This is a genomic window from Halomonas sp. ANAO-440, assembly GCF_019915905.1.
In the GTDB taxonomy this organism is placed as follows: Bacteria; Pseudomonadota; Gammaproteobacteria; order Pseudomonadales; family Halomonadaceae; genus Halomonas; species Halomonas chromatireducens.
On sequence record NZ_JAHXBV010000001.1, the window covers coordinates 1 to 57,021 of the forward strand.

The window sequence follows — 57,021 nt, forward strand, 5'->3', positions numbered from 1 at the left end:
CGATTAGAAGCCGCCTGATTCCAGGTTCCAACAAGCTTGACAGGCATCGCCTTCACCAGGGCGGTATAGATGCCGATGAGGCGAACGCCAGGCCGTTCGGCAAGCTGGCGAGGGAACTCGAAGGGGTGGTGATCTCCCATGGCCACCTGGATCACGCAGGCCTGCTGCCCAAGCTGGTGCGAGAAGGCTACAGTGGGCCCATCCACTGCACCCGTGGCACTCGTGACCTGCTTGAAATCATGCTGCAGGATGCCGCCTTTGTCATGGCCAAGGACGTGGAATGGGAGAACAAGTGGCGCAAGCGCCAAGACAAGCCACTGGTTGAACCGCTCTACGACCTGGACGACGTGGAGCGAACCCTGGCACTTTGCGAGTTCCACCGTTATGGCCAGCCGGTCAACCTGCCCGGCGGTGCCACCCTGGTGTTCCGTGATGCCGGCCATATCCTAGGCTCGGCGATCGTCGAGCTGACCGTCCCCTCCGGTGGCCAGCAGAAGCGGCTGGTGTTCTCCGGCGATCTGGGGAATCCCAGCTCGGTGCTGATGCGCGACCCCGACAAGGTCTATGAGGCCGATGTGGTGCTGATGGAGAGTACCTACGGTGACCGTGACCACCGCCCTCTGGACGAGACATTGGAGGAGTTTGCCCAGGTGCTGGAGAAGGCCCACGAGGCGGGAGGCAATGTGCTGATTCCCGCCTTCGCCGTGGGGCGTACCCAGGAGATCCTCTATCATCTCAGCGTGCTCTACCATGAGGGGAGGCTGCGCCAGCAGATGGTGTTCCTCGATAGTCCCATGGCGATCAAGGTCACCGAACTCTACCACCGGGCGCGCAAGGCGCTGGATGCCGAGGACCTAAAGGTGCTCAATATCGCCGCCAGCGGCGACACCAGCCAGTACCTGCCGATTTTGCACATGACCCGTACCGTTGAGGAGTCCATGGCGATCAATCGCATTCATGGCGGTGCGATCATCATTGCCGGTGCCGGCATGTGTACCGGCGGACGGATCATCCACCACTTCCGCTACAACCTGGAGAAGCCAAATACACGGCTGGTGATTGTCGGTTTCCAGGCTGCCGGTACCCTGGGTCGCCAGATCGTCGACGGTGCCCAGCGGGTACGCGTCCTGGGGCAGGACCTGGCGGTCAAGGCGAAGGTTCATACCATCGGCGGCTTCTCGGCTCACGCGGGCCAGACCGACATGATCGGCTGGGCCGGCGCCTTCCGCAACAACCCTCGCTTCTATTTGGTCCACGGCGAGCCTGCGGCCCAGGAGGCCTTGAAGGCCGGCCTGGCCGAGAGCGCCATCAAGGCAGAGATCCCTGCCTACGGCGACCGGATCGAGCTCTAGAGCAGCACCACACGACTCTCCGGGCCGCTTTCAAGCGGCCTTTTTTTCGCGGTTCCTGCGTATCAGGTGGTTGATGCCTCTCTTGCATCGCTTGCGCCTTCTCTTTCGCGACGGAGAAATGAAGCATTGCCCTAGGGCGATCGATTCTGGCTGGCCTCAAGCTGGAAATATTGACTGACATCAAGATGCGTCCCTATCTCGCGTGCCAGCTATCAGGTTATGGGCTACTCTTGTTTTCCTGTAATCAGGTTATTAATATATTCCTCTGCGGCATAAACAGTCGAAGGATTCGGTTCAGACAGCATCCTGGAGTCGATGCCAGCGCACTGAATCAAATGAGAGAGGTGAGGAAATGAGCATCAAGACAACACTGACCCTGGCCGCCGTTGCTACCGGGATGGGTCTTTTCGGTACGGCGCTTGCCGCCAGCCACGGCGACGACCACGGCCAAGAAGACAGCGCCGAGCGCGCACTGGTGATCCTCACCAGCGACTCCCTGCAGACACAGGCTATGGCGATGATCCTTTCCAATGCCATGCAACAGCAGGGCGCTGATCTTTCGATCCTGCTTTGTGATGCTGCCGGAGACCTGGCCGTAGAGGGTTATGCCAGCGCCGAGCCTGTCAATACGCCACCAGAAAATCCGGCCGGGCAGGTCACCCCGGAAGGCATCTTGCAGATGCTGATCACCAATGGCGCCCAGGTCGACGTGTGCGCGATCTATTTGCCCAACAACGAACATGAGCAAGCTGATCTGCGAGAGGGTGTTGGCGTTGCGGCTCCTGGCCCAATGGCCGAAATGATGCGTGATTCGACTATTCCGGTTTTCAGTTTCTGAGGCCATCAAGTCACAAGGTGAACCTCTGCCCGGCCTACACCCTGCTGGGAATCAATACCTGCAAGCTGAAGAAGCAATAGCCGGTTTGATTGCGTGACTCGGGACCCATCACCACGGTGATGGGTCTCGTTCGTTGTAGGGAGTGGCTATCGCTATTAGTGACAGAGCTGTAGCCCATTAATTCCAAAACAGTATATCGTTATAACTACATTTGCGCTATGCTGTAGCTCACTCTGGAAGGCAACGACACTGATTGGAGGTATTAGCCCATGTCCACGCCGATCGTGACCCACTTCTTCGACGAGCCCACCAACACCTTCAGTTATGTGGTGCAGGATCCCGACAGCAAGTCCTGTGCGATCCTCGACTCGGTGCTCGATTTCGATTACGCCGCGGGGCGCACCGATGTTCGCTCCGCCGACCAGATCATCGCCTTCGTGCGTGACAACGGCCTCGAGGTCGAGTGGATCCTCGAGACCCACGTTCACGCCGATCATCTCTCCGCCGCGCCCTATCTGCATGAGAACCTCGGTGGAAAGACCGGTATCGGCGCCAACATCACAGTGGTGCAGGATGTCTTCGGCAAGGCCTTCAACGCCGGCACCGAGTTCGCCCGGGATGGCAGCCAGTTCGACCGCCTGTTCGAGGAAGGCGACACCTTTGCCATCGGCAGCCTGGTAGGGCGTGTGTTGCACACACCGGGCCACACACCTGCCTGCCTGACCTATGTGATCGACGATGCCGCCTTCGTCGGCGACACCCTGTTCATGCCCGACTACGGTACTGCCCGCTGCGACTTCCCAGGCGGTGATGCCCGCACCCTCTATCGCTCCATCCAGAAGGTCCTGGCTTTGCCGGGTGAGACCCGCATCTTCCTGTGCCACGACTACAAGGCACCGGAACGAGAGAAGTACCAACATGAAACCAGCGTGGCCGAGCAGCGCGCACAGAACGTGCATGTGCACGAAGGCATCAGCGAGGAGGAGTTCGTCCAGATGCGTACCGAGCGCGATGCGACCCTCGATATGCCGAAGCTGATTATCCCTTCGGTGCAGGTCAATATGCGTGCCGGCCACATGCCGCCGGCCGAGGACAACGGCCAGGTATACCTCAAGGTCCCGATCAACAAATTCTGAGTGAGCCAGGAGACGAAGCGAATGAATATTCAAGAGCTGGAGAGCGGTTTTTCCATCGCCGATGCCGTGGCCCCTCAGGACCTCGAGGAGATCGCCCGGCGGGGTTTCAAGGCGGTGATCTGCAATCGCCGCCCCGGTGAAGCCGAGGATCACCCCGACGATCGTGCCCTGAGTGAGAAGGCCGCTGATCTGGGTCTGAAGTGGCGCTGTATCCCGGTCACACCGGGCGAATACAGCGATGCCGATATCGAGGCATTCGGCCAAGCCCTGGATGCGTTACCCACGCCGATCCTGGCCTTCTGCAGGACCGGCAAGCGCGCCGTACATCTCTGGGCACATGCCCGCAGCAAGGACGCCACCTGTGATATTCCCGCCCTGATGGCAGCGGCCCATGCAGCCGGCCATGACCTGGAAGAGCGGCGTGGGTTGCTGGAAGCGGGTGCCGGGCAGAACTGAGCAATGAACCCCCGGCGCTACCTTCCGATCCTGCAGTGGCTGCCTGGCTATGGCCGCGCCACCCTGGGTAGCGACCTGCTGGCGGCGGTGATTGTTACTGTCATGCTGATACCGCAGTCGCTGGCCTATGCCATGCTGGCCGGGTTGCCGCCGGAGGTGGGTCTTTACGCCAGCATCGCGCCACTGGTGATCTATGCCGTGTTCGGCACCAGCCGCACGCTGGCAGTGGGGCCGGTAGCGGTGGTGTCACTGATGACGGCAGCGGCGGTGGGGCAGGTCGCCCCCCAGGGGACGCCGGAATATCTCGGTGCAGCCCTGGTGCTGGCGCTGATGTCGGGATTGATCCTTACCCTCATGGGTGTGGCGAGGCTCGGCTTTCTGGCCAATTTTCTCAGCCACCCGGTGATTTCGGGGTTCATCACCGCCTCCGGATTGATCATTGCCGCCAGTCAGCTCAAGCACGTGCTGGGCGTTGAGGCGAGCGGGCATAACCTGCTGGATCTGCTGAGCAGCCTGGCCGTCAGCCTGGACGGTGTGAATGCGCCAACCCTGGCAATTGGAATTTCCGTGCTGCTCTTCCTGTATGCCGCCAGGCGCTGGCTCAAGCCAGCCCTGCGGCGGGTGGGTGTACCTGCGCGACCGGCGGACATGCTGACCAAGGCCGCCCCGATCCTTGCCGTGGCCGTGACGACCCTTGCCACCTGGGGGATGGGACTGGATGCCCTGGGAGTCGCCGTGGTGGGTGAGGTGCCGGCCGGCTTGCCGCCGCTGACGCTTCCGGGCTTTGACAGCGGCCTGTGGAGCCAGCTCTTCGTGGCCGCTCTTCTGATCAGCGTCATCGGTTTCGTGGAGTCGGTGTCGGTGGGCCAGACACTTGCCGCCAAGCGGCGGCAGCGTATCGACCCGGACCAGGAGCTGGTGGGGCTCGGCACATCGAATATTGCGGCTTCCTTTACCGGTGGCATGCCGGTCACCGGTGGTTTCGCCCGTTCGGTGGTGAACTTCGATGCCGGCGCTCAGACGCCTGCAGCAGGCGCCTTTACGGCATTGGGAATAGCCGGCGCAGCGCTGTTGCTGACGCCGCTGATCGCTTATCTGCCCATTGCCACCCTGGCGGCTACCATCATCGTGGCGGTCTTGTCACTGGTGGACCTTTCCGCCATCAGACGTACCTGGGCGTACTCCCGCTGCGATGCCATGGCCATGCTCGTCACCATCGGCGTGACGCTCGGCGTTGGTGTGGAGTCCGGTATTCTGGCCGGCGTAGGGTTTTCGCTGGCCCTGCACCTCTATTATACCAGCCGCCCACATAGCGCCGTGGTGGGCCGTGTTCCAGGTACCGAGCATTTTCGCAACGTGGAGCGGCATCAAGTGGAAACTGACCCGCAGTTGGCCATCCTGAGAGTCGATGAGAGTCTCTATTTCGCCAATTCGCGCTACCTCGAGGATACGGTCATGGAACTTGCGGCGCGCCAGCCGGGGCTGCGCCACATCGTACTTGCCTGCCAGGCGGTGAATGTCATCGACGCCTCGGCCCTGGAAAGCCTGGAGGTGATCAATGCCCGCCTGCGCGATGCCCAGGTCAAGCTGCACCTGGCGGAGGTAAAGGGGCCGGTCATGGACCGGTTGGAAAAGACCCCGTTCTGCCGCGATATGACCGGTCAGGTGTTCCTCAGCACCTTTGATGCCTGGCGCTCGCTGTGCGGTGAAACACATGCCCTGGGGCGCCCTTGCGGTGTTACCGATCCGGTGTCTCCGGGGACAACGGCTGTTGAAGATCGACTGTCATAAAGGAGGTAAACGTGGACTGGATAGCGAGCCTGCAGGGGCTGGTAGGTGGCGTAATGATTGGTCTCTCGGCCGTATGGCTGATGGCAACGCTTGGCCGCATCGCCGGCATCAGCGGAATTGTCGGCAGCCTGGTGACGAACCTGCCCAAGGGCGACAGCGCCTGGCGCGTGGCCTTCGTGATGGGCCTGGTCAGCGGCCCGCTGCTGCTAATGCTGCTGGGCGGCGGCCTGGGTAACGTGGCCGATGCGCCTGGCGAAGTGGTCGGCCAGCCTGCCGGAGGGGTGGGACTGATGCTCATAGCAGGCCTTCTCGTCGGCGTGGGGACCGGTCTGGGCAGTGGCTGCACCAGCGGGCACGGTGTCTGCGGGCTGGCACGGCTGTCGCCACGTTCCCTGGTGGCCACGGTGACCTTCCTGGCATGCGCCATCGTTACCGTCTATATCGTGCGGCACGTGATCGGAGGTGGTGCATGAAGACGCTGATGGGATATATCTCCGGGTTGCTGTTCGGGCTGGGACTGGCGCTCGCCGGCATGACCGACCCGGCGCGTGTGCTCGGTTTTCTCGATATTTTCGGCGCCTGGGACCCGACGCTGATGTTCGTACTCGGCGGCGCCGTGGTGACCACCTTCATTGGCTACCGGTTCGTTTTCCGCCAGGAACAGCCGCTGATTGGCGAGACCTTCCAACTGCCCACTCGTCAAGATTTCGATGCTCGGCTGATTGGTGGCTCGGCCCTGTTCGGGGTCGGCTGGGGGCTTTCAGGCTACTGTCCCGGGCCGGCCATTGCGTCCATCGCTGGGCTGACTGCCCCCCTGTTTGCCATGCTGGTCGCCATGGTTACCGGTTGGTTTCTTGCCCGGGCTATACCCGCCAGGAGTTGATCCCTGCCACTGTTACTCGTTGGCACGCTTCTGCCCCTGCCGACCTTGCGGCAGGGGCGTTTTCTGTACGACGCGACTCAGGGTGCCGTGCCCCCCATCATCTCGAGCAGCCGTGCTTCCTCCGGCATGCCATCCACCCGCTGAAGGCGATCTTCATGTCGGAAGACGGTGGTTGGCGTGGCGTATAGGCCCAGCTCGTCGAAAAGCTGGTTGTTGCGATACACCTGGTCTTCTATGTCGCGTGGCTGGGCAGAGGGGCCGATATCGTCGCCGCTACTGTGGTCATGCAGGGCGGCCTCTGGGTCTTCGGCGCCCAGAAGGGCAGCTGCCTTGGCAGGACTGTTCTGACTGAGGATGCCCACCATGATATGGCGCAATTGAACTTCCCCGGCCTCGACCCAGGGGCGAACTTGCTCCCAGAACTGCCGGCAATAGGGGCAGTTGGGGTCGGTGAAGGTATATAGCACACGGGGAGCATCCGGCTGGCCGTCCTGAATCCAGTGGCTCTGTTCCAATTGTTGCCATACCTCGCCCTCCTGGGGCGCTCGCACCAGTTCATCGAGAGGGGCCTCAGAGAGATCGTTGCCCTCGGCATCGATCATGGTGCCGACGATGGCATGATTGCCGTCGGAAGTGACAAAGACGGTCATCTCACGTCCCTGATGGCTGGCTGCGTAGCCGGTAAGCCCGCTGGGGGCTTCGAATTCACCGTGCACCTCGAGCCCCTGCTCGGTCAATGCACGAACCGGGCCCGGCCAGTCGCCGGCATAGGCCATCTGGGCTGTGGCAATAGCTGTCAGGCCGGTAGCGAGCAGTGAGAGTCGAAAAGCCATGTCGATTCCTTGAAATGGGTAGGGAAGTGCATGTTGTAAGTGGCGTCAGCGCAGGCGCTCGAGGCCGCTGTGCAAGGTGGCTCGCGACAGTTCGCCAAAGTGCGTATTTCTCAGGCGGCCCTCGGCATCGTAGAAAAGCGTCGTGGGCATGGCCATTGACCCGGTAACCTCCCCAAGTGCATTGGTCGCATCGAGCAGCACATTGTCCAGTTCAAGAGAGTGCTCCGTGAGGAATCGGTTCACATGCTGGGCGCTTTCTCCCTGGTTGACGAAGACAAAGGTGATGTCGTCGATTTCCTTCTGGGCCTGCTCGAAGACTGGCATTTCGCGGATACAGGGCGGGCACCAGGTGGCCCATAGGTTCACCACCATCGGCTGACCCTCTGCTGCAGCCAGCGACGGCAGGTCAGTAGGGTTGCCCCCGAGGGTGGCCAGGGACGTGTCCGGAATCGGTCTGGCGCTTCCCTCGAGCAAGACCAGGGGGCCGGCGATGAGGCCCCAGGTAAGGGCGCCGGTTAGCAGGGCGCCGGCCAGGGGCACCCGTTGGGCAGGAAGTCGCCACATCAGCCAGAGAGCATAGGCCAGACCCACCACCAGACCGCCGATTGGGTCGAAACCGCCGTCACGAATATCCAGCATCGATATCATGTCGTCGTAGCTGCTCCAGTAGCGGGCCACGAACAGCAGTCGAGCCCCAGCCATGCTGAGAAGAAGCAGGGTGAAAAGTGTATCGGCCACCGGGGTGCGATGGCGTCGTCCGATCAGGGTTCCGGCCAGCAAGGCCATCCCGAAGGCTACCATGATCAGCACCTGGCCCAGTGAGAATCCCAATGGACCCAGGGCGATGCTCTGTTGCAGGGCGTTCATGCAGCGCAGTTCTCCTATGTCGAGCCATCCGTCGCAATGGACTCGCCAGTGTGTCAGCTGTTGATGACTGCCGGTTCACGCCGGACTGTGTCGAGTTGACGCAGCCTGGCTCCGAGGCGGGTAACGGCATAGTATGCTGCTCGCTTCCCCTCTGTCGCATGGCATAACGATACAACAAGGAGCCCCGCATGATGTTGCCCCGCACTCTTCTACTCGCTACCGGCCTTTCTCTGGTGTCGCTCACTGCGCTAGCCGATGCGCTCAATATCGAAGATGCCCAGGTGCGCGCCGTGCCGCCGGGCTCGGAAACATCGGCAGCTTTCATGACGCTTCATAATACCAGCGATACGGATATCGCCCTGGTGGATACCAGCTCGCCCGCCGCCGAGGTGATGGAGTTGCATAATCACGAAGATGTCGATGGCGTGATGCAGATGCGCAAGGTGTCGCGCATCATCGTCCCCGCCGGCGAAACGGTGGCGCTTGCACCAGGCGGTCTGCACATGATGTTGATCAAGCTTACCTCACCCCTTGTCGAAGGGGAGCCGGTCGAGCTGACGCTTACCTTTGACAACGGCGAGAGCCAGGTGGTCGAGGCGCCGGTCAGCCGCATCAACCTGGATGCCGAGGATCATGGGCATGATCACGGTCACGGCCACAAGCATTGATCGGAGGTGCTCGTTCTACCGCTTCCCCGCATTTGGTGTCGAAGCTGGGCGACCAGCGGGCCAGAGGTTACAATACTGCACTATTGAACCATGAGCGGCCTGCAGTCGGTCGCCCCGCTTCGCATTCGGATCGATACCATGCATTGCCCTTTTTGTGGCGCCAATGATACCCGTGTGACCGACTCCCGCCTGGTGGCTGAGGGCGACCAAGTGCGTCGCCGCCGCCAATGCACGGCCTGTGGTGAGCGTTTTACCACCTATGAGACCGCCGAGCTGGTGATGCCCAGAGTGGTCAAGGCCGATGGCTCTCGCGAAACCTTCAACGAGCAGAAACTGCGTGCCGGAATGCTGCGGGCCTTGGAGAAGCGACCGGTCAGCGCTGAGTCCATCGAGGCCGCCGTGGAGCGGATTCGCCAGCGGCTGCGTGCCAGTGGCGAGCGCGAGATCCAGGCGCGGGACATCGGCGAGGCGGTGATGCAGGCGCTCAAGCGACTCGATCAGGTTGCCTTCATTCGCTTCGCTTCCGTCTACCGTCGCTTTCAGGATATCGACGAGTTTCGTGCCGAGATCGATCGCCTGTCGCGAGAACCCGGCTTCCCGCCGGGAACGGGCGACGACGGCGAGCGCTGAATTCTGCTTTCCCTCTTCTTCCAGGGAGTGATATGGCCAAGCCTACTGCCGCCGCCTGGATGGCTCGGGCCCTTCAACTGGCCCGCCGTGGTCTCTACACCACCGCCCCCAACCCCCGCGTGGGCTGTGTCCTGGTCAAGGGCAATCGCCTGGTGGGGGAGGGCTGGCACGAGCGTGCCGGTGAACCCCATGCCGAAGTCCATGCCCTGGCCATGGCCGGGGATTCTGCTCGAGGCTCGACAGCCTATGTGACCCTGGAGCCCTGCTCCCACCATGGGCGTACCGGCCCCTGTGCCGTTGCATTGATCGACGCCGGGGTGAAGCGGGTGGTGGTGGCCATGGGCGACCCCAATCCGGAGGTGGCCGGCCGCGGCATCGGCATGCTGCGCGAGGCGGGAATCGAGGTGGATGTCGGCCTGCTCGAGGAGGAGGCTAGGGCGATCAATCCTGGTTTCCTGTCGCGAATGAGTCGCCATCGCCCCTATGTGCGATTGAAGATGGCGATGAGCCTGGATGGGCGCACGGCGATGGAGTCCGGCGAATCCCAATGGATCACCGGCCCCCATGCCCGTACGGAAGTCCAGCGGTTGCGTGCGCGCTCCAGCGCTGTGCTGACCGGTGTTGATTCGGTCATCTTCGATAATTCTCGCCTGACCGTGAGAGCAAGCCAACTTGGCCTGGAGGATGCTGATGTCATCGCCAGTCGCCAGCCACTGCGGGTCGTGGTGGATACACACCTTCGTCTGCCCCAGGCCGCGGCCTGCCTGCGTGAATCCGGGCGCACTCTGGTGGCAACGGTCATGGGTTACGATGTCGACCGGCGTGCCCGGCTGGAGTCAGCCGGTGCCGAAATACTGGTATTGCCGGCTGGCGAGGGTGGCCGTGTCGATCTTGCGGCCTTGCTGCGCTACCTGGCGGAGCAAGAGCTGGTCAACGAGGTGCTGCTGGAAACCGGGGCCACACTTGCTGGCGCCATGCTCGACGCGAATCTGGTGGATGAGATGCAGTTGTTCGTGGCGCCGACCCTGCTGGGCGGTGAGGCGCGGCCGCTGTTCGCCTTGCCGGGACTGACGCGTATGGCCCAGCAGCGCCCGTTGGATATCATCGATATCCGTGCTGTCGGTCGCGACTGGCGTATTACCGCTCGACCCGCGCGGCTTCAGGGCTGAATTCATCAGGGCGCCGGGAACAGCTCGCTCGCTACAGGGGCTAGCGCCGCGCCAAGTTGCCACTACTGGCGGCCGACGCCGCGCCAAGTTGCCACTACTGGCGCCCGACTCCGCGCCAAGGTTGCTCACTACTGGCGCCCGACGCCGCGCCAAGGTACCCTGACGCCCATTCGAGGCGGGGCGTAGAACTTTAGTAATGGATGTTAGTCACGGACGTTGCTCACGCCACGGTCGAAGTGCCGCAACGCCTTTTTGCTGAATCAATCGGAGATTCCATGGTGCAATCTTCCCGCGGGGGCCTCGCTTCCATCGAAGACCTGATCGAGGACATTCGTCAGGGCAAGATGGTGATCCTCATGGATGATGAGGATCGTGAGAACGAGGGCGACATCATCATGGCCGCCGAGAAGGTCGGGGCCGAGCACATCAATTTCATGGCACGCCATGCCCGGGGCCTGATCTGCATGCCCATGACGCGCGAGCGCTGCGAGCGACTCAAGCTGCCGCTGATGGTGAGCGACAACGGTTCCGGCTTTGGCACCAAGTTCACTCTCTCCATCGAGGCTGCGGAGGGGGTGACCACAGGTATCTCGGCCGCGGACAGGGCGCGCACCGTACAGGCGGCAGCGGCCCGCAATGCCCGGGCCGAGGATATCGTTCAGCCCGGCCACATATTTCCGCTGATGGCCGAGCCCGGCGGCGTGCTGCGGCGTGCCGGACATACCGAGGCGGCATGCGACCTGGCGGCATTGGCAGGTTGTGACCCCAGCGGTGTGATCTGCGAAGTCATGAATGACGATGGAAGCATGGCCCGGCGGCCCGAGCTCGAGCGTTTTGCCGCCGAGCATGACTTGAAGATGGGCACCATCGCCGACCTGATCCACTATCGCATTCATAATGAGCAGACGGTGGAGCCGGTGGAGTCGACCCCGGTCAACACGGCCGCAGGTGAAATGACGCTGCATGTCTTCCGCGATCGTATTCAAGGTGCGCACCACGTGGCGCTGGTCAAGGGGACGCCGACCCCCGATTCGCTGACTACGGTGCGAGTGCATCTGGCCGATACCATGCGGGATCTGCTTGGCCTGCAGAAGGGTGAAGGCAAGAACTGGACCACCCACAGCGCACTGGAGGAGGTGGCCCGCGTCGACCAGGGTGTCTTCGTCCTGCTCGATGATGGCCGTCCGCATCAGGACTTCCGTGATCAGCTGGAGGTTTTTCTGGAGCGTCGCCGCCTGCCTCGTACCAGCGACTCGGACGGTGCCGGCAACTACCTGACCATTGGCACGGGTTCGCAAATCTTGCGCCATCTTGGTGTGGGCAGGATGCGTCTGCTCAGCTCACCCTGGAAGTTCTCGGCGCTGTCGGGCTTCGACCTCGAAGTTGTCGAACTGATTGCGCCGGGCGACATCGAGGCTCCCATCGAGAACTGAGACGGTCGCCGTCTGGCGCTATGATGAAAGCTGGCGCACCCTGGGGTGCGCCTGTTAATTCAGCAGGACTTTTTTCAGGAATTAGCGATGCATACCTTGTCTCAATTGGAAGGCAACTTCGTCGATGTCGACGGCCGCTACGTGATCGTGGTGGGGCGCTTCAATCATCATGTGGTCGACAGCCTGGTGGAGGGTGCCGTGGATATCCTGATGCGCCATGGCGTGGATGCCGACCATATCGATATCGTTCATGTGCCCGGTGCCTGGGAGCTACCGCTGGCGGTCAAGCGGGCCCTGCAGGTAGCCAAGCCGGATGCGGTGATCGCTCTGGGTGCGGTGATACGTGGCGGTACACCGCACTTCGAATATGTGGCGGGGGGCTGCAATTCGGCACTCGGCAGCCTGCAGTTGGAGTTCGACACGCCCATCTCCAACGGTGTGCTGACCGTGAACTCCATCGAGCAGGCCATCGAGCGCTCCGGTACCAAGGCTGGCAACAAGGGTGCCGAGGCCGCCATGGCCGCCATGGAGATGGTGTCGCTGCTGCGGGGCTTCGGTGATGCCGGAGAGAGTCATGAGTGAACCGCGTTCCAAGCGCCCCCCTTCGACGGGGCAGCAGAAGAGGCGCGCCGCCCGCGAGCTGGCCGTCCAGGGCCTCTACCAGTGGCACATGACCGGCAAGTCGATCTCGGCAGTTGAAGCGGAGTTCCGCAGCCAACTGCCCGACGAGGACATGGAGGATCATGAAAACTGGGCCAAGGTCATGGAGATCGCCGACCTGGCACTTTTTCACGACCTGCTGCATAACGTGGCTCGCTATCGCGGCGACCTGGATGCCGCCATCGGACCCTTGCTCGACCGGCGTATCGAGGAGCTGGATCCCATCGAATTGACCATTCTGAGGCTCGGTGCCTACGAGCTGTCACATCGGCCGGATGTCCCCTACCGGGCGGTGATCAACGAGGGGGTCGAATTGGCCAAGTCCTTCGGCGCCACCGACGGTCACAAGTACGTCAACGGCATTCTCGACAAACTGGCCTCGCGGTTGCGCAGCGCCGAGGTCAGCGCGCGTCGTCGCTGAAGGTGCCAAGGTGACCAGTGAATTCGAGCTGATCGCCCGTCATTTCACGCCTGCCGCCCCGGGCTCACGGGCCGGTGTGGCCCTGGGCGTGGGCGATGACTGTGCGTTGCTGATACCGCACCCTGGTTCGCGGCTGGCCGTCAGTGTGGATACATCGGTCGCTGAGGTCCATTTTCCCGGCACCGCACCGGCGGTGGCGATCGGCCATCGTGCCCTGGCGGTCAGCCTCAGTGATCTGGCGGCCATGGGTGCCGAGTCTCGCTGGTGCCTGATGGCATTGGCCATGGCAAATACAGGCGACACCTGGTTATCCGAGTTCGCCCGGGGGTTTCATGACCTTTGTGCGGCGACCGGTACCACCCTGGTCGGCGGTGACGTGACCCGTGGTGAGCTGGCAATCGGGGTAACGGTCATGGGCGAGGTGCCCGAAGGGCAGGCCCTCACGCGGAGCGGAGCAAGGCCCGGAGATCATTTGGCAGTGACCGGTGCATTGGGGGGCGGGGCTGGAGGTCTGGCACTCTGGCAGCACGGCGAAAGGGACATTCAGCATCCCCTGCTGGCGCGTTACCTTCTTCCCCAGCCCCGCCTGGATGCGGGACAGGCCTTGCGCGGCCTGGCCACCGCAGCCATCGATATTTCCGATGGATTGCTGGCAGACCTGGGGCATGTACTGGCCGCTTCCGGCGTGGGCGCAAGGATCGATGTCGATGCGCTGCCCCTGGCCGAAGGGCTGCTCGAGGCTCTGGGTCCTGACCGAGCTCGGCAGGCCGCACTGGGCGGTGGCGATGACTATGAGCTGTTGGTCAGCCTGCCCGCCGAAGCCATGGCGGAGGCGACGCGTCGCCTGGCCGGGCTGGGGCTAGCGCTGACGTCGCTCGGCACGGTCACGGCCGAGCTGGGCCTGTCCGGTGTTGGCGACACTGTCCTCCACGGCTGGCAGCATTTCGGGGTGGCGAATGCCACGGGAGGGGCGACATGAATCGCGCGCCCCCGAGCGTCTGGCGGCGGCCCGTCCATTTTTTTGCCTTCGGCCTTGGCAGCGGTGCCGTGCCCTGGGCGCCTGGTACCTTCGGTACCCTGGCGGCCATCCCGTTTTACTGGCTGATGTCAGAGTTACCGCTGAACTGGTACCTGATTCTGGTGGCAGTTTCCTTCGTCGTGGGTATCTGGCTCTGTGACAGGACCTCGCGTGATCTCGGTGTGCATGACCACTCCGGTATCGTCTGGGATGAATTCGTCGGTTACTGGATCACCATGGCGGCGGTGCCCTTCTCGTGGGAAGCGGCGCTCTGGGGGTTCATCCTGTTTCGTATCTTCGATGTCTTCAAGCCGTGGCCGATTCGCTGGGCGGATCGTCGTGTAGCAGGGGGGTTCGGCATCATGATCGATGATGTGCTGGCCGGAATCTACGCTTGGAGTACGATGCACCTCTGGCTTTGGTTACACTAGTTTACTGAAAGCCATATTAGTCAAGGAAATGACAAGGAGGCGGGGCTATGCGCAAGGAACGTCTCATCGTTCCGCTGCTGGTACTGTTGCTGCTGGCCTGGCTGGCCGGGCAGGCCCTTTCCAGCCACTTCTTCGAACGGGAAATGGCGCGGACGCTGAGTGATCTCGAGGCACGTGGTGAGCTGGTCGTGTCGCGTTCAGAGCTTGAGCGGGGATGGTGGTCGTCGACCGGCCGCATCCACCTGGCACCGCTGCTGGGGAATGTCTGGCAGCTGGAGCTGACGTATCGAGCTCGGCATGGGGTGCTCAATACGCACCTGAACGGCGAGGCGATGCTGCGCCATGGCCCGGACCACGCACAGCTGTTCGGTGACTTGCTGGCCTCGTCGCCTCCCCTTTGGCAGGCCAGCTACCATACTCTGACCGGGACCCTGGAAGGCGGGCTTCGCCTCTCTCCCTTGCGGGTCACCCAGCAGGATCGCGAACTGGTGTTCGATGGGGGGCGTCTCCATTTCAGCGGCGAGCAGGGCGACTGGCGTCTCCGGGCTCACTTCGATTCCTGGCGGTTGACGGATGGGACTGCCAGCCTCGCAATCGGCCCCTCCACGCTCAACAGCCACTACGCCTATACAGAAGATGCCCATTCCTTCACACAGGAGGACCGGCTGCAGGTCGAGTCGGTGGCCTGGCATCAGCCTCAATTGAGCCTTGATGCCAGTAATCTTCGTGTCACCAATCGCACGGTTCTGGATGAGCGGGAGCTGAGAATGCAGCTCGCTGTCGACTTGGGCGAAGTGCATACCGCAGGCGAGGTACTGCTCACCGGTGAGCTGCTACTCGAGCTGTCACGCCTGAATGCCGATGCGCTTCGGGTAAGCACCTCTCGACTCCGTGAGCTGGCCGCCAGTGGTCACCATGAACTTGGCCGCCGCGAGCTGTTGGCTCAGCTCGAGCCACATCTGATTGAGACCCTGAAGGATTCGCCACGCCTCGACTTGCTGAGTCTTCAACTGGATAGTCCCATGATGGGACTGTCGGCCCGGGCCGATGGCTCCCTGTTCTTCGATGGACGTCGCCTCGATGAATTGAGTCTGATCGACGCCGACGACCCCTCAATGCAGGCGCGCTGGCGGCGGCGCCTCGACGGCGACTTCACCTGGTACGACTTGCCGACCGTGGTGGCCCTATGGCTCGGCCTGCCATTGGACACCCGTACCCTGGAAGTCGACGTGGGCCGAGGGCAGGTGCGCGTCAACAGCCGCCCCTTGCCCCAGCTGTGGCGCTGAGCCACAGACGTCAGCATGCGCTTTTGTCCTGCTCGCCTGACAATCTTTGCTACCGAGGCGATTTCACGCCACCTTGAACACGACATCTTGACCCCCGCCACCTGGAAATAGTGGGCCGATGACTTGAAGTTGGCCGGTCGCGCCCGCATTCCTCAGGTCAGACCCAGGCGCCCAGCTTCAGGATGAGGTTTCGATGAGCGATTACGATCAGGATGAGCAGAATTGGCAGCAATCGATGCGCGATAACGCGGATGACGATAACGCGGACGAGAAGTGGACAGGATCCGACGGTGAGACGGAAGAGTCCCTGAGCAACGCGATGGTGCCGGCAAGTGAATACCTGCCCGAACGAATTTACCTGTTGCCGATTCACAACCGCCCCTTCTTCCCTGCTCAAGTGCAGCCTCTGGTGATCAACCGTGAGCGCTGGGAGGACACGATGCGCCGGGTCGGCAACACGCCTCACCATACCCTGGGGGTTGCCTTCGTCGGCGATACCGGCGTCGATAACCTGACCCACGAGTCGTTTCCCGAATACGGCACGGCGGTCAAGGTTCACAAGCTGCAGGGTGAGGATCAGCAGCTCCAGTTCATTGCCCAGGGTCTCAGGCGCTTTCATATCCAGCGTTGGCTATCCAAGAAACCGCCTTATCTGGTCGAGGTGAGCTACCCGCGGGAGCCGGTCGATGCCGACGAGGACGAGACCCGCGCCTATGCCATGGCGATCATCAACGGCATCAAGGAGCTGCTGCCGATCAATCCGCTCTACGGCGAAGAGCTCAAGCATTACCTCAATCGGTTCAGTCCGCACGAGCCGGGTCCGCTGACCGATTTTGCTGCGGCCATCACCTCGGCACGGGGGGGCGAGTTGCAGAAAGTGCTGGAAACTTTGCCGGTACAGGCGCGCATGGAGAAGGTGCTGCCCTTGCTGCGCAAGGAGATCGACGTTGCCCAGCTGCAGACGGAGATCAGCGAGCAGGTCAATGCCCAGATGCAGGAACGCCAGCGCGAATTCTTCCTGCGGGAACAGCTCAAGGTAATCCAGCGCGAGCTGGGCATCTCCAAGGACGATCGCGAGAACGACGTCGACACCTTCCGTGATCGCCTCGAGAGCCTGGTGGTGCCGCCCAAGGTACTGACCCGCATCGAAGAGGAGCTCGACAAGCTCTCGGTGCTGGAGACCGGCTCGCCGGAGTATGGCACCACACGCAACTATCTCGACTGGCTGACATCGATGCCCTGGGGGGTGCGCAGCGCAGACCAGATGGACCTGGCCCATGCTCGCAGGATTCTGGACCGCGATCATGACGGGCTAAATGACGTCAAGGAGCGCATCGTCGAGTTCCTTGCCGAGGGCACCTTCAAGGGCGATGTGGGAGGCTCGATCCTGCTGCTCGTCGGCCCCCCGGGGGTCGGCAAGACCTCGGTCGGGCGCTCCATCGCCGAAGCACTGGGGCGCCAGTTCTATCGTTTCTCTGTGGGTGGCATGCGCGATGAAGCCGAGATCAAGGGCCACCGCCGTACCTATATCGGCGCCATGCCGGGCAAGCTGGTGCAGGCGCTCAAGGAGGTCGAGGTCGAGAATCCGGTGATCATGCTCGACGAGATCGACAAGATGGGACAGTCCTTCCAGGGTGACCCGGCCTCGGCACTGCTGGAGGTGCTCGACCCGGAACAGAACATTGATTTCCTCGACCACTACCTGGACGTGCGGCTCGATCTCTCCAAGGTGCTCTTCGTCTGTACCGCCAATACCCTGGACTCGATTCCGGGGCCGCTTCTCGACCGCATGGAACAGATACGGCTATCGGGCTACATCGCCGAAGAGAAAGTGGCCATTGCCAGGAACCATCTCTGGCCCAAGCTGCTTGAACGCGACCGGATCCCGAAGAAGCGTATCAACCTCACCGATGCGGCGCTCAAGCAGGTCATTGAGGGGTACGCCAGGGAGGCCGGTGTGCGACAGCTGGAAAAACAGCTCCACAGCATCGTGCGCAAGGCGGCGGTAAAGCTGCTGGAGAACGACCAGCAGTCGGTCAAGGTATCAGTGAAGAACCTGGAGGAGTTCCTGGGCGCCCCGCTGTTCCGCCAGGAGCAGGTGCTCAAGGGGGAGGGTGTGGTCACCGGCCTGGCCTGGACCTCCATGGGCGGGGCGACCCTGCCCATCGAGGCGGGCAAGGTGCATTCCCTGACCCGGGGCTTCAAGCTCACCGGAAAGCTTGGCGAAGTCATGCAGGAGTCCGCCAATATCGCCTACAGCTACACCTTGGGGCACCTGGCGGAGTACGGCGCCGACGCGGATTTCTTCGATTCTGCCTTCGTACACCTTCACGTCCCTGAAGGGGCCACGCCCAAGGATGGCCCCTCGGCGGGGGTGACCATGACCACGGCACTGCTCTCCCTCGCCCTGCACCTGTCCATCGACCGGCCGCTGGCGATGACCGGTGAACTGACCTTGACCGGCCAGGTACTGCCGGTAGGTGGCATCCGCGAGAAGATCATCGCTGCCCGTCGCAGCAAGATATTCGAGGTGATCTTGCCTGAGGCCAACCGCCGCGACTATGCGGAACTTCCCGATTACCTCAAGGAGGGGGTGACGGTGCATTTTGCCAGGCGTTATCAGGATGTGGCCAAGGTAGCTTTTGGCTAATCGACTAACCCATGGAGACGCTGGCGCCACCATCGACGATCAGGGTGTCGCCGGTGATGAAGGTGTTGCTCGGAGAGGCAAGGAACGCCACGGCTCGCGCTACCTCGTTGGCAGCCGCGACGCGCCCAAGCGGAGTGGAGGCCTGCCACAGGCGACGTGACTCGGAGTCGGCATGTTGCATGCCGGTGGTGACGGGTCCTGGTGCCACTGCATTGACCAGTATTCCCTGAGGCCCCAGTTCCACCGCCAGTGCCCGGGTCAGCGCCAGGATCGCGCCCTTGGTCATTGCATAGCTCGAACGCTCGGCCGTGGTGCGCAGGCCATGCGCCGAGGCGACGTTGACGATACGCCCACCACCGCTTGCGATCATCAGCCGGACGGCGGCCTGGATTGCCTGGAAGGCCCCGGTGACGTTGATCGCCATCATGGTATCCAGGTCCTCTTGTGAGACATCCACGAAGCGACCGCGTCGGATCACACCGGCTGCATTGATGCATGCGTCAAGCCCCTTACCCTGCCGCTCGATCTGCGCAAACGCCCGGGCAATGCTGGCAGGTTCGGCCAGGTCGCAAGGCACGAACGCCGCGCGTTCGCCCCAGGCTGTGAGCGCTGGCACCACGCTCTCCTGGCGCTCCTCTAGGTCGAGCAGGAAGATACTGTACCCAGCAGCGACCATTGCCTCACAAATGGCTGAGCCGATTCCCCCTGCGGCGCCGATTACCGCTGCTGTTCGCATAGTCTTTCCTTCGATGCCAATATTCGGGTGTTCAAGGCTGGAAAAATCGGCATTATAGTCTTTTGGTAGACGTTTTTTATAACAACCGACATCGCTCAGCGGTGCTGGACACTTCCTAGGGAGATACGCATGCGTCAGTTTATGCCTACTTTCACTCGCAGCCTGCTGGCCTCGGCGACCGCCGTCATGATGGGCGCCGCAGCCTTTTCCGCCCAGGCGGAAACCCGAGTTACCTATAAATCCGCTTCCGCCGGCACCGCCTATTACCAGATGGGTGTGGAACTCTCGGAGGCGATCCGCAAGGGTACCGATGGTGATATCCAGCTTACGCTGGAAGAGAGCCAGGGCTCTGTGCAGAACGTGATGGAAGTGATGGCCCGGCAAGGCAACTACGTCTTTACCACGCCTCCAGGGCTGGTGGAGAGCGCCATGGCTGGAGAGGGGCCCTTTGCAGAACGTCAGAGTCCCCAGTTCCAGGAGATTCGTGGCCTGTTCCCGATTCCGGCAATCACCATGCACTTCGTTGCGGCAGGTGGTGACGGGGTCATCGGGCTCGAGGACCTGCAAGACAAGCACATCCTGATCGGACGTGGCACCTTTGGCGCCCGCGAGGCCGAGCGCTATCTTGAATTGTTCAACATGATGGACAAGGTGCGGGTGGCCAGCGCCGAGATCGGCAGTGGCCCCGATGCGCTTAAGAACGGACAGATCGATGCCTTCGTCACGGCGAGCTCCTTCCCCACACCCAATGTGATCGAGACCGCAGCGAGCATGTCGATCAGCCTGGTGAGCCTGACCGACGAGCAAATCGAGCAGACAGGCGCTGCGCGGCAGACCATTCCGGCCGGCACCTACTCTGGCGTGGAGCAGGACGTCGAGACCACGTCACTGCCCGTTATCGCCTATACCACCACCGGCATGGACGATGACACCGCCTACACCCTGACCAGGACCTTCTGGGAGCGCAGGGATGCCATGGCGGAAGAGACGGCCTGGTGGGGCAGCATCACCCACGACATGGTCGGCAACATTGCCGGGTCGCTGCATCCGGGCGCGGTGCGCTATTACGATGAAGTTGGTATCGAGATTCCCGACGAACTGCGCTAGGCACTGTCCGAAAACTGGCTGCACTTGGCCATACGGCGTTAAAAATCGGCTCAAAGTACTCATTTACACTCCGTAAACTCGCACGCGAGCCCGATCCGTCTTCACGCCGATTTTGCCTTGCGACCCACAGGGATGTGGGAAGTGCGTTGGCCCGTAGGGAACGGGCCTAGCCCTGGCCTTCGATCGCCGACTTTTCAGACAATGCCTAACTCCCTGTTGGGGCCAGTGCTCCTGGCCTGGCCCTGATCGAAAGGCTCCATTTCTATGTCGACATTTTCCTCTTCTCCTGTGGCCGGCGAGGCTGTTGGTAGCGCTCGGTTGCGGCTCCATCCGGCTTGGGTATTGCTGGGCGGTGTCACGGTGGTCTTTCACCTGGGCCTGATTTTTTACGGGCTTACCCCGGCGCTGGTGAGCCGGCCAATTCACATGGCTCTCGCGCTGCCGTGGGTCCTGATCTTCGCCGCACGCACGCCGTTCGAGCGCTGGAGCGGCTGGCTGCTGACCGGGCTGGGTATCGCCGCTTGCGGCTATATCGCCTTCAACGAGGAAGCGCTGTCGCAGCAGTACGGCTTCATCGACACCCACCTGCAGATGATCATCGGGGTCTTCCTCATCGGACTGGCACTGGAGGCGGCCCGTCGCGCCATTGGCTGGCCGCTGCCCCTGGTTGCCGTGGCAGCACTGCTCTATGCGGTATTCGGCGCCCACATACCCGGCCAGTTCGGCCACCCGGGGCTGCCAATGCAGAGTTTCGTCGGCACCCTGACCATCGCCGAGGGAGGCCTCTGGGGGTCACTCACGGGGGTGAGTGTTGGCGTGGTGGCAATCTTCGTCATCTTCGGCGCAGTGCTCAATGCCGGAGAGGCGGGGCAGGGCTTCATGAATATGGCAAGCGCTTTCGCCGGGCGGTTGACGGGCGGAGCGGCCAAGGTGTCGGTCATCTCATCGGCTCTGATGGGGTCGATTTCCGGCTCCGCCTCTGCCAACGTCGCCTCCACCGGGGCTATCACCATTCCCACCATGGTGCGCTTGGGCTATCCGCGTGCTCTGGCCGGCGGCGTGGAGGCGGTGGCCTCCTCGGGCGGGCAGATCATGCCACCCCTGATGGGGGCCGGCGCCTTCGTCATGGTCGAGCTTACCGGTACGCCCTATACCCAGATCATGGCTGCGGCAATGTTGCCGGCCATTCTCTATTTCGCCACCGTCTGGGTGGGTATCAACGCCTACGCCACGCGCCATGACCTGAGCCCCATGGCTGAAAGCGACAGGCCCAGCGGCAAGGAGGTGATGATCACCTCCCTCTTCTTCGCCGTGCCCTTCGTGATATTGCTCGAGCGCATCTTTCTCGGTGGCTACACGCCCCAGTATGCGGCGAGCCTGGCGATCTTTGCCGGAATGCTGCTGTTGTTCTTCGATGTGACGCTCAGCTTCTCGCTGCGCGGTTTCGCTTCGCGAATGGCCGATGCCATGGTCACGGCTGGGCGTCAGGTTGCGATTATCGGTGCGATCATCATCTGTGCCTCGCTGGTGATCGGGGTGCTGTCCATGACCGGGTTGGGGGTCAAGATAACCTCGGGCATTCTCTCTCTCTCCAACGAGATGCTGTGGCCGGCGCTGCTGCTCACCGCGCTCGCCTGCCTGGTGCTGGGCATGGAGGTGCCGACCACGGCCGCCTATGTCATCTGCGTCTCGGTGGCCGGGCCAGCACTCATCGCCCTCGGTCTCGAACCGCTGCTGGCGCACCTGTTCGTGTTCTGGTTCGCGCTGCTCTCCACCATCACGCCGCCGGTCTGCGGTGGGGTCTTCATCGCCGCCGGCATGGTGGGGGAGAACTGGCTCAAGGTGGCGATGAAGGCCATGGCCCTGGGCATCGGACTCTATATCATCCCCCTGGCCATGGTCGCCAACCCGGATATCATCCGCTTGGCCTTCGACCCCTTTGCTGCGGTCTTCGACATGGTCAAGATCGCCGTGGGACTGGGCGGAATTTCCTATGGCGTCATCGCCCGCCGTGCCCTCTGGCTGCGGGTGCTGCTGGTCGTCGCGGGGGCGCTGGTAATTTTTGCGGTCTAGGTAACACCCCGGCATGGCAGGAAAAGTCAGCTGTTGGAGCGCTCGGTTCGGCGCTCCGAGTTTCCATCGCGACTGGCGCCGCAGGCGCCTTGGCGGAGGCGGCAAGTTCAGTGGTTATTGCCAGCATTGGCAACACCGCGGTCGCGAGCTAAAGCTACCTCCTACAGGGCGGTAGTCGCCGACCTTGTAGGAGCGCTGCTCCGCATCGCGACTGGCGCCGACAGGCGCCCTGGCGGAGGCGGGAACGTCAGTGGTTATTGCCAGCATTGGCAACACCGCGGTCGCGAGCTAAAGCTACCTCCTACAGGGCGGTAGTCGCCGACCTTGTAGGAGCGCTGGTCCCCATCGCGACTGGCGCCGATAGGCGCCCTGGCGGTTCGCGCCGGTGGAAAAAACAGCTGTTGGAGCGCTGCTCCGCATCGCGACTGGCGCCGGTAGGCGCCTTGGCGGAGGCTACCAAGGCCAGCGGTTATCGGAGAGTTCTGAGGAGAAGAGAGATGATCTTTGCCACGCTGGGCCCTGAGGGCAATAACCACGTACTGGTACTGCACCGCTATCTTGAGGCGCGCGGTCCCGCCGATGCCGAGGTGAGGCTGTTCGATGATTTTCCGGCGGCGTTCGCGGCACTGGCGGCGGGGGAGGTGGACCGGGTGCTGCAGTGTACGGCCCACTTCAGCCACGCCGATTGCGTCGGCCGTTACATGCATCGCGTCTTTCCGGTGGACGTCTTCGTCGCCGGCAGTCATCCCCTGGCGCTGCTGGCACGGCGCGATGTTGCCGAGCCTCGCCGGGTAGCACGTCAGCCGGCCACCCGCTACTACACAGACCTCTCCTCCTTTGACGAAGAGATGGATGCGCCCACCACCGTGGCGGTGGCCGAGGGGCTGGTGGAGGGGCGTTTCGAGGCGGGCATCTGTGCCCGGCAGGTCCTGGAGCAGCACCCGGATGAGCTGCGCTTGATCGAGGAGTTGGGCCCGGCGCTGGATGTCTGGGTACTCTATGGCACCCAGCCGCTTGCCGAGGGCAGCTCGCTGTCAGTCTAGCCGCCACGCCCCGTGCATGACAGAATCTGGGCTGACCTGAACACCGAGACCGTCAACCGCCGCCATGGCGACCCGAGACGGCACGAACGATATGGCGCACCTAGCGCTTAAAGAGGACACCATGCCCGAATACCGCTCCCGTACCACCACCGCCGGTCGCAACATGGCCGGCGCCCGCGCCCTGTGGCGTGCCACCGGCATGAAGGACGAGGATTTCCACAAGCCGATCATCGCCGTGGCCAACTCCTTCACCCAGTTCGTGCCGGGGCACGTGCATCTGAAGGACATGGGCCAGCTGGTGGCCCGGGAGATCGAGAAGGCAGGTGGCGTCGCCAAGGAGTTCAATACCATTGCGGTGGACGACGGCATCGCCATGGGTCATGACGGCATGCTCTATTCCTTGCCGAGCCGCGACATCATCGCCGACAGCGTCGAGTACATGGTCAACGCCCACTGTGCCGACGCCCTGGTGTGCATCTCCAACTGCGACAAGATCACGCCCGGCATGCTGATGGCCGCCATGCGTCTCAATATACCGGTGATCTTCGTCTCCGGTGGCCCCATGGAGGCGGGCAAGACCAAGCTTCTCGACCACAACATCGACCTGATCGATGCGATGATCTATGCCGCCGATGACAGCTACAGCGATGAGGACATCGCCGAGATCGAGCGTAGCGCCTGCCCCACCTGTGGTAGCTGTTCAGGGATGTTCACCGCCAATTCCATGAACTGCCTGATGGAGGCGCTGGGCCTGGCGCTGCCGGGCAACGGTACGGTGCTGGCGACCCATAGCGACCGGCGCCGGCTGTTCGAGGAAGCGGGACACCGAATCGTCGACCTGGCCAAGCGCTACTACGAGGGCAACGAGGCGCACCTGTTGCCCCGGGCCATCGGCTCCAAGGCGGCCTTCCGGAATGCCATGACCCTGGATATCGCCATGGGCGGTTCCACCAACACCATCCTGCACCTGCTGGCTGCCGCCCAGGAGGGCGAGATCGACTTCACCATGGCCGACATCGACCGGCTGTCGCGGGAGGTGCCGCAGCTTTGCAAGCTGGCACCCAACACCCAGCAGTACCATATCGAGGACTGCCACCGCGCCGGCGGCATCATGGCGATCCTCGGTGAGCTGGAGCGTGCCGGGGTGCTGGATACCCGGGTGCCCACCGTCTATGGTGACACACTCAAGGACGCCCTGGACGAGTGGGATATCATGCGCTCGCCCAGTCCCGAGGTGGTCGATTTCTACAAGGCAGGCCCCGGTGGCATCCCCACCCAGACCGCCTTTTCCCAGAGCGCCCGCTGGCCGAGCCTGGATGGCGATCGTGCCACCGGCTGTATCCGCGACCTTGAGCACGCCTTTTCCCGGGAAGGCGGCCTGGCCGTGCTGTTCGGCAATATCGCCGAGGACGGCTGCGTGGTAAAGACCGCCGGCGTCGACGACTCCATTCTGGTGTTCGAGGGGCCGGCCCATGTGGTCGAGTCCCAGGACCAGGCGGTGGAGCATGTCCTCGAGGGCAAGGTGAAAGCGGGCGAGGTGGTGGTGATTCGCTACGAGGGACCCAAGGGCGGGCCCGGTATGCAGGAGATGCTCTATCCGACCTCCTACCTGAAGTCCAAGGGGCTGGGCAAGGCGTGTGCGTTGCTCACCGACGGCCGCTTCTCCGGCGGTACCTCGGGGCTCTCCATCGGCCACGCCTCTCCCGAAGCCGCGGCGGGCGGTGCCATCGGCCTGGTACGTTCCGGCGACATCATTCGCATCGATATTCCCAATCGCTCGATCGACGTCAAGCTGAGCGACGCCGAACTCGCAGCGCGGCGTGAAGCGGAAGAGGCGCGCGGCAGTCAGGCCTGGAAGCCGAGCATCCAGCGCACCCGCAAGGTGTCGGCGGCGCTCAAGGCATACGCGTTGCTGGCCACCTCTGCCGACAAGGGGGCAGTGCGCGACCTCGCCAAGCTCGATTGATCCTCGACCGCTCCGCACGCCGGGTCCTTTCCCGGCGTACCGATGCTATCAGCGAGATTTACATGATGAAGCAGACCTACGGTGTTGGCCTGGTCGGTTTCGGCACCGCCGGCCGTGTCTTTCATGCACCGCTGATACAGGCCGCCCCCGGGCTGGAGCTGTTGGCCGTGGTCAGCAGTGCGCCGGAGCGGGTGCGTGAAACCCTGCCCGAGGTGGATGTACTACCCAAGGCGGCGGCGCTCTTTGCACGGAGCGATATCGACCTGGTGGTGATTGCCACCCCCAACGATACCCACTACCCGCTGGGCAAGGCGGCGCTGGTGGCCGGCAAGCACCTGGTCATCGACAAGCCCTTCACCGTATCGGTGCCGGAGGCTCGGCTGCTGAAGGTCGAGGCCGAAAAGCAGGAGCGGATGATCAGCGTCTTTCACAATCGTCGCTGGGACAGTGACTTCCTCACCCTCCGGGCACTGCTGGCGTCGGGCCGCCTGGGACGTCCGGTGTCCCTGGAGCTCCGTTTCGACCGCTACCGGCCTCTGGTCGCCGATCGCTGGCGCGAGAAGCAGAAGCCCGGCAGCGGTATCTGGTACGATCTGGGCGCCCATCTGCTCGATCAGGTCAATGTCCTGTTCGGCATGCCGAGGGCCATTCTGCTGGACCTGAAGGCTGCCCGGGATGGAGCCGAGGTGGACGATGATTTCCTGGCCCTGCTCGACTACGGCGACCTGCGGGTGACGCTGAAGGCCAGCTCGTTGGTTGCCCACCCGACGCCGCAGCTGGCGCTGCACGGCACTCAGGGCAGTTTCGTCAAGTATGGTCGCGATCCCCAGGAGAACTGGCTGCGTGTGGGCCAGGTGCCGACCCCCTTCTGGGGTATCGACGAGCGCCCCGGCCGCCTGACGCTGAACGAGGGAGAGGGTGACGCGGTTTCTTTGGTGGGCCAGGAGCATCCTGGAATGCCCGGCAACTATCCTGCCTACTATGCCGCCGTTGCCGATGCCCTCGCCGGGCGAATGCCGCCACCCGTTACTGTGGATGAAGCGCTTGATGTCATGTGGTTGCTGGAGGCGGGGATGGACAGCCACCGGCAGGAGCGTTGGATACGCATCAAGGAAGGTAGCGGTATGCCGCGCTATCTGCAGGCATAGGACACGGTATTCTCGCTCTGCTGGCCTTTACCAGCTCATGGAGGTGTCCTCCCTGCGCCGCTGGCGCAGGGTGTCGCGGGCGATGAAAAGCGCCGCGATGGCGCGCGCTTCATGGAAATCCTCGCGTAATAGCAGGGCCGGGAGTTCCTCCAGGGCATGGGTCTCGACCACCAGCTGTTCCGGCTCGTCGCCGGGCAGCCGTTTTGGGTAGAGGTCGGTTGCCAGCATCACCTGCATGCGATGACGCATGTAGTTGGGGGCCAGCGACAGTTCCACCAGTGGCTCGATACGATGGGCACCGAATCCGCACTCCTCCATCAGTTCGCGGTTGGCGGCAGTGATTGGATCCTCTCCAGGGTCGACCAGGCCCTTGGGCAGGGTGAGCACATAGTCCTCGAAGCCTGCCGCATATTCGCGGATCAACAGCACATGCTCCGGGTCCGGCATGGCGATGATCATGACCGCGCCGTGATCGCTGCCGGTCAGCCGTTCGAAGGTGCGCTCGGCACCGTTGGCAAAGCGAAGTTCCAGCGACTCGATGTGAAACAGACGACTTCTGGCCACCGACTGGCGTGACAGGACCTGGGGTTTCTGCAGATAGTATGTCTCGGACATGAGAGCTCCGTTGCGAACAGGCGAGCCGACGGCGATCTGAACTTGCTGGCCAGGCATGCGCCGAGGGGGTCGATTGAGTACAATATCACGCCTTTCACCGTACTGACGCCACCGGGAGTCGCCATGATCGACTGGCGCGCCATCGATACCGTTCTGCTGGATATGGACGGCACCTTGCTTGATCTCCATTTCGACAGCCATTTCTGGCTGGAGCATCTGCCCAGGCGCTATGTGGAGTTGCATCGGCTGGATGAAGCGACCCAGGAAGTCCTGCGGGCGCGCATCATTCGTGAAAAAGGGACGCTCAACTGGTATAGCCTGGCCTACTGGAGTCGCGAGCTGGGGGTAGACATCGTTGCGCTCAAGCGCGAGATCCAGCACCTCATCGGCCTGCGCAGCGATGCTCTGGATTTCCTCGAGTGGCTCAAGCAGGCCCACCCCCGCGTCGTGCTGGCGACCAATGCCGACCGCGAGAGCCTGGAACTGAAGCTGCCGATCACCGGTCTCGAGAACTACCTGGACGCCATCGTCTCCTCGGCCGACCTGGGCGTGCCCAAGGAAGCCCAGGAATTCTGGTTCGCGCTGCAGGAGGTCGAGCCCTTCGATCCTGCCCGCACCCTGTTCATCGACGACAATCCGGACGTGTTGGAAAGTGCGCGGGAGTATGGCATTCGACACCTGCTGGGGATCAAGCAGCCCGACAGCACCCGGCCGGAGAAGGAGCTGAAGGAGTTTATCGTCCTGGATCGCTTCGCCGCCATCCTGCCGGAGACGCTGCCGCCGGAAGTCCGTGCTGACAAGTCTCAGCGAGGAGAGAATGGATAGGGAGGTGAGAATGAATAGGGAGGAGAAAAATGGATAGTGTCCGCCTCGACAAATGGCTCTGGGCCGCGCGCTTCTTCAAGACACGGGCCCTGGCCAAGAAGGCCATCGAAGGTGGCAAGGTCCACTACAACGGTGCCCGTGCCAAGACCAGCAAGAGTGTCGAAGTCGGGGCGCTGGTTCGCGTGCCCCAGGGCTGGGACCACTGGGAAGTGGAGGTCGTGGCGCTGTCCGACCAGCGACGTGGTGCCTCCGAGGCGCGTGAGCTCTACCGCGAGACGCCCGAGAGTGAAGCACGACGCCTGCGCGAAGCCGAGGGCCGGCGCCTCACCAACCAGGCCATGCAGCATCCTCTGCGTCGACCCGACAAGAAGCAGCGCCGGGACATCCATCGCTTTCAGCGTCAGCATGACGAATAAACGAGCCCCTTTACGAGACCGTACGCCATGAGCGACCAGATTCAGCGTTTTCTCTTCGAGCGCACCAATGTGCGTGGCGAGATCGTCACCCTCGAGCGCGCCTATGGCGATGTGCTCGACCGCCACGGGTACCCGCCTGCAATCAACCGGCTGCTGGGGGAGCTGCTCTCGGCCGTTGCCCTGCTCACCGATACCGTCAAGCTTGACGGCATCCTCAGTATCGAGGTGCGTGGCCAGGGAGCGCTGTCGCTGTTGATGGCCGAGTCCAACCCCGGCGGCGAGCTGCGCGCCATTGCGCGCCTGGCCGAGGGCACCGACCTGCCCGATGACAGCCAGGGCTTTCGCGACCTGGTTGGCGACGGCCATATCGTGATCACCCTGGACCCGAAGGATGGCAATCGTTACCAGGGTATCGTGGCACTGGAGTACGACAGCCTGGCCGAGTGCCTGGAAGCCTATTTCTCCCAGTCCGAACAGCTGCCCACTTTCCTGCGGCTGACATCGGACGGTGCGCGTACCGGTGGGCTGCTGCTGCAGCGCCTGCCCGACGACTCGTTGAACCAGGACGACGATGCCTGGGAGCGAAGCGTGCATCTGGCCAGAACCCTGCGCAGCGACGAGCTTCTGGAACTCGACCAGCGTGAGGTGCTGTATCGCCTTTACCATGAAGAGACGGTGCGCGTCTTTGAACCCAAGCCGTTGCGCTTCGGCTGTACCTGTTCCCGCGCCCGCATTGGTGAGGCTTTGTTGAGCCTCGGGGAGAGGGAGCTGCGCGAGGTATTGGCCGAGCAGGGCGAGATCGAGACCCAGTGTCACTTCTGCCATACCCACTACCGTTTCGGCGAGGCCGAAGTGGAAGCGCTGTTGGCGGAGCCGGACGGTGAGGGGCGAACACTGCACTGAGCGCGCGTTCATGGCGGATTTGCTGCCAGCGCTTCACTACAAGATATCCTGCGCGTCGAATGCTGCATGGCACAAATGCGATAGTGTTCAACCTGCTGCGATATGGTGTTGATGTAGTAGTAAAACTACAAGAACTTCGGCTAACGAGAGCATTTCCTGTGGGCTGCCTTTTTGCCATAATGGCGCCGCCTTATGGCCGATCGGCTAGAGACAAGACGGGATACATCCGCACGGACGATCGGACACCTCATAGCAAAGGGCGTTATGGACGCCTGGCCCACGAGAGAGAACCGGCCGCAAGGCCCAGGAAATCACATGACCACATCCCAAGCCGCTCCTCAAGCACACGTCAATCTCAGCAGCGCCGAACTCATCGAACGGTCAGTGGCGCGTGGTGAAGGCCGCCTGGCTGCCAATGGTGCCCTGGTGGTTAACACCGGCGAGCGCACCGGCCGCTCCCCCAAGGACCGCTTCATCGTCGATGAGCCCTCGACCAGCGCCCAGATCGACTGGGGCAGTGTCAATCGTCCCTTCCCGGCTGAGCATTTCGATGCCCTGTGGGAGCGTGTCGAGGCGTACCTGAGCAGTGGCGAGCGCTTCGTGTCCGAGCTGCATGTGGGCAGTGATCCAACCCATTACCTGCCGGTGCGCGTGACTACCGAGACGGCCTGGCACAACCTCTTCGGACGCACCATGTTCGTGCGCCCGGAAGGCTACAACCCGTCCGCCAAGGACGAGTGGACCATTCTCAACGCGCCTTTCTTCGTGTGTGAGCCAAACCGTGACGGCACCAACTCCGATGGCACCGTCATCATCAACTTCGCCCAGAAGAAGGTGCTGATCGCCGGCATGCGCTACGCCGGCGAAATGAAGAAAGCGATGTTCTCGGTTCAGAACTTCCTGCTGCCGGCCTCCGATGTGTTGCCCATGCACTGCTCGGCCAACGTTGGCGAGGATGGCGAAACGGCACTGTTCTTCGGCCTATCCGGCACCGGCAAGACAACACTTTCCGCCGACCCGGCTCGCTACCTGATCGGCGACGACGAGCACGGCTGGGGCCCAGGCACCGTGTTCAACATCGAAGGTGGCTGCTACGCCAAGTGCATCGATCTTTCGGCCAAGAACGAGCCGGTGATCTGGGATGCCATCAAGTTCGGCACCGTGCTGGAGAACGTCGTGCTCGACGACCGTCGCGAGCCGGACTACACCGACGACAGCCTGACCCAGAACTCCCGCGCCGCCTACCCGCTTGAGCATGTGGGCAAGCGCGTGCCGGAGAACCGTGCCGGCGAGCCCAACGCCATCATCTTCCTGACCTGCGACATGTCAGGCGTTCTGCCCCCGGTGTCGGTGCTCTCCAAGGAAGCTGCTGCCTACCACTTCCTCTCCGGCTATACCGCCAAGGTTGGTTCCACCGAGATGGGCTCCTCCGCCGGGCTCGAAGCCACCTTCTCCACCTGCTTCGGTGCGCCTTTCTTCCCGCGTCCGGCGCGTGAATACGCCGACCTGCTGATCAAGCGTGTCGAAGCCAAGGATGCCCAGGTCTATCTGGTCAATACCGGCTGGACCGGCGGTGCCTATGGCGAAGGCGGCTCGCGTTTCTCGATTCCGACCACTCGGGCCATCATCAGCGCTATCCAGTCCGGCGTGCTGCGCGAGATCGAGACCAAGCGCATCGAAGGCCTCAACCTGAACGTGCCGGTGTCGGTGCCGGGCGTCGACTCGCGTCTGCTCGACCCGCGCGAGACCTGGGAAGACCCGTCCGCCTATGATCGCAACCTTCGTGACCTGGCAGCCAAGTTCGTCGACAACTTCAAGAAGTTCGACGGCGTCAGCGAAGCCATCGTCAAGGCCGGACCCAGCCTGACCTGAGGCGAACCCGCCGAGGTTCCAGCGGTCTGAACGGGGAAGGACAATCGTCCTTCCCCGTTTCGTTGTGCGTCCCGCCTGATGGTCAGGCCATGCAGCCAGGGCCTGCAGGAACGAGCGGCATCAACGAGGAGTGTTGGCATGAAACGACGTCATTTTCTGGGTCTGGTCGGTGCCACCGGTGCGGTGGGGCTGCTGCCGGGAGCCGCCTGGGGCTTTCCCCGCCTGAATCTCGAACCCGCGCCGGGGCTCGAGCGGCTCGAGCTTTCCGACGAGGAGTGGCGCGAGCGGCTCACTGCGGAGCAGTACGACATCCTGCGCGACCACGGCACCGAGCCACCCTGGTCCAGCCCGCTGGACGATGAATGGCGCGAGGGAGAGTATCACTGCGCCGGCTGTGATCTGCTGCTGTTCACCAGCGCCATGAAATACGACTCCGGCACCGGCTGGCCGAGCTTCTTCGAGCATGTCGAGGGCCACCTGCTGACCCAGCTCGACTTCAGCATGATCTGGCCGCGGACGGAATATCACTGCGCCCGCTGCCACGGTCACCAGGGACATGTTTTCAGCGACGGACCCGAGCCCACCGGCCTGCGCTGGTGCAACAACGGCCTGGCGTTGACGTTTATCCCCGCTACAGCCTGAACCCCTCGATGATGTACTGGGCCAGGCCCTCCACCACCGGAGAGGCGGTCTCCGGTGATCGCAGCAGCACGATGGAGGCGTCGGGCAGGGGAGGAAAGCCGTCCGCCTCGTCGAGGATGCGCAAGTTCGGCGTAACCAGGCTCTTCATCCACGCAGACACGGCAAGACCCGCCCCGACAACCGCCTGAAGCGTGGCCAGGCTGGGGCTGCTGTAGGCGATGCGATAGGAGAGGCCGGCCCGGGTCAGGGCGTTGCAGGCGTGACGCCGGCAGAAGCAGGGCTCTTCGAACAGCGCCAGTGGCAGGGGTGACTGCCGGTGCGTCGCATGCGACTCGGCCACCACCCACACCGTTTCATCCTGAAGCAGGATCTCGCCGATCTCGTGCCCCACCTCGCGGGTCACGATACTCAGGTCGAGCTGGCCCTTCTGGCGATTGATCAGCTCGGAGGAAGGCGCGCACTGCACCTCGACATCCACCAGTGGCCAGGTATGGGAGAAGGACTTCAGGATACCCGGCAGGAAGCGCATCACGTAGTCGTCGGGCACGCCGAGCCTCACCCTCCCGACCATATCCGGTTGGCGCAGCATGGTGAGCGCTTCGCCATGCAGGTCGAGAATGCGTCGCGCATAGCCGAGCAGGGTGGCTCCCTCGCTGGTCAGCAGCATCTGGCGGCCCTGCCGTTCGAACAGCTGGCGCTGGATCACGTCCTCCTCCAGCCGCTTGATCTGCATGCTCACGGCGGATTGCGTTCGGTTTACCGCTTGTGCGGCGCGGGTGAAGCCACCGTGATCGACGATGGCGACAAAGGTGCGCAGCAGTTCATGATCGATGGTCTGGAGCATACGGATTACTCATCGGTGGCTGATCGCGGTTAACGCTTTTCATCTAACGCTTTTCATCGCTTTCTTATCAATATGGTTGATGTCATTCATCAGAAGTATTCGTTGGATTGATCTTAGCCGTTCCTCGACACTTCCTCCACACCCGGGCTTCACATATCAGGAGGAAGTCGTCATGACCAAGGAATCGATCTGCCCTGCGCCTCTCCCAGGCAGCGCCTGCGACCATCGTCAGGTCGAGCATGCCCTCGCCACGACGCGGCAACGGCTGCGGTTTATCGTACGGCTGTGGCACTGGGCGCGCCGCATGGACCGGCTCGCCCAGCTTCGTCGTGAGCGCAATCAGCTGCATGAGCTCAGCGATGAACTGCTGCGGGACATCGGCCTGACGCGCCACGAGGCCAACCGTGAGAGTCGTCGCCACTACTGGGACGATATCGGCTGGCGGCGCTGACGTTGGCTGCGGCGAGCGCGTGGCGTTTATGGTAACTTGGCGCGATCTTTTGCTGTTGCTACATCAAGGATGTCATGGACGCCACGACCCGAATCATTTCACGCCTCGCAGAAGAGCTCGCCGTTCGACCGCAGCAGGTATCGGCCACGGTTGAGCTGCTCGACGGCGGGGCCACCGTGCCCTTCATCTCGCGCTATCGCAAGGAGGTCACCGGTGGCCTCGATGACACCCAGCTGCGCCAGCTCGACGAGCGCCTGCGTTATCTGCGCGAACTCGAGGAGCGCCGCGGCACCGTGCTCACCGCCATCGAGGAACAGGGCAAGCTGACCGATGCCCTGGCGGCGCAGATCCAGGCGGCCGACACCAAGCAGCGCCTGGAAGACCTCTACCTGCCGTACAAGAAGAAGCGCCGGACCAAGGCGCAGATCGCCCGTGAGGCGGGGCTCGAGCCGCTGGCCGATGCCCTGTTCACCGACCCGACCCTGGATCCGGAGACCGAAGCCGGCCGCTATCTGCGTCCTGCAGAGGGCGATATTCCCGCCGTGGAGGATGCCAAGGCGGCACTGGATGGGGCCAGGCAGATCCTGATGGAGCGCTTCGCCGAGGACCCCGAGCTGGTCGGGCTACTGCGCGAGCGCCTGTGGAGCGAGGGCGAGCTCAGCGCCAGGGTACTGGACGGCAAGGAGCGCGAGGGCGCGAAGTTTTCCGACTACTTCGAACATGACGAGAAGCTGGCCAAGGTGCCGTCGCATCGGGCGCTGGCGATGTTCCGCGGCCGTAACGAAGGGGTGCTGACCCTGGCGATTCGCCTGCCAGGCGAAGACGAGGCGCCGATTCACCCGGCCCAGGTCGCCATCGCCCGCCACTTCAAGATTCGTGACGAGGGTCGTTCCGCCGACAAGTGGCTCGCCGACGTGGTGCGCTGGACCTGGCGGGTCAAGCTTTATACCCACCTGGAGACCGAGCTGATGGGGCGGCTGCGCGAGAGCGCCGAGCTTGCCGCCATCGGCGTCTTTGCCGCCAATCTCAAGGACCTGTTGCTGGCCGCGCCGGCGGGGCAGAAGGCGACGCTCGCCATTGACCCCGGCCTGCGCACCGGCTGCAAGGTGGCCGTGGTGGACGCCACGGGCCAGTTCCTCGAGCACGCCACCATCTATCCCCATGCGCCTCGCAACGCCTGGGACGCCTCCCTGGCCGAGCTGGCCAGGCTGGTGGAACGCCACGATGTGGCGCTGATCGCGGTGGGCAACGGCACCGCCAGTCGCGAGACCGACCGGCTCGCCGCCGACCTGCTCAAGCTGTTTGCCGGAAAAAAGGCGCTATCGAAGGTAATGGTCAGCGAGGCCGGTGCCTCGGTCTACTCCGCCTCGGAGTACGCGTCTCGGGAGCTGCCCGACCTCGACGTCACCATCCGCGGCGCGGTCTCCATCGCCCGGCGCCTGCAGGACCCGCTGGCCGAGCTGGTCAAGATCGAGCCCAAGGCGATCGGCGTGGGGCAATACCAGCACGATGTCTCCCAGCTTCAACTCTCCCGCAGCCTGGAAACCGTGATCGAGGACTGCGTCAATGCCGTCGGGGTGGATCTCAACACGGCATCGAGTGCACTGCTGTCCCGCGTGGCCGGCCTCAACCCGGCCCTGGCCGAGAATATCGTCGCCCGACGCAACGCCGAGGGCGCCTTCGTCAGCCGCAGGCAGCTCCTCGACGTGAGCCGCCTGGGCCCCAAGACCTTCGAGCAGTGCGCGGGCTTCCTGCGCATCATGAACGGTGACAATCCGCTCGATGCCAGTGCGGTCCACCCCGAGGCCTACCCGCTGGTGGAGCGCATCGCCAAGCGCAGCGGCCGGGAGCTGTCCAGCCTGATCGGCGACAGCGCCACCCTCAAGGCGGTCAAGCCCGCCGAATTCGCCGACGAGCGTTTCGGCGTGCCTACCATCAGCGATATCCTCAAGGAGCTCGACAAGCCGGGCCGTGATCCGCGGCCGGAGTTCAAGGCCGCCGAGTTCCGCGAAGGGGTGGAAACGCTCAAGGACCTGGAGCCGAGAATGATCCTGGAGGGTACCGTGACCAACGTGACCCACTTCGGCGCCTTCGTCGATATCGGCGTGCATCAGGACGGGCTGGTGCACATTTCGGCCCTGTCGGACAAGTTCGTCGATGACCCGCGCACCGTGGTCAAGGCCGGGGATATCGTCAAGGTCAAGGTGATGAGCGTGGACATCGAGCGTGCCCGCATCGCCCTTACCATGCGCCTGGACGACCAGCCGGGCGAAGAGGCCGGCGGCAAGCCGCGGCGCGGCGGTGGTGACGAACGCCGGGGCCAGGGCAAGCCGGCGCGCAGGAATGGCGGCGCGGGGCAGCAGAGCCAGCCGGCCAGCCCGGTGGGGGCCCTGGGTGCTGCGCTGCTGAAGGCAAAGAAGGGCAAGTCTTGAACCCTGCACCCCTGACGCCATACTCTCATCTACATCTGTCAGCCCATTGTCGGCCGCCCCCGGCGGCCGGTACGCTTCGACCGGGGAACCTGTATCAGGCTTCCGAGACATGGGGTCAATGCCTTGTCTGATTCATATACTGCCATCGTTTCACACCTTTCCGCTCTCGCCGCCCAGGGTCGCTTCGGTCGCCTGCTGCGGGGCATAGAGAAGGAGGGGCTGCGCGTCGATGCCCAGGGCCGCATCGCCGACACACCGCATCCCCGGGCGCTGGGCTCGAAGTTGACCCACCCCTATATCACCACCGACTACTCCGAAGCGCTGCTGGAGTACATTACCCCGGTGTACTGCCGCCCTGGCGATGCCATGGCCTTCCTGGCCGACCTGCACCGCTTCAGCTATCGCCGCCTGGGCGATGAGCTGATCTGGCCGGCCAGCATGCCGTCGCGCCTCGATGGCAACGACAGCGTGACCATCGCCGATTACGGCAGCTCCAATGTGGGCACCATGAAGCACGTCTACCGCAAGGGGCTGGACGTGCGCTATGGCCGGATCATGCAGGCTATCGCGGGCATTCATTACAACGTCTCCCTCCCCAACGAGCTGTGGGAAGTGCTGCGGGAGCGGGATGGCGCAGCCGACATCCCCATGAACGACTATCGTTCCAGTCGCTATTTCGGCCTGATTCGCAATTTCCGCCGTCACAGCTGGCTGCTGCTCTACCTGTTCGGTGCCTCGCCGGCACTGGATCGCAGCTTCCTCCCCGACGGCAAGATTCCCGACAAGCTGCAGGCCCATGGTCGCGACACCCTGATCTCGCCCCATGCCACCAGCCTGCGCATGTCGGACCTGGGCTACCAGAACAAGGTGCAGGCGCAGCTGAAGATCTGCTTCAACTCGCTGTCCAACTATGTCGGCACCCTGCGCCACGCCATTTCCACGCCCTGGCCCGCCTATGCGGCCATGGGCGTAGAGGAAAACGGCAGCTGGCAACAGCTCAATGCCAATATCCTGCAGATCGAGAACGAGTACTACAGCGACATTCGCCCCAAGCGGGTGACTCGCCAGAACGAGACCCCCAGCCAGGCGCTGGAGGCTCGCGGCGTGGAGTACATCGAGGTGCGCTGTCTCGATCTCGACCCTTCACTCGCCCTGGGTATCGACGAGCCCCGTCTGCGTTTCCTAGACACCTTCCTCATGTGGTGCCTGCTCTCCGAGAGTCCCTGGATTCCCGACGAGGAGTGCGACCGTCTCGACGACAACCGCCAGCGTGTGGTGGAGCGCGGGCGCGACCCCGAGCTACGCCTGGAGCACGATGGCAAGCGTCGCTCGGTTGCCGACTGGGGCGGGGAAATCGTAGCGGAAATGGAGCAGGTGGCCGAGCTGCTGGACCAGCTCGAAGAGGGCTCGCCGCACCGCGACGCCCTGGCAGCACAGCTGCCGAGCCTCTCCGACCCCTCGCTGACGCCATCCGGCAAGCTATTGCGCCAGCTCGAGGAGAGCGGCGAGGAGTTTGTCGATGCTGTTCTCGCCCTGGCGCAGCAGCAGGCCGAAAGGCTGCAGGCCGAGCCCATGGACCCGGCCCGCGAGGCGCTGTTCGATCAGCTGGTGGAGACCTCTCATCAACAGCAGGGCGATATCGAAGCCGGCGATGTCGAGGACTTCGACACCTTTCTGAGCCGCTACTTCGACAGTGCCCGTGAGCCCCGTGCCGCTGTGGCGGAAAGCCGGAGGGAGGGCTGATGGTTTCGTCACTGCAGCGGTTGAGCGTGCGTCACTGGAGCCTTGCCGGTCTGGCCTTCTGTGCGTTGATGATGCTGGTGGCGCTGGGACTCGAGCACATTGCCGGCCTGGAACCCTGTCCGCTCTGTATCTTCCAGCGTGTGGCGGTGCTGGCGGCGGCGGCGGTATTTCTGGTTGCTGCCATTCACAACCCACGGAGACGGATGGGCGCGGTGGCCTACAGCGGACTCTCGTTGGCCGCCGTGATCGGCGGCATCGCGGTGGCCTGGCGCCATCTCTGGCTGCAATCGCTGCCGCCGGACCAGGTGCCGAGTTGCGGCCCGGGACTCGACTACATGATGGATGTCCTGCCGCTGCGCGACGTGATGGCCATGGTGTTCTCGGGCTCCGGCGAATGCGCCGAGATCGACTTCCTGCTCATGGGTATCTCGCTGCCCGGCTGGACCCTGATCGGTTTCCTGGTGCTGGCGCTGGCCCCACTGGGCATGGTGCTGTCGGCCTTCCGGGAGCGCCGCGCCGCCCTGGCATGAATCACAGCCACCAAGGGAAGCGCTGAACGAATCGGCGAGCGGAGTGAAGCGCAAGGCGCACGGAGCGCAGGACCCGGAGCCTATGCGGTATAGGTGAGGACTCCGAGCACCGCGCAACGCAGCGATTTCTCCGCGCAGACATTTGTGCAGCGTTTCCCAAGAACAATGATGATCACAGGAGCCGCAAATGCTCTATCGGGAGTTTTCCACCCAGGAGGAGATCGACCGCGAGTATGACCCCTCGCGGGGCCGTGACCCGCTGGCGATGCCGACGCTGCTGGAAGCGTGGCGCGAGAGGAGCGAGGCCTCCCGTGCGCGCTACCGAGTGACACAGGACGTGGCCTTCGGCCCGACCCTTGCCGAATGCATGGATATTTTCCACGCCCATGGCGATTTTCAGGCGGACAGCCCCCCACCGGTACACCTCTTCATTCACGGTGGCTACTGGCGCTCGCTGAGCCACAAGGAATTCGGCTTTATCGTCGACGGCCTGGTCGAGGCCGGCATCACCGTGGCGGTGGTCAACTATGCGCTCTGTCCCGCCGTGCCGTTCAGCGAACTGGTGCGCCAGAGCCGGGCGGCGGTGGCCTGGGTGCATCGTCACGGCGAATCGCTGGGCGTCGATCCCCGCCAACTAAGCGTTTCCGGCCACTCCGCCGGCGGCCACCTCTGTGCCATGCTGCTGGCCACCGACTGGGAGGGAGACTACGGTTTGCCCGGCGACCTGATCCGTGGCGTGCTGGCGATCAGCGGTCTCTATGACCTGCGCCCCTTTCCCTGGTCATGGCTGCAGCCCAAGCTTCAGCTCACCGGGCGCGACGTTGCCGACTACAGCCCACTGTTCCAGCCCTGTCGGGTACCGGCCAGGGTTTCCCTGGTGGCCGGTGGCAAGGAGTCCGGCGAGTTCGAGCGGCAGATGCTGGCCCACGCCGAGCATCTGCGTGGCCAGGGCATCGAAGTGAGTGCCGATACCCTGGAAGCCGACGACCATTTCTCCATTCTCGATCACTACCGCCCCGGTGGGCGCTTCGTCGAGTGGATCAAAAGCTTCCATCGCTGATTCCGGGGGCAGACCCCGGCACCCGAGAGACGGACACTCGAGTGCGCTGGCCTGGTAGCCCATCGCCGGTGATAACCGATCAGCGATCATGGCCCGGGGGCACCCGAGGGGTCAGGCCTTCGGCCCGCATCTGTTCTCGCATCTCTACCGGGGAGGCAGGTGGGAATTCGACGCCGCGCTCAATCATCATATCGCGGAGCTTGATAAAGTCGTTACGCAGAGGGCCGGGTTGGAGATCCTGGATTCTTAGATGAACACGCCAAGCAGTGGTCACGCCCGTTCCAGTGCGCACGTTGGGCTCGCTGCTGTGTTCCAGCAGATAGATAGCAACCTCTGGCTTCGTTCCTGAAGTGCTTAAATCAAAAGCTGTTCTACCTACCAGTGCTGATTTGGTGTCTATATCTGCACCTCGCTCTACCAGCAGCTTTACATGATCTAATGTACTGCTAATAACTGCTTTCTCAAGCAGAGGAGTATCACCATCCTTGGCATCATTGGGTGAGAGTCCACCATCAAGCATGGCTTCCAGATAGAACGTATCTTCACTCATCAGCGCGGCTCCCAGAGGGGTGCGCGCCGGCATGCCATCCATTTCATCGTCGCTGGGATGTACGCCCAGCTCCACCAGGGTGCGGATGGCATCGGTATTCTTCTGCATCATGGCGAACCACATCAGCGTCATCTGCTGCCTGCCCTGGGCATGGAGATCGACCCCTACGGCGCTCCGGCGTAGCGCAGCCATGTCGTTACTTTCGATGGCCCGGGCCAGCTCGAGCTGCGGGCCGGTAAAGATATCCTCGGCAGAGTAGTTGCGTGACATGCTGAGTCCCTTGGATGGTTGGCAGCCGCTGACGAGCAGGGTCGCCAGCAACAGAATGAAAATGGCGCAGTTGATTCGAGCGTATCGCGGCCTGGTGTTGGGCATGGTGGCTCCTGGCTATTGACCCTTGGTTAGCGGCACTGCCGGCCGGTGGCATCGGCAATGATGCGCTGGTCCTTCGCCTTCTGGGCTTCCAGCCCCTCGATGACCTGGACCATGCTGTGCCGCTCGATGGGGTTCGTTCCCCGCCCGGGGAGCCGGTAGGGCGTGCCCACCGCCGGCGGCATCAGCACGGCCAGCGCGTTGCTGCCCAGCGCGCCGAAAGCCGCGCCTTTCCATCCGCCCATCAACGAGCCGATGCCGGCTCCGGCCAGGGTCGAGCCCCAGCCATGCTCCTGCAGACTGGTAAGGATATCGCCATTGATACGGAAGGCCTGGATATTCTCGATAGCCGGCTTATGCAGCGTGCCGCCATAGCGTTCCACCGTCTTGGGATGCAACCCCGCGGCATTGAAGGTGGTGGCTGAGAGGCCGCTGGCTCGAGAAGCTGCGGATGCCAGTCCACCACCTAGTGAATGCCCTGTGATATGTATCTTCGCGCCAGACTCTTTAAGACTATTTCCAAGCGATACAGCTCTTTCATAATACTCCGCATTGATGTTCATGCCTTGAGCCAAGTTGTTCTTGATGTCTTCAGTTACAGAAAAATTGGTTCCTTTGAATGCTAGCGCGAGCTCAAGGGAGTCACCATAAATCGCAGGGTTTGGTGCATAAAAACCAGCACCAAAATTGCTATCTACTGGTTGCAGTTGTCTTGGATCGAGGTCCATATCAGCCAATAATTCCTCATCTTGGCTGATATCCGCCCACCCCGTTGGTGCAGGCTGGTCAGGATGATAGACATGCTGCGATAGGCGAGCATGCTCCACTGCCATATTGTTCCGTTCGAATCGCTCGGTTGTCGCCAGCAAGTGGGCGCGCTCGTCATTGGCCGGCATGGTTGCTGTCTTTTGCCTGGCTGCCGCAATCTGCTCCTGGCGACACCGCCAGCGGGCCGCCTTCTGCCGTGCCTCCTCCTCCGGATCGATAGCTGGCTCTTCCACTCGCGCTTCCATGGCGTCGTCATCCATGGCATCGGGCTCCGGCGTGATGCTGGTCGCAGTGGCAAGGGTGGCCGCCATGAGGCCGCCGGCTTCCATGGAGTGGCCGGCTGCCTTGAGCGTCACGTCGTCGCTTGTTTCGACAACGGCCTGCCCCGGTCGCAACGCCGCTGTGGCGGCCTGTTCCCTTCCCGAGCCAGGGCTGCCCCCGGAGTTGATCTTCACCTGGGCGCCGACGATGGTGATGCCGCTGGGGTCGAGCTTGATAAAGCTGCCGCCAGCCTTGAGGGTGATTTCGGCGCCGGACTCGATAACCGCCTTGTCGCCTGCCTTGTAGTGGATCTCCTGGCCCGCTTCCATGAGTCGCGCACGGCCGATCTTCTCATGGCGCGTGGCGCCGACGATCAGGTGGTCGTCGCCGCCGACCTGGACGTGGCGTTGACCGCGCACGGTCAGATGGTCGTCGTGGTGGATCTCACTGATTCGGTCATGGTGCACCGTGAGGAAGCTATTGTTGCCGATCTCCTCGGTGCGGTCGTTGTTGGTGAACAGCTCCAGGTCCTTCTGGGCGTGTAGCCAGATCTGTTCCCGTTCGGCCTCGTCCTCGAAGCGCAGTTCGTTGAAGCCATCGCCCTTGTGGCTCTGGGTGCGCAGCACGGTGCGGGTCTTGTGGGCCGGGAGTTCGTATGGCGGTGTGTTGACGGCGTTATAGACCCGCCCGGTAATCAGCGGCTGATCCGGATCGCCTTCGAGGAAGGACACGATCACCTCGTGCCCCATCCTGGGAATCGCGATGCTACCGTAGCCGCCACCGGCCCAGCCCTGGCTGACGCGAATCCACGCACTCGGACCGCTTTTTACAGCGGCTTCGCCGCCAGCCCCGGCGGTTACAGCGGCCTCGCCGCCAGCCCCGGCGGTTACAGCGGCTTCGCCGCCAGCCCCGGCGGTTACAGCGGCTTCGCCGCCAGCCCCGGCGGTATCAGGCTCGGCGTAGCGGTCCCAGGGAAATTGCACCTTGACCCGGCCGTGCTCGTCACAGTGGATCTCCTCGCCCTCGGGGCCGACCACGAAGGCGACCTGGGGGCCGTCGACGCGGGGCTTGGGGTTGGGCTCGGGGCGCCAGGCGGTGTCGGCGGGGGTGAGCCGCAGCTCGTTGTGGTAGCGGGTGCCTCCTGTCGCCCCCACTGCGTCCTCTTGCAGTGCCTGGGGCTGCCTGCCGTGATGCACCACCGAGACCACCTGCCAATCGCGGTTGAGGCTGTCGGCATCGTGGTCGGTGAGTACAAAACGGGTGCCGGGGGCGAGCTCGGGCAGGTCGCTCTCGGCCTCGGCGGTCAGCGCATCGTGGCGCAGGTGTTCCAGGCGGATGCGGGTGAAGGCCTCGCCGGAGGCGTCGGCCTTGTAGCGGCCGGGGTAGTCGTAATGTTCGGCCTCCAGTCCGTCTGCGACCTGTTCTTGCAGCTGGGCCTGATGTAACTGTGAATAGCTCGGCCGCTTGAAGGAGTAGTCCTTGAGCATTGCCGAGGCGGGGCGGACCCGGGACACCTGCTTGAGCTTGCGTACATGGCGCAGCGGCGGCGTGCCGCCGGCGCGGCCATGATAGGTGCGGCTGCCCAGGCTGGCCAGCACCTGGGGGGCGTCGGCGAACACCAGGCGGTGGGCGCCCCTCGCCTCATCCTCGCCTGTTTCGAAGAACTCGTGGAAGTAGAACAGTCCCTCTTCGGCGGCCAGGCGCTGAATAAAGGCCAGGTCGGTCTCGCGATACTGCACGCAGTATTCGCGCTCCGCGGGTTCGCGGGTGACGGCGAAGGCCACGCCGGTGATGCCGCGCTCGTCGCACAGGGTGTTGATGATGGTCAGCGGCGAGACGTTCTGGAAGATGCGCGAGTTGTGGCGCAGACCGAGGCGCCACAGTGCCGGCTGGATGGTCAGCGAATAGAAGGTGCGGCGGTGCCCGCGGTCGCCGCGGCCAAAGGCGGTGGCGATGCCGTGGACCCGGCGCAGGGCCTCGCCGTCCTGCCAGATCGTCAGGGTGGCGTCGCGGTCGAGATGGTCGGCGGGATCAAGGTCGGGGTCGCGGCTGGTGAGGTTGACCGACAGATGGAAGGGCTGGGAGAGCGCCTCGGTCAGCGTGAAGTCGACCACGGTGACATCGTTGGCCCCGGGGAGGGTGAGGGTGAATTGCAGACCGGTCGCGTTAGCCATGTGCCGTTCCCTGACAGATAAGCGTGACGGAGAGGAATCAATGCAGATTACCGGTCGCTTGGGAATGCTCAAGGCGGGGAAGGGTTGAGACGCAAATCGCCGATACAAATTTAAGAAATGTCTTACAAAAAACGGAAATTCCGTTGCGCCCCGGCAGTGCCGGGGCGACTCGTGCTCGGGGCGTTCGCAGGTTCAGTCGGCGGGCAGCACCGCGGTCGCTTCGATCTCGACCCTGGCGCGGTCCTCGATCAGGTCGGCGACCTGGACCATGGTCATGGCGGGGAAGTGCTTGCCCATGACTTCACGGTAGGCCGCACCCACCTCCTTGAGCCTGGCCAGGTACTCCCGCTTGTCGGTAACGTACCAGGTGAGACGTACCACATGCTGCGGGCCGGCTCCCGCCTCCTGCAGTATGCTGACGATATTGGCAAGCGCCTGGTGGATCTGGTCCACGAAATCGTCGCTCTCGAAGACCTGGTCGCCGTTCCATCCGATCTGGCCGCCGACGAAGATGGTGCGGCCGGCCGCCACGATGCCGTTGGCATAGCCCACGGCGGCCTTCCAGTTGGTAGGGTGGAGCTGCTGGTGTACGGGGGCATCATTCATCGGATAATCCTTCTGGGCAGTCGATGACAAAGTGGCGACGCATGGTGTCTGGCCAGGGCAAGGGGCGGCCGCTGTCCAGGTCGACGAGGACCAGGGTGGAGTCGCAGGTGAGTCGTGGCTGGTCACCGCAGCGGACCGTCATGCGAAGTGCCAGGCTGCTGCGGCCGACACGGCGCACGGTCAGCTCGAAGTGGAGCGTCTCTCCCAGCCGGCTGGGGGCGTGGAAGTCCGTGGCGAGGCTGGCCGTGGGTACGCCGGTACGGGACGCGACGTGCAGCTCGTTGAAGTCGTGTCCGACCACCTCGGCGAACCAGTCCTCGACCACGGAATTGAGCAGTTCGAAATAGCGCGGGTAGAAGACGATACCCGCCGGGTCGCAGTGCTGGAAACGCACCTTGCGCAGGGTGGTGAATGGCATCGGCTCGTCTCCTCAGACGCCCAGGTAGCGGTCGCGGGTAGCATCATCCAGGGCATCCGGCTGGCCTGTCCAGGCGGTGCGTCCCTTCTCCAGGATGACGCAGTTGTCGGCCAGCGGCAGCAGCTCGGAAAGCGACTTGTCGACGATCACCGTCGATTGTCCCTCCTGCTTCAGCTGTCGTATGGCCGACCAGATCTCCTTGCGGATTACCGGGGCAAGGCCCTCGGTGGCCTCGTCCAGCACCAGCAGTCGCGGGTTGGTCATCAGGGCCCGGCCGATGGCGAGCATCTGCTGCTCGCCGCCCGACAGGGTGCTGGCCATCTGATAGCGCCGCTCGGCAAGCCGGGGAAAGAGTTCTTCCACACGGGCCAGGCTCCAGTAGCCCTGTCGGGCGGTGACCACCAGGTTCTCGCGCACCGAGAGGTTGGGGAAGCAGCGCCTACCCTCGGGCACCAGGCCCAGCCCGGCCTGGGCGATGCGGTAGGCCGGCAGTCGACGCAGGTCCCTGGACTCGAACTCGATGCTGCCGCTGCGGGCCGGGGTCAGGCCGAAGATGGAGCGGATGGTGGTGGTCTTGCCCATGCCATTACGGCCCATCAGGGCGACCAGTTCACCGGCCTTGACGGTGAAATTGACGCCGAACAGGGCCTGGGAGGGGCCGTAGTAGGTGTGAATATCGGTGACGGTAAGCATCTCAGTCTCCCAGGTAGGCTTCGCGCACGTCGGGGTTACGGCGGATCTCGGTGCTGTTGCCCTGGGCGATCACGCTGCCGGCGACCAATACCGAAATACGGTCGGCGAGCCGGAACACTGCGTCCATGTCGTGCTCGATCAGCAGGATCGGTACTTCCTGCTTGAGCGCTTCCAGGAGGTTTGTCAGATGTGCAGTGCCTTCCGGCCCCAAGCCGGCCATGGGCTCGTCGAGCAGCAGGGCGCGGGGCTTGAGCGCCAGGGCGCAGGCGACTTCCACCTGGCGGCGCTCTCCGTGGGAGAGTTCGGAGACCGGCGTGTCGGCGCGATGGCCGAGCTGCATGCGCTCCAGAGCTTCCCGTGCCGGTGCCAGCAGGCTTTCGTCGCGGTGTACCGGTTTCCAGAAGCGGAAGCTGTGGCCCTGCAGCGCCTGGACTGCGATCATCACGTTGCGCAGCACCGACAGGGGTTCGGCCAGGGACGAGACCTGGAAGCTGCGGCCCAGGCCCAGGCGGGCTCGCTGGGCGACGCTCAGGGCAGTGATCTCCTGACCCGCAAGATGGACGCTGCCGGCATCTGGTTTCAGGTTGCCGGCGATCTGGCCGATCAGGGTCGACTTGCCGGCGCCGTTGGGGCCGATCAGTGCGTGGATCTCACCCCGTTGCAGCTCCAGGGAGACGTCCCGGGTGGCCTGCAGTGCCCCGAAGCGCTTCTGCAGATGGTTGAGTGTCAGTACCACGTCAGACATGTCGCTCCCTCCCGGCCAGCCAGCCCATGACGCCGTGCTTGGCAAACAGCACCACCAGCAGCAGGACCAGGCCGAGGAACAGCTTCCAGTACTCGGTCATGCCGCCTAGCAGAGTCTCCATCATCACGAACAGAATGGCGCCGGCCAGCGGGCCGTAGAGACGACCCACGCCGCCAAGTATCACGATCACCATCAGCTCGCCGGACATGTGCCAGCTCAGCATGGTCGGGCTGATGAAGCCGTTGAGATCGGCATAGAGTGCGCCGGCAAGGCCGGTGATCATCGCCGATATGACGAAAGCCACCAGGCGAATGGGGTAGGGGGAGACGCCGGCGGTGGCCAGGCGGGTGTCGTTGAGGCGTGCCATGGTCAGGGCGGCGCCGAAGCGGGATTTCATCATCCGCGAGGTGATCGCCATGGCCAGCAGCAGGCCGGAAAAGGCGATCAGGAAGAAGGTCCACGGCTGGCCGGTATCGACCAGGGGCAGGCTATTGCGGATATAGATCGGCAGGCCGTCCTCGCCGCCATAGGAAGGCCAGGAGTTGGCGAAGTAGTACATCATCTGGGCGAAGGCGAGGGTGATCATGATGAAGTAGACCCCCGTGGTGCGCAGCGAGATCGCCCCGATGGCCAGCGCCAGCAGGCCACACAGCAGTATCGTGGCCAGCCAGATCACCAGCATGCTGTCGCTCCCGGGAATCGCCACGGGCCAGCTCATCACCGGGCTGAAATCGAAGGCGTGGTAGGCGCTGATGCCGGCGATATAGCCGCCGAGGCCGAAATAGGCGGCATGGCCGAAGCTCACCATGCCACCGTAGCCGATGGCGAGGTTCAGCCCCACGGCGGCCATGGCGATCAGGGTGATCCGCGAAGCCAGGTTGACGTAGTAGACATGCCCCAGCAGGTGAGCCGCCAGGGGCGCCAGGAACAGCAGGGCCAGCAGGCCGATCTGTACCAGCCCCTTGCGGTCGAACCATGCGTTCGGCAGAGCCGGCAGGCCGGGCAGGGCAGTGGTTTCACTCTTGATCTTATCCATGGGCGGCAAACAACCCCTTTGGCTTGAACGCGAGAATGATGGCCATGAGGATGTAGACCAGCATGGCGGCCACGGCGGAGCCTACTCCGGCGGCTTCGGCCGGGCTCATGAAGTTGCGGAAGAAGCCCGGCAGGAAGACACGCCCCATGGTATCCACCACCCCGACCAGGATGGCTCCGAACAGGGCACCCTTGATCGAGCCGATGCCCCCGATGACGATCACCACGAAGGCCAGTATCAGCACCGGCTCGCCCATCCCCACCTGGACCGACTGCAAGGCGCCGACCATGGCCCCGGCCAGGCCGGCCAGCGCCGCGCCCATGGCGAAGATCAGGGTGTAGAGGCGTGCGATATTGACGCCCAGCGCGCCGATCATCTCGCGGTCGCTCTCGCCGGCGCGGATACGCATCCCCAGGCGAGTGCGTGAAATCAACAGGTAGAGCCCGATGGCAACCAGCACGCCAACGGCGATGATCACCAGCCGGTAGAGCGGATAGCGGGCGCCCCCTGGCAGGGTGACGAAGCCGGTCAGCATCTGCGGCGGGCTGAGCCACAGCGGCGAGGAGCCGAACAGCCAGCGGGTGCCCTCGGAGAAGATCAGGATCAGCGCGAAGGTGGCCAGTACCTGGTCGAGGTGGGGGCGGTGATAGAGGCGGCGAATGATCAGCAGCTCCACGAGCGCGCCGACGGCGGCGGCGGCCACTATCCCGGCACTGAGTCCCACCAGGAAGGAGCCGGTGGCAGCGGTTACCGATGCCGTGGCATAGGCACCGACCATGTAGAAGGAGCCGTGGGCCAGGTTGATCAGGCCCATGACGCCGAACACCAGGGTCAGGCCGCTGGCCATGAGAAACAGCATGGTACCCAGCTGAAGGCCGTTGAGCAGCTGCTCGAGAAACAGGGTGGCGGTCACGTCATGCATCCCGTGTCAGAAGGTGACGGAGCGCCGGGCCACAGGGGACCCGGCGCCAGTGGCTTACATCTGGCAGTCGACGGCGTAGACGTCCTGGATATCTTCGATGGCCAGGCCGACGAGGCGATTGGTGGGCTGGCCGTTCTCGCCCTCGACCACTTCGCGCACGTAGATGTCCTGGATCGGATGGTGGTTGTCGCCGAAGCGGAACTTGCCGCGCACCGAGTCGAAGTCGGCTTCGCGCAGGGCCTCGCGGAAGGCATCCTGGTCGCTCGGGTGCGCCTTCTCGAGCGCGCTGAGGATCAGGTTGGCACTGTCGAACCCTTGGGAAGCGTAGAGCGTCGGGGTGCGCTCGTAGGCTTCGCGGAAGCTGTCTACGAAGGCGCGGTTGGCATCGTTGTCCAGGTCATAGGCCCACTGCGAGGTGTTCATGGTGCCGATGGCGGCGCTGCCCACGGCCTGGATGATGATCTCGTCGAAGGAGAAGGCGGCACCGAACAGCGGCAGCTCGACGCCGGAGTTCTCGTACTGCTTCATGAACGAGATGCCCATCCCGCCGGGCAGGAAGAAGAACAGGCTGTCGGCGTCGCTGGCGCGGATCTGGGCGATCTCGGCCGCGTAGTCGTTCTGGCCCATCTGGGTGTAGATCTCGTCGACCACCTCGCCTTCGTAGCGATGCTTGAAACCGGCCAGGGCGTCGGTGCCGGCGGGGTAGTTGGGTGCCAGCAGGATCGGTCGCTCGAAGCCTTGCTCCCTCATGTAGGCGCCCATGGCCTCGTGGAGGTTGTCGTTCTGCCAGGCGACGTTGAAGTAGTTCTCGTGGCACTGCCGGCCGGCCAGGGCGGAGGGGCCGGCGTTGGGCGAAATGTAGAAGGTGCCCTGGCGCACGGCGGCGGGTACCACCGCCATGGCCAGGTTGGACCAGATGAGACCGGTCAGGATGTCGACGTTGTCGCGCTGCATGAACTCGTCGGAGAGGCTTCTGGCCAGGTCGGGGCGGTTGGCGTCGTCCTGGATCAGAACCTCGATGTCGTCGCGACCCGACTGCTCGATGGCGAGCATGAAGCCGTCACGGACATCGACACCCAGGTGAGAGCCGCCGCCGGAGAGGGTGGTGATCATGCCGATCTTGACGTCGTCGGCCTGGGCCGCCGTGAGGGCGGAGGTCATCAGCAGGCCGAGGCCGAGGCTGGCAATTGTCTTCATGGGGATTATTCCTCTTTGCGTCATGGCTTGTTGTTGGTCTTGCTGCGCTGTAATCGCTGTGCCCTTCTTTACTTATTGCCGCTGCCGTCGAGGACTGCGCTATCCGTCGCTCGGGTAGTGCTCCTGTCGTAATCGGAAGCGCTGTATCTTCCCGGTGGCCGTCTTGGGCAGTTCGTCGACGAAACGGATCGAGCGGGGGTACTTGTAGGGCGCAATGGCCTGCTTGACGAAATCCTGCAGGCGTTGCACGCAAGTCTCATCCGGCTCGATCTCGTCAGACAGTACCACGAAGGCCTCGACGATCTGCCCACGCTCTCCATTCGGTGCGCCAATCACCGCGCACTCCCGCACCTGGTCATGGGCCAGCAGCGCCGCCTCGACTTCGGGGCCGGCGATGTTGTAGCCCGCAGAGACGATCATGTCGTCGTTTCGGGCCGCGAAGTGGAAATAACCTGCTTCGTCCTGATAGAAGGCATCACCGGTGATATTCCAGCCACCCTGGACATAACCTGACTGACGGGCATCGTCCAGGTAGCGGCAGCCGGTGGGACCGCGAACCGCCAGCCGGCCCACCTCGCCCCGGGGCAGTTCGTTCATGTCGATGTCTACTACACGGGCTTCGTAACCCGTCACCGGCTTGCCCGTGCAAGCCGGGCTGTGATCGTCGAGACGGTTGGAGATGAAAATATGCAGCAGCTCCGTGGCGCCGATGCCGTCGAGGATCGGCGTACCGGTCTTCTCGATCCAGTCGTGGTAGATCGGCGGCGGCAGGGTCTCGCCGGCCGACACCGCCATCCGCAGGCTCGCCAATTCACGTCCGCTCTCCGGCGAGGCGAGCATGGTGCGGTAGGCGGTGGGGGCGGTGAACACCACCGTGGCGCGATGCTCGCGGATGATATCGAGCATGTTGGGTGGCGAGGCGCGTTCCAGCAATACCGCCGTGGCGCCGAAGCGCAGCGGAAAGATCGCCAGGCCGCCCAGGCCGAAGGTGAAGGCCAGCGGTGGCGAGCCGACGAAGACGTCGTCCGGCGTCACCTGCAGCACTTCCCTGGCGTAGCCGTCGGCGATGATCAGCAGGTCGCGATGAAAGTGCATGGTGGCCTTGGGCTTGCCGGTGGTGCCGGAGGTGAAACCGAGCAACGCCACGTCGTCGGCGGCGGTGGCCACCGCCTGGAAGTCGGTGGGCTTGTCCAGCGCCAGGCGGTCGAGTTCGGCGTCGTGATTGGCGGTGCCGTCGAAGGCGACGACACGCTGGAGAAAGGCGCTGTCCGCCGCACACTGTTCCAGTTCGTCCAGCAGGCGGCTGTCGCAAAGGGCCAGCGACACCTGGGCCTTGTCGACGATCTGGCTCAGCTCGCCGGCACGCAGCATCGGCATGGTATTGACCACCACGGCGCCGGCCTTGGTGGCGGCCAGCCAGCAGGCCACCATGGCCGGGTTGTTGGCCGAGCGGATCAGCACCCGGTTACCCGGGCGCAGGCCGAGGTCCTCCACCAGGGCATGGGCCAGGCGATTGGTCCACTCGGCAAGCTCGCGGTAGGTGCGCTGTCGGCCGTTGCCGATCAGGGCGACACGCTCGCCGTGCCCCTGCGCGACCAGTCGGTCGCAGAGTTCCACCCCCGCATTGAGGCGGTCGGGGTAGTCGAAGCCGTCGAGCAACAGTGCCGGATACTGTTCCGCCGGCGGAAGATTGTCCCGGGCGAAGGTATCGGCGTGGGCCGATGGTGTCAGCATGACCATTCTCCGTACATCGTGTTGTTATTGTTCGGCGCCGGTCAGTGGCGTCGACAGGGGATACGGTATCTGGCAATTCGTCGTCGTTGTTATCGTGTTTTCCGGGTGCCCTCGGTGGCGGAATGATCGGCTAGGGCACAGCGCGCGATGATGACCTTCTGGACGTCCGAGGCGCCCTCGTAGATGCGCAGGGCGCGTATCTCGCGGTAGAGGCTCTCGACGATATGCCCCTTGCGCACACCGTCGCCGCCATGCAGCTGGACCGCCTTGTCGATCACCGCCTGGGCGCGGTCGGTGGCGTAGAGCTTGGCCATGGCGGCTTCGCGTGTGACCCGCTCGGCGCCCATGTCCTTGGTCCAGGCGGCGCGGTAGACCAGCAGTGCGGCCGCATCCACGTCCAGCGCCATCTCGGCCAGGTGCCCCTGCACCATCTGCAGGTCGGCCAGGCTGGCGCCGAACAGTTCGCGGTTTCCGGCGCGGTCGAGCGACTCATCCAGCGCGCGGCGGGCGAAGCCCAAGGCGGCGGCGCCCACCGTGGAGCGGAACACGTCGAGTACCGCCATGGCGATGCGAAATCCCTGGCCGGGCTGGCCGATCATGGCGCTCGCCGGCAGTTTCATATCATTGAAGCCGAGCCGTGCCAGCGGGTGTGGCGAGATCGTCTCCAGCCGCTCGCGAATCTCGAGGCCCGGCGTGTCTGCCGACACCAGGAAGCAGGAGAGCCCCTTGGCCCCCGGCCCATCGCCGGTGCGGGCGAACAGGGTGTAGAGATCGGCGATGCCGCCGTTGGAGATCCAGGTCTTCTCGCCGTTGATGCGGTAGCCGTCGCCGTCACGCTCGGCCGTGGTGTCGAGCTGGGCCACGTCGGAGCCGGAGCGCGGCTCGGTCAGGGCGAAGGCGGCCAGCGCCTCGCCGCGGCGGGTCTTATCCAGCCACGCCTTCTGCTCTGCGCTGCCGAACAGGCTGATGGCACCGGTGCCGAGCCCCTGCATGGCGAAGGCGAAGTCGGCCAGGCCGTCGTGGCGGGCCAGGGTCTCGCGAATCAGGCAGAGGCTGCGTACGTCGATGGCGTCGCCGGCGGTGCCATCGAGAAAGCCCGCCTGGCCCAGGTCTCGCACCAGCTGTATGCAGGTGGAATCGACGTCGGCGTGGTCCCGTGGCAGCTCGCGGCTGCACCAGGCTTCCAGGCGCTCGGCCAGGTCGCGGTGGCGCGGCTCGAAGAAGGGCCAGTGAAGAAAGCTCGTGTCGCTCATCAATCCCCCTCGAAGACCGGCTTCTGTTTGGCGGCGAAGGCGCGATAGGCCCGCTCGAAGTCGCGGGTCTGCATGCAGATCGCCTGGGCCTGGGCCTCGGATTCGATGGCCTGGTCGAGGCTCATCGACCACTCCTGGTTGAGCTGGGTCTTGGTGATGCCGTGGGCGAAGGTCGGCCCCTGGGCCAGGCGGGTGGCGTAGGCGATGGCTTCGGCCTCCAGTGCCTCAGGCTCCACCAGGCGATTGTAGAAGCCCCATTGATGGCCCTCCTCGGCGCTCATGCTGCGCCCGCTGTAGAGCAGGTCGGCGGCGCGCCCCTGGCCGATGATCCGAGGCAGCATGGCGCAGGCGCCCATGTCGCAGCCGGCCAAACCCACCCGGGTGAAGAGAAAGGCGGTACTGGCTCGGGGCGTGGCGAAGCGGATGTCCGAGGCCATGGCAATGATCGCCCCGGCACCGACGCAGATGCCATCGACGGCGGCGATGACCGGCTTGGTACAGTGGATCATCGCCTTGACCAGGTCACCGGTCATGCGGGTGAAGGCCAGCAGCTCCTTCATGTCGCTATCGACCAGCGGTGCGATGATTTCGTGGACATCGCCGCCGGAGCAGAAGTTGTCGCCGTTGGCGGCGAATACCACCGCCTTGACGTCCTCGGCATAGACCAGGTCGCGGAAGGTGTCGCGCAGTTCGGCGTAGCTGTCGAAGGTGAGCGGGTTCTTGCGCTCGGGGCGGTTCAGGCGAATGACGGCGACCTCGCCCTCCATGCGCCAGAGGAAGTGCTGCGGGGTCAGTTCCGCCAGTTTCATTGTCTTTCTCCCGTATCGGCCGGCAAGCCGTGCAGCAGCTCGCCGATATGGTGGGCATCGTCTTCGGTGACGCCGTCGAGCAGGGCATTGACCCAGCCTTCGTGGGCGACGGCCATGTCCGAGAAGGTGGCGCGCCCGGCCGCGGTGAGCCGTACCAGGGTGGCGCGCCGGTCCCCCTCGATGGCGATACGTTCCACCAGGCCATCGTCGACCAGGCGCTCGACGATGCCGGTGACATTGCCATTGGAGACCCGCAGCCGCTTCGACAGCTCGTTCATTTTCAGGCCCTCCGAATCGCGGAAGAGCGCTGCCATGACGTCGAACCGGGGCAGGGTGGAGTCGAACGACAGGCGCAGCTTTTCACGCAGCTCCGCCTCGACCTGGCGGGTCACCCGCAGCATGCGCAGCCAAAGTCGCAGCCGCTCCTTGCTCAGGGTTGCCTCTCGAATAATCGGGGCCGTCATGTTTCGCCTCCCGAAATGGAGATTGCCTGACCGTTAATGGCGCCGCTGTGGGGGCCGCAAAGCCATAGCGCCGTGGCGGTGACCTCGGCGGGCCTGATCAGCCGCCCCGTGGGATTGGTCGATTGAAAGTGAGAGCGGGCCTGCTCAGGGCTCTGACCGGTCTTGTCGACCACCTTGGCAATGCTGGCTTCCAGCAGGGGTGTATCGGTGAAGCCGGGGCAGAGCGCATTGACGGTGATGTCTCGGCCTGCGGTTTCCCGGGCCAGGGCGCGTACCAGGCCCACCACCCCGTGCTTGGCGGCGCAGTAGGGTGCCACGTAGGCGTAGCCCTTGAGCCCGGCGGTGGAGGCCACGGCAATCAGGCGCCCGCCATCGTTGAGGTGGCGCAGTCCCTCGCGCAGGGTCAGGAAAACGCCGGTGAGGTTGACGTCGAGCATGTGCTGCCACTGCGCCAGGGTGGTGCGCGAGAGCGGCGCGCTCTCGGCCGCCCCGGCGTTGGCGATGACGATATCGACCTCGCCCAGTCGCTCGAAGAGCGCGATCATGTCGGTTTCGCTGGTGACGTCGGCCACGGCAGTTGAAACGTTCGGGTGCCCTTCGGCCACGGCCTCCAGTGCCGCCCCCCGCCGTCCGGTGATGGTTACCGCGGCGCCGGCCTCGGCGAAGGCCTGCGCCATGTCGGCACCGATGCCGCTGCCACCGCCGGTGATGACCACGCGCTTGCCCTGCATTTTGCTTTCGCTCACATCATCGCTCATGTCCACCCCTCGCCGCGCTCGGCCAGGCGCTGGAGCTGGTCGCGGCCGGGGCCATAGGGTTGTGGCCAGTCGCACTGGCTGTCACCGAGGCCCGCCGCGGCGTGCAGTGTCCAGTAGGGATCGGCCAGGTGCGGCCGGGCCAGGCAGACCAGATCGGCGCGGCCCGCCATCAGGATCGAGTTGACGTGGTCGGCCTGGTAGATGTTGCCCACCGCCATGGTGGCCATGCCAGTTTCGTTGCGGATGCGATCGGAGAAGGGGGTCTGGAACATGCGACCGTACATCGGCTTGGCCCGGGTCGAGGTCTGACCGGCGGAGACGTCGATGATGTCTATCTCGGCGCCCTTGAGCAGGCGGGCTATTTCGACAGCCTCATCGGGGGTGACACCCTCGTCGCCGACCCAGTCGTTGGCCGAAATGCGCACCGCCAGCGGCTTGTGAGTCGGCCACGCCTGGCGCACCGCGCGGATCACCTCCAGCGGGTAGCGCATGCGATTTTCCAGCGAGCCGCCGTACTCGTCATCGCGGCGGTTGGTCAGCGGCGTGATGAACGAGGAGAGCAGGTAACCGTGGGCGGCGTGTACCTCGAGCATGTCGAAGCCGGCGCGCTCGGCCATGCGTGCCGCGGCGACGAATTCGTCGCGTACGCGGTCCATGTCGGCGCGGTCCATGGCCTTGGGCACCGGATTACGATCCGACCACGGCACGGCGGAGGCCGCCAGGATCGGCCAGTTGCCCTCGGGCAGCGGGGCATCCATTTCCTGCCAGCCGAGCTGGGTGGAACCCTTGGGACCGGAGTGGCCGATCTGGGCGCACAGCTTCGCTGGGGTCTCGACGTGAACGAAATCGCACAGCCGCTTCCAGGCCGCTTCGTGCTCCGGGGCGTAGAAGCCCGGGCACCCCGGGGTGATGCGCCCTTCGGGCGATACACAGGTCATCTCGGTATAAACCAGCCCGGCGCCGCCCTTGGCGCGCTCGGCGTAATGCACGAAGTGCCAGTCGGTGGGGCGTCCGTCCACCGCCTTGTACTGGGCCATGGGGGAGACCACGATGCGGTTGGTGAGTCGCATGTCGCGAAGCGTGAAGGGGGCGAACATCGGCGCCCGCGACTCGCCCTCGTTGCCGGCTTGCTCCTGGAACCAGCGCTCGGCGCTTTCAAGCCACTGTGGGTCGCGCAGGCGCAGGTTCTCGTGGCTGATGCGCTGGGAGCGGGTCAGCAGGGAGTAGTTGAACTGTACCGGGTCGAGATCCAGGTAGCGTTCCACCTGCTCGAACCACTCGGTGGAGTTGCGCGCCGCCGACTGCAGGCGCAGCACCTCGGTGCGACGCTCCTCTTCATAGCGGGCGAAGGCGCTGGCCATGTCGGGTTCGCTGTGCAGGTACTCCGCCAGGGCGATGGCGCTCTCCAGCGCCAGCTTGGTGCCGGAGCCGATGGAGAAGTGCGCGGTGGCGGCGGCGTCGCCCATCAGCACCACGTTGTCGAAGCTCCAGCGCTCGCACAGCACCCGGGGGAAGTTGATCCAGGCGGAGCCGCGTATGTGGTGGGCATTGGTCATCAGTGCGTGGCCGCCCAGATGGCGGGCGAATATCCGTTCGCAGACGGCGATGGACTCCTGCTGGCTCATCTCGCCGAAGCCAAAGGCCTCCCAGGTGGCTTCGCTGCACTCGACGATGAAGGTCGCGGTGTCGGCGTCGAACTGGTAGGCATGGGCCCACACCCAGCCGTGTTCGGTCTTCTCGAAGATGAAGGTAAAGGCATCGTTGAAGGTCTGGTGGGTACCGAGCCAGACGAACTTGCAGGCACGCACGTCGATATCGGGATTGAAGTGTTCGGCATAGCGCTGGCGGGTGCGGGAGTTGAGGCCGTCGGCGGCCATCACCAGGTCGAACTCGCGGCGCAATTCATCGATGGCGGTGTCGGGGATGTCGCTCTGAAAGCGGAGCTCGATGCCGAGCTCGCGAGCGCGGGCCTGCAGCAGCAGTAGCAGGCGGTGACGGCCGATGCCGCAGAAGCCGTGACCGGTGGAGACCGTCTTCACGCCATCGTGGATCACCGCGATGTCGTCCCAGTAGGCGAAGTGTTCGCGGATGTGCGCTGCACTCACGGCATCGTTGGCGGCCAGGTTGTCGAGCGTTTCGTCAGAGAGCACCACGCCCCAGCCGAAGGTGTCGTCGGGAAGGTTGCGCTCGAACACCACGATCTCGTGAGCGGGGTCGTGCAGCTTCATGCTGATGGCGAAGTAGAGCCCTGCTGGGCCCCCGCCGAGACAGGCTATCCTCATGGGGTGTGATCTTCCGCCGGTTATCGTTGTTTGTCTTGAGACTAGGTCGCAATCGAATATAGTTCAAGTATGAAATTTCATGATTGAAGTTTCGAGCTTGAACTATATCGTCCTGGATTCTGGCCGACCCAGGATTGACAGCGAGCCTGGCAGGGGTGAGTCTGTGCTTTCAGGTCGAAATGGCATCGGCTTCATAAGGGAAGGAGGCGGACATGCTGGAAGATTGTAAGAGCGCTCGGGAGCGCTGGGGTGGCGTACACCAGCTGATCGACCGCTGGCTCGACGAGCGGCGCGAGCTTCTAGTGAACTTCATCGAGCTCAAGGAGGCCTGCGACACTGAGCTCGAGGCCGTGAGCAAGCCCCAGATCGATCGCTTCAGTGAGCTGCTGATGGACTATATCAGTGCCGGTCACTTCGAGATTTACCCCCAACTGCGGGAGGAAGCACTGGCCTTCGAGGATCAGGATGCCCTGGGGATCGCCGCGAAGCTGTTGGAGCGCCTAGAAATGTCCACCGAGCTGGTGCTCGCCTTCGATGCCGACTACTCCACGCCAGTGCGCTGCCAGCACTTTCTGCCACGGCTGCCTGCCTGGCTCGACCGCCTGGCCAAAGGGCTGACCGAACGCTTTGCCCTGGAAGACCAGTTGATTGCACGGCTGCATGCCGCCCACACGCCGCTGGCCACTTCACAGGCCGAGCCGAACAGGGCCTGAGAGCCGGGCCTGGAAACAAGGCTCAGAGAATTGACACTACCGAATTGATCGGCAAATCACCTGAGAAACGCCCTGGGCCGCTTGACCGCCCAGGGCGTTTTTCATTCATGGGCGCCAGGACAAAATGTCACTCGGCTTGGGTGGCTGGAGCCGTCCTGGTGCGCCGGCCCTGTCCCAGAACGAGCATGCAGGGCGTCAGCAACAGCGTCAGCCCGGTGGCAAATACCAGGCCGCCGGCGATAGCGCTGGAGAGCTGGGTCCACCACTGGGTCGACGGCGCCCCGAAGCCCAGGCTGGGGGCGAACAGGTTGACGTTGATTCCCAGCACCATGGGCATC

General features: G+C 63.7%; 53 protein-coding genes and 1 pseudogene (1 of these 54 only partly in view). 33 read left to right on the forward strand and 21 right to left on the reverse strand.

What is annotated here, in order from left to right; translation table 11 throughout:
- The 7 genes from KZO25_RS00005 to KZO25_RS00035 all read left to right on the forward strand — a co-directional run.
- Positions 1-1,352: MBL fold metallo-hydrolase RNA specificity domain-containing protein (locus tag KZO25_RS00005; protein WP_223135411.1), on the forward strand; the 1,352-nt coding region annotated here is incomplete at its 5' end.
- A 352-nt stretch (positions 1,353-1,704) separates the two neighbouring features.
- Entirely contained in the window at positions 1,705-2,190 is a 486-nt protein-coding gene (locus tag KZO25_RS00010) for a hypothetical protein (RefSeq protein ID WP_262488760.1), read from the forward strand.
- 269 nt (positions 2,191-2,459) lie between these two features.
- The gene (locus tag KZO25_RS00015) at positions 2,460-3,326 is read left to right on the forward strand and encodes an MBL fold metallo-hydrolase (protein ID WP_066445180.1); all 867 of its coding nucleotides are present in this window, start codon (positions 2,460-2,462) and stop codon (positions 3,324-3,326) included.
- 21 nt (positions 3,327-3,347) lie between these two features.
- The gene (locus KZO25_RS00020; RefSeq protein WP_066445183.1) at positions 3,348-3,782 is read left to right on the forward strand and encodes a TIGR01244 family sulfur transferase; all 435 of its coding nucleotides are present in this window, start codon (positions 3,348-3,350) and stop codon (positions 3,780-3,782) included.
- Positions 3,783-3,785: 3 nt separating this feature from the next.
- Positions 3,786-5,573 carry a SulP family inorganic anion transporter gene (locus tag KZO25_RS00025; protein ID WP_223135412.1) on the forward strand — a complete coding sequence of 596 codons (1,788 nt, stop codon included), beginning with the start codon at positions 3,786-3,788 and terminating at the stop codon, positions 5,571-5,573.
- Positions 5,574-5,584: 11 nt separating this feature from the next.
- Entirely contained in the window at positions 5,585-6,046 is a 462-nt protein-coding gene (locus KZO25_RS00030) for a YeeE/YedE family protein (RefSeq protein ID WP_223135413.1), read from the forward strand.
- On the forward strand, positions 6,043-6,456 hold the full coding sequence (locus KZO25_RS00035; protein ID WP_223135414.1) for a DUF6691 family protein: 414 nt from the start codon (positions 6,043-6,045) through the stop codon (positions 6,454-6,456). Before KZO25_RS00030 ends, KZO25_RS00035 begins: the two co-directional genes overlap by 4 nt.
- A gap of 77 nt (positions 6,457-6,533) precedes the next feature.
- Here the strand turns inward: KZO25_RS00035 and dsbG are convergent, their stop codons facing one another.
- Positions 6,534-7,289, reverse strand: coding sequence for a thiol:disulfide interchange protein DsbG (gene dsbG, locus KZO25_RS00040; protein ID WP_223135415.1), 756 nt, complete (start codon positions 7,287-7,289; stop codon positions 6,534-6,536).
- A 45-nt stretch (positions 7,290-7,334) separates the two neighbouring features.
- Complete coding sequence (locus KZO25_RS00045; protein WP_223135416.1) at positions 7,335-8,156, reverse strand: TlpA disulfide reductase family protein; 822 nt, start codon at positions 8,154-8,156, stop codon at positions 7,335-7,337.
- Between the two features lie 188 nt (positions 8,157-8,344).
- Between KZO25_RS00045 and KZO25_RS00050 the strand changes: the two genes are divergently transcribed.
- The 10 genes from KZO25_RS00050 (at position 8,345) to lon (ending at position 18,522) form a co-directional block, all read left to right on the forward strand.
- Entirely contained in the window at positions 8,345-8,824 is a 480-nt protein-coding gene (locus KZO25_RS00050) for a copper chaperone PCu(A)C (protein WP_223135417.1), read from the forward strand.
- Between the two features lie 138 nt (positions 8,825-8,962).
- Entirely contained in the window at positions 8,963-9,454 is a 492-nt protein-coding gene (gene nrdR / locus KZO25_RS00055) for a transcriptional regulator NrdR (protein WP_223135418.1), read from the forward strand.
- A 32-nt stretch (positions 9,455-9,486) separates the two neighbouring features.
- Positions 9,487-10,623, forward strand: a complete 1,137-nt coding sequence (ribD, locus tag KZO25_RS00060) for a bifunctional diaminohydroxyphosphoribosylaminopyrimidine deaminase/5-amino-6-(5-phosphoribosylamino)uracil reductase RibD (RefSeq protein WP_223135419.1) — start codon at positions 9,487-9,489, stop codon at positions 10,621-10,623.
- A gap of 275 nt (positions 10,624-10,898) precedes the next feature.
- Positions 10,899-12,056, forward strand: coding sequence for a bifunctional 3,4-dihydroxy-2-butanone-4-phosphate synthase/GTP cyclohydrolase II (gene ribBA / locus KZO25_RS00065; protein WP_223135420.1), 1,158 nt, complete (start codon positions 10,899-10,901; stop codon positions 12,054-12,056).
- An 87-nt stretch (positions 12,057-12,143) separates the two neighbouring features.
- Positions 12,144-12,638 carry a 6,7-dimethyl-8-ribityllumazine synthase gene (gene ribE, locus KZO25_RS00070; protein ID WP_223135421.1) on the forward strand — a complete coding sequence of 165 codons (495 nt, stop codon included), beginning with the start codon at positions 12,144-12,146 and terminating at the stop codon, positions 12,636-12,638.
- Positions 12,631-13,137 carry a transcription antitermination factor NusB gene (gene nusB, locus KZO25_RS00075; protein ID WP_223135422.1) on the forward strand — a complete coding sequence of 169 codons (507 nt, stop codon included), beginning with the start codon at positions 12,631-12,633 and terminating at the stop codon, positions 13,135-13,137. Before ribE ends, nusB begins: the two co-directional genes overlap by 8 nt.
- 10 nt (positions 13,138-13,147) lie before the next feature.
- Positions 13,148-14,116, forward strand: a complete 969-nt coding sequence (gene thiL, locus KZO25_RS00080) for a thiamine-phosphate kinase (RefSeq protein ID WP_223135423.1) — start codon at positions 13,148-13,150, stop codon at positions 14,114-14,116.
- Entirely contained in the window at positions 14,113-14,586 is a 474-nt protein-coding gene (locus tag KZO25_RS00085; RefSeq protein ID WP_066445223.1) for a phosphatidylglycerophosphatase A, read from the forward strand. The genes thiL and KZO25_RS00085 overlap by 4 nt, the downstream gene beginning before the upstream one ends.
- Positions 14,587-14,633: 47 nt before the next feature.
- Entirely contained in the window at positions 14,634-15,872 is a 1,239-nt protein-coding gene (locus tag KZO25_RS00090) for a DUF945 family protein (protein ID WP_223135424.1), read from the forward strand.
- A 193-nt stretch (positions 15,873-16,065) separates the two neighbouring features.
- Positions 16,066-18,522: an endopeptidase La gene (gene lon, locus KZO25_RS00095; RefSeq protein ID WP_223135425.1), complete on the forward strand. Its 2,457-nt coding sequence runs from the start codon at positions 16,066-16,068 to the stop codon at positions 18,520-18,522.
- A 4-nt stretch (positions 18,523-18,526) separates the two neighbouring features.
- Here lon and KZO25_RS00100 read toward each other — a convergent pair whose 3' ends face one another.
- Positions 18,527-19,258, reverse strand: a complete 732-nt coding sequence (locus KZO25_RS00100) for an SDR family NAD(P)-dependent oxidoreductase (RefSeq protein ID WP_066445227.1) — start codon at positions 19,256-19,258, stop codon at positions 18,527-18,529.
- Between the two features lie 141 nt (positions 19,259-19,399).
- Between KZO25_RS00100 and KZO25_RS00105 the strand changes: the two genes are divergently transcribed.
- The 5 genes from KZO25_RS00105 to KZO25_RS00125 all read left to right on the forward strand — a co-directional run bounded on the left by KZO25_RS00105 (position 19,400) and on the right by KZO25_RS00125 (position 26,595).
- Complete coding sequence (locus KZO25_RS00105) at positions 19,400-20,365, forward strand: TAXI family TRAP transporter solute-binding subunit (protein WP_410505363.1); 966 nt, start codon at positions 19,400-19,402, stop codon at positions 20,363-20,365.
- Positions 20,366-20,629: 264 nt separating this feature from the next.
- Positions 20,630-22,438, forward strand: a complete 1,809-nt coding sequence (locus KZO25_RS00110) for a TRAP transporter permease (protein WP_223135427.1) — start codon at positions 20,630-20,632, stop codon at positions 22,436-22,438.
- Between the two features lie 497 nt (positions 22,439-22,935).
- Entirely contained in the window at positions 22,936-23,481 is a 546-nt protein-coding gene (locus tag KZO25_RS00115; RefSeq protein WP_223135428.1) for a hypothetical protein, read from the forward strand.
- A 121-nt stretch (positions 23,482-23,602) separates the two neighbouring features.
- Entirely contained in the window at positions 23,603-25,447 is a 1,845-nt protein-coding gene (gene ilvD / locus KZO25_RS00120) for a dihydroxy-acid dehydratase (protein WP_223135429.1), read from the forward strand.
- A 65-nt stretch (positions 25,448-25,512) separates the two neighbouring features.
- Positions 25,513-26,595 (forward strand): oxidoreductase, encoded by a 1,083-nt coding sequence (locus KZO25_RS00125; RefSeq protein ID WP_223135545.1) that lies wholly within the window; start codon positions 25,513-25,515, stop codon positions 26,593-26,595.
- Positions 26,596-26,622: 27 nt separating this feature from the next.
- Here the strand turns inward: KZO25_RS00125 and nudE are convergent, their stop codons facing one another.
- Positions 26,623-27,210 (reverse strand): ADP compounds hydrolase NudE, encoded by a 588-nt coding sequence (nudE, locus tag KZO25_RS00130; RefSeq protein ID WP_223135430.1) that lies wholly within the window; start codon positions 27,208-27,210, stop codon positions 26,623-26,625.
- A 123-nt stretch (positions 27,211-27,333) separates the two neighbouring features.
- On the opposite strand from nudE, the gene yrfG reads away from it, so the two are divergent.
- The 5 genes from yrfG to msrB all read left to right on the forward strand — a co-directional run bounded on the left by yrfG (position 27,334) and on the right by msrB (position 31,868).
- Positions 27,334-28,035, forward strand: coding sequence for a GMP/IMP nucleotidase (gene yrfG / locus KZO25_RS00135; protein ID WP_223135431.1), 702 nt, complete (start codon positions 27,334-27,336; stop codon positions 28,033-28,035).
- Between the two features lie 29 nt (positions 28,036-28,064).
- Entirely contained in the window at positions 28,065-28,451 is a 387-nt protein-coding gene (gene hslR / locus KZO25_RS00140) for a ribosome-associated heat shock protein Hsp15 (protein WP_223135432.1), read from the forward strand.
- A 27-nt stretch (positions 28,452-28,478) separates the two neighbouring features.
- The gene (gene hslO, locus KZO25_RS00145) at positions 28,479-29,354 is read left to right on the forward strand and encodes an Hsp33 family molecular chaperone HslO (RefSeq protein ID WP_223135433.1); all 876 of its coding nucleotides are present in this window, start codon (positions 28,479-28,481) and stop codon (positions 29,352-29,354) included.
- 315 nt (positions 29,355-29,669) lie between these two features.
- Positions 29,670-31,226, forward strand: coding sequence for a phosphoenolpyruvate carboxykinase (locus KZO25_RS00150; RefSeq protein ID WP_223135434.1), 1,557 nt, complete (start codon positions 29,670-29,672; stop codon positions 31,224-31,226).
- 138 nt (positions 31,227-31,364) lie between these two features.
- On the forward strand, positions 31,365-31,868 hold the full coding sequence (msrB, locus tag KZO25_RS00155; RefSeq protein WP_066445256.1) for a peptide-methionine (R)-S-oxide reductase MsrB: 504 nt from the start codon (positions 31,365-31,367) through the stop codon (positions 31,866-31,868).
- On the opposite strand, the gene KZO25_RS00160 is transcribed toward msrB, so the two are convergent.
- The gene (locus KZO25_RS00160) at positions 31,858-32,718 is read right to left on the reverse strand and encodes a LysR substrate-binding domain-containing protein (protein ID WP_410505364.1); all 861 of its coding nucleotides are present in this window, start codon (positions 32,716-32,718) and stop codon (positions 31,858-31,860) included. The genes msrB and KZO25_RS00160 overlap by 11 nt on opposite strands.
- Positions 32,719-32,884: 166 nt before the next feature.
- Between KZO25_RS00160 and KZO25_RS19885 the strand changes: the two genes are divergently transcribed.
- The 5 genes from KZO25_RS19885 (at position 32,885) to KZO25_RS00185 (ending at position 38,928) form a co-directional block, all read left to right on the forward strand.
- Positions 32,885-33,163, forward strand: coding sequence for a DUF1127 domain-containing protein (locus KZO25_RS19885; RefSeq protein WP_262488761.1), 279 nt, complete (start codon positions 32,885-32,887; stop codon positions 33,161-33,163).
- A 74-nt stretch (positions 33,164-33,237) separates the two neighbouring features.
- On the forward strand, positions 33,238-35,595 hold the full coding sequence (locus KZO25_RS00170) for a Tex family protein (protein ID WP_223135436.1): 2,358 nt from the start codon (positions 33,238-33,240) through the stop codon (positions 35,593-35,595).
- A gap of 123 nt (positions 35,596-35,718) precedes the next feature.
- Positions 35,719-37,338 (forward strand): glutamate--cysteine ligase, encoded by a 1,620-nt coding sequence (gene gshA, locus KZO25_RS00175; protein ID WP_223135437.1) that lies wholly within the window; start codon positions 35,719-35,721, stop codon positions 37,336-37,338.
- A complete protein-coding gene (locus tag KZO25_RS00180) occupies positions 37,338-37,868 on the forward strand; it encodes a disulfide bond formation protein B (RefSeq protein WP_223135438.1) in 531 nt (176 codons plus the stop codon). Before gshA ends, KZO25_RS00180 begins: the two co-directional genes overlap by 1 nt.
- 187 nt (positions 37,869-38,055) lie before the next feature.
- On the forward strand, positions 38,056-38,928 hold the full coding sequence (locus KZO25_RS00185; protein WP_223135439.1) for an alpha/beta hydrolase: 873 nt from the start codon (positions 38,056-38,058) through the stop codon (positions 38,926-38,928).
- A 79-nt stretch (positions 38,929-39,007) separates the two neighbouring features.
- On the opposite strand, the gene KZO25_RS00190 is transcribed toward KZO25_RS00185, so the two are convergent.
- From KZO25_RS00190 to KZO25_RS00260, 15 genes and pseudogenes are all read right to left on the reverse strand, one after another.
- The gene (locus tag KZO25_RS00190; protein ID WP_223135440.1) at positions 39,008-39,853 is read right to left on the reverse strand and encodes an ankyrin repeat domain-containing protein; all 846 of its coding nucleotides are present in this window, start codon (positions 39,851-39,853) and stop codon (positions 39,008-39,010) included.
- Positions 39,854-40,995: 1,142 nt separating this feature from the next.
- Positions 40,996-43,053, reverse strand: a pseudogene (gene tssI / locus KZO25_RS00195) (type VI secretion system tip protein TssI/VgrG); the annotation flags it as partial.
- Between the two features lie 192 nt (positions 43,054-43,245).
- Positions 43,246-43,659, reverse strand: a complete 414-nt coding sequence (locus tag KZO25_RS00200) for a RidA family protein (protein ID WP_223135442.1) — start codon at positions 43,657-43,659, stop codon at positions 43,246-43,248.
- Positions 43,652-44,077, reverse strand: coding sequence for an acyl-CoA thioesterase (locus KZO25_RS00205; RefSeq protein WP_223135443.1), 426 nt, complete (start codon positions 44,075-44,077; stop codon positions 43,652-43,654). Before KZO25_RS00205 ends, KZO25_RS00200 begins: the two co-directional genes overlap by 8 nt.
- A 12-nt stretch (positions 44,078-44,089) precedes the next feature.
- On the reverse strand, positions 44,090-44,770 hold the full coding sequence (locus KZO25_RS00210) for an ABC transporter ATP-binding protein (protein ID WP_223135444.1): 681 nt from the start codon (positions 44,768-44,770) through the stop codon (positions 44,090-44,092).
- Position 44,771: 1 nt separating this feature from the next.
- On the reverse strand, positions 44,772-45,515 hold the full coding sequence (locus KZO25_RS00215) for an ABC transporter ATP-binding protein (RefSeq protein ID WP_223135445.1): 744 nt from the start codon (positions 45,513-45,515) through the stop codon (positions 44,772-44,774).
- Complete coding sequence (locus KZO25_RS00220; RefSeq protein ID WP_223135446.1) at positions 45,508-46,551, reverse strand: branched-chain amino acid ABC transporter permease; 1,044 nt, start codon at positions 46,549-46,551, stop codon at positions 45,508-45,510. The genes KZO25_RS00215 and KZO25_RS00220 overlap by 8 nt, the downstream gene beginning before the upstream one ends.
- A complete protein-coding gene (locus KZO25_RS00225; protein ID WP_223135447.1) occupies positions 46,544-47,464 on the reverse strand; it encodes a branched-chain amino acid ABC transporter permease in 921 nt (306 codons plus the stop codon). Before KZO25_RS00225 ends, KZO25_RS00220 begins: the two co-directional genes overlap by 8 nt.
- Before the next feature lie 63 nt (positions 47,465-47,527).
- Positions 47,528-48,670 carry an ABC transporter substrate-binding protein gene (locus KZO25_RS00230; RefSeq protein WP_223135448.1) on the reverse strand — a complete coding sequence of 381 codons (1,143 nt, stop codon included), beginning with the start codon at positions 48,668-48,670 and terminating at the stop codon, positions 47,528-47,530.
- Positions 48,671-48,769: 99 nt separating this feature from the next.
- Positions 48,770-50,404: a benzoate-CoA ligase family protein gene (locus KZO25_RS00235; RefSeq protein WP_223135449.1), complete on the reverse strand. Its 1,635-nt coding sequence runs from the start codon at positions 50,402-50,404 to the stop codon at positions 48,770-48,772.
- An 89-nt stretch (positions 50,405-50,493) separates the two neighbouring features.
- Positions 50,494-51,657 carry an acyl-CoA dehydrogenase family protein gene (locus tag KZO25_RS00240; RefSeq protein WP_223135450.1) on the reverse strand — a complete coding sequence of 388 codons (1,164 nt, stop codon included), beginning with the start codon at positions 51,655-51,657 and terminating at the stop codon, positions 50,494-50,496.
- The gene (locus tag KZO25_RS00245; RefSeq protein WP_223135451.1) at positions 51,657-52,466 is read right to left on the reverse strand and encodes an enoyl-CoA hydratase family protein; all 810 of its coding nucleotides are present in this window, start codon (positions 52,464-52,466) and stop codon (positions 51,657-51,659) included. The genes KZO25_RS00240 and KZO25_RS00245 overlap by 1 nt, the downstream gene beginning before the upstream one ends.
- On the reverse strand, positions 52,463-52,930 hold the full coding sequence (locus KZO25_RS00250; RefSeq protein WP_223135452.1) for a MarR family winged helix-turn-helix transcriptional regulator: 468 nt from the start codon (positions 52,928-52,930) through the stop codon (positions 52,463-52,465). The genes KZO25_RS00245 and KZO25_RS00250 overlap by 4 nt, the downstream gene beginning before the upstream one ends.
- Positions 52,927-53,676, reverse strand: a complete 750-nt coding sequence (locus KZO25_RS00255) for an SDR family NAD(P)-dependent oxidoreductase (RefSeq protein WP_316935306.1) — start codon at positions 53,674-53,676, stop codon at positions 52,927-52,929. The genes KZO25_RS00250 and KZO25_RS00255 overlap by 4 nt, the downstream gene beginning before the upstream one ends.
- An 8-nt stretch (positions 53,677-53,684) precedes the next feature.
- The gene (locus KZO25_RS00260; protein ID WP_223135454.1) at positions 53,685-55,970 is read right to left on the reverse strand and encodes a bifunctional salicylyl-CoA 5-hydroxylase/oxidoreductase; all 2,286 of its coding nucleotides are present in this window, start codon (positions 55,968-55,970) and stop codon (positions 53,685-53,687) included.
- 212 nt (positions 55,971-56,182) lie between these two features.
- On the opposite strand from KZO25_RS00260, the gene rsd reads away from it, so the two are divergent.
- A complete protein-coding gene (gene rsd / locus KZO25_RS00265; protein WP_066445079.1) occupies positions 56,183-56,683 on the forward strand; it encodes a sigma D regulator in 501 nt (166 codons plus the stop codon).
- Positions 56,684-56,810: 127 nt separating this feature from the next.
- Here the strand turns inward: rsd and KZO25_RS00270 are convergent, their stop codons facing one another.
- Positions 56,811-57,021: the 3' end of an efflux RND transporter permease subunit gene (locus tag KZO25_RS00270; RefSeq protein ID WP_223135455.1), read on the reverse strand. The gene runs 2,879 nt beyond the window's last position; 211 of the gene's 3,090 nt are visible here — the last part of the coding sequence; its start codon lies off the right edge, out of view; it ends in the stop codon at positions 56,811-56,813.

Bases quoted from the DNA above. Each gene is read 5' to 3' on its own strand.
- nrdR (WP_223135418.1), top strand. From the start codon at position 8,963: ATGCATTGCCCTTTTTGTGGCGCCAATGATACCCGTGTGACCGACTCC.
- KZO25_RS00015 (WP_066445180.1), top strand. From the start codon at position 2,460: ATGTCCACGCCGATCGTGACCCACTTCTTCGACGAGCCCACCAACACC.
- KZO25_RS00205 (WP_223135443.1), bottom strand. From the start codon at position 44,077: ATGCCATTCACCACCCTGCGCAAGGTGCGTTTCCAGCACTGCGACCCG.
- KZO25_RS00230 (WP_223135448.1), bottom strand. From the start codon at position 48,670: ATGAAGACAATTGCCAGCCTCGGCCTCGGCCTGCTGATGACCTCCGCC.
- ribBA (WP_223135420.1), top strand. From the start codon at position 10,899: ATGGTGCAATCTTCCCGCGGGGGCCTCGCTTCCATCGAAGACCTGATC.
- KZO25_RS00240 (WP_223135450.1), bottom strand. From the start codon at position 51,657: ATGAGCGACACGAGCTTTCTTCACTGGCCCTTCTTCGAGCCGCGCCAC.
- KZO25_RS00090 (WP_223135424.1), top strand. From the start codon at position 14,634: ATGCGCAAGGAACGTCTCATCGTTCCGCTGCTGGTACTGTTGCTGCTG.
- KZO25_RS19885 (WP_262488761.1), top strand. From the start codon at position 32,885: ATGACCAAGGAATCGATCTGCCCTGCGCCTCTCCCAGGCAGCGCCTGC.
- KZO25_RS00010 (WP_262488760.1), top strand. From the start codon at position 1,705: ATGAGCATCAAGACAACACTGACCCTGGCCGCCGTTGCTACCGGGATG.
- KZO25_RS00220 (WP_223135446.1), bottom strand. From the start codon at position 46,551: ATGGATAAGATCAAGAGTGAAACCACTGCCCTGCCCGGCCTGCCGGCT.
- KZO25_RS00105 (WP_410505363.1), top strand. From the start codon at position 19,400: ATGCCTACTTTCACTCGCAGCCTGCTGGCCTCGGCGACCGCCGTCATG.
- KZO25_RS00200 (WP_223135442.1), bottom strand. From the start codon at position 43,659: ATGAATGATGCCCCCGTACACCAGCAGCTCCACCCTACCAACTGGAAG.
- KZO25_RS00085 (WP_066445223.1), top strand. From the start codon at position 14,113: ATGAATCGCGCGCCCCCGAGCGTCTGGCGGCGGCCCGTCCATTTTTTT.
- ribE (WP_223135421.1), top strand. From the start codon at position 12,144: ATGCATACCTTGTCTCAATTGGAAGGCAACTTCGTCGATGTCGACGGC.
- KZO25_RS00260 (WP_223135454.1), bottom strand. From the start codon at position 55,970: ATGAGGATAGCCTGTCTCGGCGGGGGCCCAGCAGGGCTCTACTTCGCC.
- KZO25_RS00235 (WP_223135449.1), bottom strand. From the start codon at position 50,404: ATGCTGACACCATCGGCCCACGCCGATACCTTCGCCCGGGACAATCTT.
- hslO (WP_223135433.1), top strand. From the start codon at position 28,479: ATGAGCGACCAGATTCAGCGTTTTCTCTTCGAGCGCACCAATGTGCGT.
- KZO25_RS00215 (WP_223135445.1), bottom strand. From the start codon at position 45,515: ATGTCTGACGTGGTACTGACACTCAACCATCTGCAGAAGCGCTTCGGG.
- KZO25_RS00245 (WP_223135451.1), bottom strand. From the start codon at position 52,466: ATGAAACTGGCGGAACTGACCCCGCAGCACTTCCTCTGGCGCATGGAG.
- nusB (WP_223135422.1), top strand. From the start codon at position 12,631: ATGAGTGAACCGCGTTCCAAGCGCCCCCCTTCGACGGGGCAGCAGAAG.
- KZO25_RS00150 (WP_223135434.1), top strand. From the start codon at position 29,670: ATGACCACATCCCAAGCCGCTCCTCAAGCACACGTCAATCTCAGCAGC.
- KZO25_RS00045 (WP_223135416.1), bottom strand. From the start codon at position 8,156: ATGAACGCCCTGCAACAGAGCATCGCCCTGGGTCCATTGGGATTCTCA.
- dsbG (WP_223135415.1), bottom strand. From the start codon at position 7,289: ATGGCTTTTCGACTCTCACTGCTCGCTACCGGCCTGACAGCTATTGCC.
- KZO25_RS00110 (WP_223135427.1), top strand. From the start codon at position 20,630: ATGTCGACATTTTCCTCTTCTCCTGTGGCCGGCGAGGCTGTTGGTAGC.
- KZO25_RS00050 (WP_223135417.1), top strand. From the start codon at position 8,345: ATGATGTTGCCCCGCACTCTTCTACTCGCTACCGGCCTTTCTCTGGTG.
- ribD (WP_223135419.1), top strand. From the start codon at position 9,487: ATGGCCAAGCCTACTGCCGCCGCCTGGATGGCTCGGGCCCTTCAACTG.
- yrfG (WP_223135431.1), top strand. From the start codon at position 27,334: ATGATCGACTGGCGCGCCATCGATACCGTTCTGCTGGATATGGACGGC.
- ilvD (WP_223135429.1), top strand. From the start codon at position 23,603: ATGCCCGAATACCGCTCCCGTACCACCACCGCCGGTCGCAACATGGCC.
- KZO25_RS00210 (WP_223135444.1), bottom strand. From the start codon at position 44,770: ATGCTTACCGTCACCGATATTCACACCTACTACGGCCCCTCCCAGGCC.
- KZO25_RS00025 (WP_223135412.1), top strand. From the start codon at position 3,786: ATGAACCCCCGGCGCTACCTTCCGATCCTGCAGTGGCTGCCTGGCTAT.
- KZO25_RS00035 (WP_223135414.1), top strand. From the start codon at position 6,043: ATGAAGACGCTGATGGGATATATCTCCGGGTTGCTGTTCGGGCTGGGA.
- KZO25_RS00100 (WP_066445227.1), bottom strand. From the start codon at position 19,258: ATGCGAACAGCAGCGGTAATCGGCGCCGCAGGGGGAATCGGCTCAGCC.
- hslR (WP_223135432.1), top strand. From the start codon at position 28,065: ATGGATAGTGTCCGCCTCGACAAATGGCTCTGGGCCGCGCGCTTCTTC.
- KZO25_RS00020 (WP_066445183.1), top strand. From the start codon at position 3,348: ATGAATATTCAAGAGCTGGAGAGCGGTTTTTCCATCGCCGATGCCGTG.
- msrB (WP_066445256.1), top strand. From the start codon at position 31,365: ATGAAACGACGTCATTTTCTGGGTCTGGTCGGTGCCACCGGTGCGGTG.
- rsd (WP_066445079.1), top strand. From the start codon at position 56,183: ATGCTGGAAGATTGTAAGAGCGCTCGGGAGCGCTGGGGTGGCGTACAC.
- KZO25_RS00170 (WP_223135436.1), top strand. From the start codon at position 33,238: ATGGACGCCACGACCCGAATCATTTCACGCCTCGCAGAAGAGCTCGCC.
- KZO25_RS00185 (WP_223135439.1), top strand. From the start codon at position 38,056: ATGCTCTATCGGGAGTTTTCCACCCAGGAGGAGATCGACCGCGAGTAT.
- KZO25_RS00180 (WP_223135438.1), top strand. From the start codon at position 37,338: ATGGTTTCGTCACTGCAGCGGTTGAGCGTGCGTCACTGGAGCCTTGCC.
- KZO25_RS00125 (WP_223135545.1), top strand. From the start codon at position 25,513: ATGAAGCAGACCTACGGTGTTGGCCTGGTCGGTTTCGGCACCGCCGGC.
- KZO25_RS00250 (WP_223135452.1), bottom strand. From the start codon at position 52,930: ATGACGGCCCCGATTATTCGAGAGGCAACCCTGAGCAAGGAGCGGCTG.
- KZO25_RS00115 (WP_223135428.1), top strand. From the start codon at position 22,936: ATGATCTTTGCCACGCTGGGCCCTGAGGGCAATAACCACGTACTGGTA.
- nudE (WP_223135430.1), bottom strand. From the start codon at position 27,210: ATGTCCGAGACATACTATCTGCAGAAACCCCAGGTCCTGTCACGCCAG.
- lon (WP_223135425.1), top strand. From the start codon at position 16,066: ATGAGCGATTACGATCAGGATGAGCAGAATTGGCAGCAATCGATGCGC.
- KZO25_RS00190 (WP_223135440.1), bottom strand. From the start codon at position 39,853: ATGCCCAACACCAGGCCGCGATACGCTCGAATCAACTGCGCCATTTTC.